General features: G+C 62.1%; 40 protein-coding genes (1 of these 40 running past the window's edge). 26 read left to right on the forward strand and 14 right to left on the reverse strand.

Annotated features, from left to right (window positions below; translation table 11 throughout):
- The 8 genes from BV106_RS00735 to BV106_RS00770 form a co-directional block, all read left to right on the forward strand.
- Nucleotides 1-516, forward strand: a 516-nt coding sequence (locus BV106_RS00735) for a shikimate kinase (protein WP_051944627.1), incomplete at its 5' end; no start/stop codon positions are given.
- Nucleotides 517-636: 120 nt separating this feature from the next.
- Nucleotides 637-1,668, forward strand: a complete 1,032-nt coding sequence (gene queG, locus BV106_RS00740) for a tRNA epoxyqueuosine(34) reductase QueG (RefSeq protein WP_038158946.1) — start codon at nucleotides 637-639, stop codon at nucleotides 1,666-1,668.
- An 89-nt stretch (nucleotides 1,669-1,757) separates the two neighbouring features.
- Nucleotides 1,758-2,180, forward strand: a complete 423-nt coding sequence (locus tag BV106_RS00745) for a hypothetical protein (RefSeq protein WP_265595193.1) — start codon at nucleotides 1,758-1,760, stop codon at nucleotides 2,178-2,180.
- Nucleotides 2,181-3,098: 918 nt separating this feature from the next.
- The gene (locus tag BV106_RS34845) at nucleotides 3,099-3,803 is read left to right on the forward strand and encodes a PIN domain-containing protein (RefSeq protein ID WP_051944630.1); all 705 of its coding nucleotides are present in this window, start codon (nucleotides 3,099-3,101) and stop codon (nucleotides 3,801-3,803) included.
- Nucleotides 3,804-3,881: 78 nt separating this feature from the next.
- Nucleotides 3,882-4,868 (forward strand): PmoA family protein, encoded by a 987-nt coding sequence (locus BV106_RS00755; protein ID WP_051944633.1) that lies wholly within the window; start codon nucleotides 3,882-3,884, stop codon nucleotides 4,866-4,868.
- 78 nt (nucleotides 4,869-4,946) lie between these two features.
- Nucleotides 4,947-7,064 (forward strand): serine/threonine-protein kinase, encoded by a 2,118-nt coding sequence (locus tag BV106_RS00760; protein WP_038158952.1) that lies wholly within the window; start codon nucleotides 4,947-4,949, stop codon nucleotides 7,062-7,064.
- 131 nt (nucleotides 7,065-7,195) lie between these two features.
- Nucleotides 7,196-7,921 (forward strand): uracil-DNA glycosylase family protein, encoded by a 726-nt coding sequence (locus BV106_RS00765; protein ID WP_038158955.1) that lies wholly within the window; start codon nucleotides 7,196-7,198, stop codon nucleotides 7,919-7,921.
- A 104-nt stretch (nucleotides 7,922-8,025) separates the two neighbouring features.
- Entirely contained in the window at nucleotides 8,026-8,844 is an 819-nt protein-coding gene (locus tag BV106_RS00770) for a hypothetical protein (RefSeq protein WP_038158958.1), read from the forward strand.
- A 34-nt stretch (nucleotides 8,845-8,878) separates the two neighbouring features.
- Here the strand turns inward: BV106_RS00770 and BV106_RS00775 are convergent, their stop codons facing one another.
- From BV106_RS00775 to BV106_RS00785, 3 genes are read right to left on the reverse strand one after another with little or no spacing between them, the layout of a single operon-like run.
- On the reverse strand, nucleotides 8,879-9,553 hold the full coding sequence (locus tag BV106_RS00775) for a phytanoyl-CoA dioxygenase family protein (protein ID WP_038158960.1): 675 nt from the start codon (nucleotides 9,551-9,553) through the stop codon (nucleotides 8,879-8,881).
- Between the two features lie 15 nt (nucleotides 9,554-9,568).
- On the reverse strand, nucleotides 9,569-10,990 hold the full coding sequence (locus BV106_RS00780; RefSeq protein WP_051944636.1) for an efflux transporter outer membrane subunit: 1,422 nt from the start codon (nucleotides 10,988-10,990) through the stop codon (nucleotides 9,569-9,571).
- Nucleotides 10,991-11,033: 43 nt separating this feature from the next.
- On the reverse strand, nucleotides 11,034-11,666 hold the full coding sequence (locus BV106_RS00785; protein WP_038158964.1) for a hypothetical protein: 633 nt from the start codon (nucleotides 11,664-11,666) through the stop codon (nucleotides 11,034-11,036).
- 140 nt (nucleotides 11,667-11,806) lie between these two features.
- Between BV106_RS00785 and BV106_RS00790 the strand changes: the two genes are divergently transcribed.
- The gene (locus BV106_RS00790; protein WP_038158966.1) at nucleotides 11,807-12,283 is read left to right on the forward strand and encodes a hypothetical protein; all 477 of its coding nucleotides are present in this window, start codon (nucleotides 11,807-11,809) and stop codon (nucleotides 12,281-12,283) included.
- A gap of 185 nt (nucleotides 12,284-12,468) precedes the next feature.
- Entirely contained in the window at nucleotides 12,469-12,957 is a 489-nt protein-coding gene (locus tag BV106_RS00795; protein WP_038158969.1) for an RNA-binding protein, read from the forward strand.
- Between the two features lie 992 nt (nucleotides 12,958-13,949).
- Here BV106_RS00795 and BV106_RS00800 read toward each other — a convergent pair.
- Together BV106_RS00800 and BV106_RS00805 are read right to left on the reverse strand one after the other, a co-directional pair.
- Complete coding sequence (locus BV106_RS00800) at nucleotides 13,950-15,122, reverse strand: serine hydrolase domain-containing protein (RefSeq protein ID WP_051944642.1); 1,173 nt, start codon at nucleotides 15,120-15,122, stop codon at nucleotides 13,950-13,952.
- A 3-nt stretch (nucleotides 15,123-15,125) separates the two neighbouring features.
- The gene (locus BV106_RS00805; RefSeq protein WP_038158971.1) at nucleotides 15,126-15,596 is read right to left on the reverse strand and encodes a hypothetical protein; all 471 of its coding nucleotides are present in this window, start codon (nucleotides 15,594-15,596) and stop codon (nucleotides 15,126-15,128) included.
- A 78-nt stretch (nucleotides 15,597-15,674) separates the two neighbouring features.
- On the opposite strand from BV106_RS00805, the gene BV106_RS34850 reads away from it, so the two are divergent.
- The 6 genes from BV106_RS34850 (at nucleotide 15,675) to BV106_RS00835 (ending at nucleotide 22,505) form a co-directional block, all read left to right on the forward strand.
- Nucleotides 15,675-16,631: a sugar phosphate nucleotidyltransferase gene (locus tag BV106_RS34850; protein ID WP_051944645.1), complete on the forward strand. Its 957-nt coding sequence runs from the start codon at nucleotides 15,675-15,677 to the stop codon at nucleotides 16,629-16,631.
- A 73-nt stretch (nucleotides 16,632-16,704) separates the two neighbouring features.
- Complete coding sequence (locus BV106_RS00815) at nucleotides 16,705-17,697, forward strand: phosphotransferase (protein ID WP_051944648.1); 993 nt, start codon at nucleotides 16,705-16,707, stop codon at nucleotides 17,695-17,697.
- 105 nt (nucleotides 17,698-17,802) lie between these two features.
- Nucleotides 17,803-19,764, forward strand: a complete 1,962-nt coding sequence (locus tag BV106_RS00820) for an alpha-1,4-glucan--maltose-1-phosphate maltosyltransferase (protein WP_038158974.1) — start codon at nucleotides 17,803-17,805, stop codon at nucleotides 19,762-19,764.
- Between the two features lie 35 nt (nucleotides 19,765-19,799).
- The gene (locus BV106_RS00825; protein ID WP_038158978.1) at nucleotides 19,800-20,726 is read left to right on the forward strand and encodes a hypothetical protein; all 927 of its coding nucleotides are present in this window, start codon (nucleotides 19,800-19,802) and stop codon (nucleotides 20,724-20,726) included.
- A 97-nt stretch (nucleotides 20,727-20,823) separates the two neighbouring features.
- Complete coding sequence (locus BV106_RS00830; protein ID WP_265595194.1) at nucleotides 20,824-21,051, forward strand: hypothetical protein; 228 nt, start codon at nucleotides 20,824-20,826, stop codon at nucleotides 21,049-21,051.
- Between the two features lie 98 nt (nucleotides 21,052-21,149).
- Complete coding sequence (locus tag BV106_RS00835; protein ID WP_038158983.1) at nucleotides 21,150-22,505, forward strand: MBL fold metallo-hydrolase; 1,356 nt, start codon at nucleotides 21,150-21,152, stop codon at nucleotides 22,503-22,505.
- 109 nt (nucleotides 22,506-22,614) lie between these two features.
- On the opposite strand, the gene BV106_RS00840 is transcribed toward BV106_RS00835, so the two are convergent.
- Nucleotides 22,615-24,960 carry an Amuc_1098 family type IV pilus outer membrane protein gene (locus BV106_RS00840; RefSeq protein WP_038158986.1) on the reverse strand — a complete coding sequence of 782 codons (2,346 nt, stop codon included), beginning with the start codon at nucleotides 24,958-24,960 and terminating at the stop codon, nucleotides 22,615-22,617.
- A 249-nt stretch (nucleotides 24,961-25,209) separates the two neighbouring features.
- Between BV106_RS00840 and BV106_RS00845 the strand changes: the two genes are divergently transcribed.
- On the forward strand, nucleotides 25,210-26,439 hold the full coding sequence (locus tag BV106_RS00845; RefSeq protein WP_038158989.1) for a hypothetical protein: 1,230 nt from the start codon (nucleotides 25,210-25,212) through the stop codon (nucleotides 26,437-26,439).
- Between the two features lie 6 nt (nucleotides 26,440-26,445).
- Here BV106_RS00845 and BV106_RS00850 read toward each other — a convergent pair whose 3' ends face one another.
- Nucleotides 26,446-28,266 (reverse strand): hypothetical protein, encoded by a 1,821-nt coding sequence (locus tag BV106_RS00850; RefSeq protein ID WP_038158992.1) that lies wholly within the window; start codon nucleotides 28,264-28,266, stop codon nucleotides 26,446-26,448.
- 138 nt (nucleotides 28,267-28,404) lie between these two features.
- Here BV106_RS00850 and BV106_RS00855 point away from each other — a divergent pair, with 138 nt between their 5' ends.
- Nucleotides 28,405-29,478, forward strand: coding sequence for an NAD-dependent epimerase/dehydratase family protein (locus BV106_RS00855; RefSeq protein ID WP_038158995.1), 1,074 nt, complete (start codon nucleotides 28,405-28,407; stop codon nucleotides 29,476-29,478).
- Nucleotides 29,479-30,092: 614 nt separating this feature from the next.
- Here BV106_RS00855 and BV106_RS00860 read toward each other — a convergent pair.
- Nucleotides 30,093-31,151, reverse strand: a complete 1,059-nt coding sequence (locus tag BV106_RS00860) for an NAD-dependent epimerase/dehydratase family protein (RefSeq protein ID WP_038158998.1) — start codon at nucleotides 31,149-31,151, stop codon at nucleotides 30,093-30,095.
- Nucleotides 31,152-31,261: 110 nt separating this feature from the next.
- Between BV106_RS00860 and BV106_RS00865 the strand changes: the two genes are divergently transcribed.
- The 4 genes from BV106_RS00865 to BV106_RS00880 all read left to right on the forward strand — a co-directional run bounded on the left by BV106_RS00865 (nucleotide 31,262) and on the right by BV106_RS00880 (nucleotide 37,150).
- On the forward strand, nucleotides 31,262-32,047 hold the full coding sequence (locus BV106_RS00865) for a glycosyltransferase family 2 protein (RefSeq protein WP_038159000.1): 786 nt from the start codon (nucleotides 31,262-31,264) through the stop codon (nucleotides 32,045-32,047).
- A gap of 32 nt (nucleotides 32,048-32,079) precedes the next feature.
- Nucleotides 32,080-33,015, forward strand: coding sequence for an SGNH/GDSL hydrolase family protein (locus BV106_RS00870; RefSeq protein WP_038159002.1), 936 nt, complete (start codon nucleotides 32,080-32,082; stop codon nucleotides 33,013-33,015).
- 100 nt (nucleotides 33,016-33,115) lie between these two features.
- Nucleotides 33,116-36,553, forward strand: a complete 3,438-nt coding sequence (locus tag BV106_RS00875; RefSeq protein ID WP_038159005.1) for a PVC-type heme-binding CxxCH protein — start codon at nucleotides 33,116-33,118, stop codon at nucleotides 36,551-36,553.
- Nucleotides 36,554-36,571: 18 nt separating this feature from the next.
- A complete protein-coding gene (locus tag BV106_RS00880; protein ID WP_038159008.1) occupies nucleotides 36,572-37,150 on the forward strand; it encodes a GNAT family N-acetyltransferase in 579 nt (192 codons plus the stop codon).
- Between the two features lie 205 nt (nucleotides 37,151-37,355).
- On the opposite strand, the gene BV106_RS00885 is transcribed toward BV106_RS00880, so the two are convergent.
- Both BV106_RS00885 and BV106_RS00890 read right to left on the reverse strand, forming a co-directional pair.
- Nucleotides 37,356-38,741 (reverse strand): amino acid permease, encoded by a 1,386-nt coding sequence (locus BV106_RS00885; protein ID WP_038159011.1) that lies wholly within the window; start codon nucleotides 38,739-38,741, stop codon nucleotides 37,356-37,358.
- Nucleotides 38,742-38,834: 93 nt separating this feature from the next.
- Nucleotides 38,835-39,860 (reverse strand): Gfo/Idh/MocA family oxidoreductase, encoded by a 1,026-nt coding sequence (locus tag BV106_RS00890; RefSeq protein ID WP_038159014.1) that lies wholly within the window; start codon nucleotides 39,858-39,860, stop codon nucleotides 38,835-38,837.
- Nucleotides 39,861-40,021: 161 nt separating this feature from the next.
- Between BV106_RS00890 and BV106_RS00895 the strand changes: the two genes are divergently transcribed.
- Nucleotides 40,022-41,302: an MFS transporter gene (locus BV106_RS00895; protein WP_038159017.1), complete on the forward strand. Its 1,281-nt coding sequence runs from the start codon at nucleotides 40,022-40,024 to the stop codon at nucleotides 41,300-41,302.
- Nucleotides 41,303-41,716: 414 nt separating this feature from the next.
- Here BV106_RS00895 and BV106_RS00900 read toward each other — a convergent pair whose 3' ends face one another.
- The 3 genes from BV106_RS00900 to BV106_RS00910 form a co-directional block, all read right to left on the reverse strand.
- The gene (locus BV106_RS00900) at nucleotides 41,717-45,769 is read right to left on the reverse strand and encodes a DUF6797 domain-containing protein (RefSeq protein ID WP_038159020.1); all 4,053 of its coding nucleotides are present in this window, start codon (nucleotides 45,767-45,769) and stop codon (nucleotides 41,717-41,719) included.
- 104 nt (nucleotides 45,770-45,873) lie between these two features.
- Complete coding sequence (locus BV106_RS00905; protein WP_051944651.1) at nucleotides 45,874-46,623, reverse strand: AraC family transcriptional regulator; 750 nt, start codon at nucleotides 46,621-46,623, stop codon at nucleotides 45,874-45,876.
- A gap of 518 nt (nucleotides 46,624-47,141) precedes the next feature.
- Nucleotides 47,142-48,734, reverse strand: a complete 1,593-nt coding sequence (locus BV106_RS00910; RefSeq protein WP_038159023.1) for an arylsulfatase — start codon at nucleotides 48,732-48,734, stop codon at nucleotides 47,142-47,144.
- A 121-nt stretch (nucleotides 48,735-48,855) separates the two neighbouring features.
- Here BV106_RS00910 and BV106_RS00915 point away from each other — a divergent pair, with 121 nt between their 5' ends.
- The 3 genes from BV106_RS00915 to BV106_RS00925 all read left to right on the forward strand — a co-directional run bounded on the left by BV106_RS00915 (nucleotide 48,856) and on the right by BV106_RS00925 (nucleotide 53,840).
- Complete coding sequence (locus BV106_RS00915) at nucleotides 48,856-49,755, forward strand: prenyltransferase/squalene oxidase repeat-containing protein (RefSeq protein WP_265595195.1); 900 nt, start codon at nucleotides 48,856-48,858, stop codon at nucleotides 49,753-49,755.
- Nucleotides 49,756-49,906: 151 nt separating this feature from the next.
- Nucleotides 49,907-53,146 carry a hypothetical protein gene (locus tag BV106_RS00920; RefSeq protein WP_038159029.1) on the forward strand — a complete coding sequence of 1,080 codons (3,240 nt, stop codon included), beginning with the start codon at nucleotides 49,907-49,909 and terminating at the stop codon, nucleotides 53,144-53,146.
- Nucleotides 53,147-53,180: 34 nt separating this feature from the next.
- The gene (locus BV106_RS00925) at nucleotides 53,181-53,840 is read left to right on the forward strand and encodes a GTPase domain-containing protein (protein ID WP_038159032.1); all 660 of its coding nucleotides are present in this window, start codon (nucleotides 53,181-53,183) and stop codon (nucleotides 53,838-53,840) included.
- Nucleotides 53,841-54,934: 1,094 nt separating this feature from the next.
- Here BV106_RS00925 and BV106_RS00930 read toward each other — a convergent pair.
- Nucleotides 54,935-57,671, reverse strand: part of the annotated coding region (locus BV106_RS00930; RefSeq protein ID WP_038159056.1) for a PVC-type heme-binding CxxCH protein (this coding region is incomplete at its 5' end). 832 nt of the annotated region lie beyond the right edge of the window; 2,737 of its 3,569 annotated nt are in view.

Consider the following 57,671-nt stretch of genomic DNA (forward strand, 5'->3'; position numbering starts at 1 on the left):
CGCAACATCATCATCGTGGGCCTCATGGGTTCAGGGAAATCAACCGTGGGCCGCATGGCCGCCCACAGTCTCGGGTTTGGGTTTGTCGACACGGACCAGATCATCATCGAAAAGGCCCGCAAGACCATCCCCGACATCTTCGCCGCGGAAGGCGAGGCGGGTTTCCGCCAGCGTGAGACGGAGGCGCTCAAGTCCCTCCTGGGCAAAGAAGGGCTCGTCATCGCCACTGGCGGTGGCATCGTCACCCAGCCGGCCAATCTGCCCATCCTCAAGCAGCTGGGCTATGTCGTCTGGCTGAATGCGGACCCCAACACGCTCTACCAGCGCACCGTGCACAGCAACGACCGCCCCCTGCTGCGCAATCACGATCCCGCCGCCACCCTGCGCCACCTGTACGAGACCCGGCGGCCCATGTACCAGAAGGCCAGTGATCTTCAGATCGGCACCGACGACCTGACCGCCCAGGACGTGGCCTATGGTCTGGCGGAGAGTGTGCGCGTGTACTTCAGGGAGTGATCTGCTATAAGGTAAGTCAAAGGTAACGAATTGCCCTTCCCATGGGAACAAGGCGACCCGCTGCACGGCCTCCACCCGTTCACTTTTTACTTTTCACTTCTTACTTTTTACTTCCTGCCCATGCCCCCTGCCGTTCTCAAGTCAGAACTTCAGGAGCTGTCCCGCGAGCTCGGCTTCTCGGATTGCCGGGTTGCCCTTGCCCTGCCAGCGACGCATCGGGAACTGTATGAGCAGTGGGTGGCCGATGGCAAGTATGGCGACATGGCCTGGATGGCCCGCAATGTGGAGCGGCGCATGGATCCCCGTCTGGTGCTCCCCGGCGCGAAGTCCATCGTCGTCTTTGCGCTGAACTACTTCCAGGGTCCCGGCCCCCAGCCTGGCCAGTTGGAGGGCCGGATTGCGCGCTACGCGTGGAACAACGACTATCACGACCTCATCGACAAGATGCTCAAGGCCGTGAACAGCTTCATGGAAAGCCGCGGCGGCACCCAGCGCTTCTACGTGGACACTGGCCCGGTATTGGAACGCGACTTTGCCAGTGAGTCAGGACTCGGCTGGGGCGGGAAGAGCACCATGCAGATCCACCGCTCCCTCGGCACCTGGTTCTTCCTGGCCGAGATCCTCACCACCTTGGAGCTGGAGCCAGACTCCCCGGCTCACGATCTCTGTGGCAAGTGCACCCGCTGCATCACCGCCTGCCCCACCCAGGCCATCACCGCCCCACGGCGCATGGACGCCCGCCGGTGCATCTCCTACCTCACGATCGAGAGCAAGAGCCCCATCCCCATCGAGTTCCGCCGCGCCATCGGCGACCGCCTCTACGGCTGCGACGAGTGCCTCACCGCATGCCCGTGGAATCGCTTCGCCCAGACCTCCCACGAAGCCTGGTTCCAGGCCCGCGAGTCCGTGTTCAACCTGCGCCTCCGCGACTTCCTCGCCCTCGATGACGACGCCTTCCGCGCCCTCTTCGCCAAGTCCCCCATCAAGCGCATCAAGCGCCCCGCCTTCCTCCGCAACGTCTGCGTGGTTTTAGGAAACATTGGCACCGCCGAAGACCTCCCTGCGCTGGAGATTGCCGCAGCCGATGAGCACCCGCTGATCTCTGAACATGCACAATGGGCGCTGGAGGAGATCCGGGGGAGGCTGGCTTAAGATATTTCGCCAATCCCGGCCCACCTCGGTAAACGACATCTTCCCAACTCACAGAAAGGATGCTCCAGATGAGAATTGCCCTGGCAATCATGTTCCTCGTCCCCTTCGCATTCATCCCTTGCGAAGCCCAGCATAAGCCGGAGGCGAAGTATACTTTGGAGAAGATGCTGGATGCCCCCAAATTCACCCCCATTCAAATCAGGGAGGGTTCCTTCACAGAGACATGGTTCACACTTTATGTGAACATGAGAGATGAGATTACATCGAAAAGTGATGTCGCTGGTTTTTTGCAGATTGCATCCGAACTTCGATTCCTGAGCTCGACCAACCGGGATGGACAAAAGAAGATGCCAGAGAAGGATGGTTCAGCCCGCTCCATCTTCCAAACCTTCGCCAACCAGTGGGAAGTCCTCATCCTGATTGATGGCAACACGGTCTACATCGTCGATGAAGGGGACGAAAAGAGATTCAAACACAGCGTCGCCATTCGAAGGGAAATTGAGCGGAAGTAGCTGTCGCGTATCCAGACTGACGGGAGATTGATGTCTGAAACTGACCCGTATTGATGAGCACCGGGCAGACATCGCCTGCGGGGGACTACATATCCCTTATCGGAGCAGTGCGTTTTGGAAGTGGAATACGCCAGCGTCCTGCACGTGGAGGACCCAAGCCTGTCGAAGCTTGGTGATACGGCGAGGGGGCGAAGCTTGCAGACGCTTCAGTGAGTGCCTGCCAAGGAATCTATGTCGTGAAGCACAGACTGACAGGCCTCAAAATGGCCTGTGCTTGGGGAGCTCGGGGAGCGCACGCATCCTGCGTGCTGTTTGCGGCATCTTGCCGCGAACGTCAGTCAGCTTGTGGCATCGGGAGGGGCTACCCAACATTCATGCAACATCACATTCGAGCGACATGGAGGTGTTGAAGGTGGTGGGAGGAAAAGCGCATGCTGTCGGCCTTCCCACCTGAGTAGCATCTTCGGATGGCACCCAACGTAGACTCGCTGGAAGCTCGTCAACGTTGGGCTTGTAGCCTCATCCTCTTCGAGGAAGAGCTTCGACTGAGGACGTGGGAACCGACTCTGGCTCAGCCCTCGGTAAGTCCCCTCAGAGGATTTGGGCCTGAAAGGCCCAGAGAGCCCAGCCCAGGGGCAAAGGCCACGAAGTGGACGGAGACCCTGGGTACCTCCAACGAGGATGATCAGGTGGGAAGGCCGACAGCATCCGCTATCGGCCCATTTTCATCAACACCTCCACGTCGGTGGGAACTGATGTCATGCGCTGACTGACGTTTGCGGCAAGATGCCGCAAACAGCACGCAGGAATGCGTGCACTCCCCGAGCTTCCCAGGCACAGGCCACTCTGAGAAACGGGGCACAACAAGGCATTGGCACTTCTTGTTCGACCAGTAGATTCAGGATCCCTGCCCTACCCATGATCGCCACCTTCATCCTGGTTGACTACAACAACGCCCCGCCTGCCCGAATTTCCGAGTTGGCGAAGTCCCAGCACAAGGTTCTTGTCTTCCTGGGACACAATCAAGACACCGTATCTCTGGAACTGGCAACCGCCCTCCAGGTGCTTGGGAAGAATGGCGAATATGTCCAAGCCCCGGGGGATGGGCCGCAGGCCCTCGATCTCCACATCGCGTACTACATGGGCAAGATCGCGTGCGACAATCCCCATGCCTGCATCCATGTCGTCTCCAATAACCCGCGGTTCGATCCCTTGATCCAACACCTCAGGAAGACTCATCAAGCTGCCGTATCTCGCAGCGACAGTCTGGATGCCGTGATCTCTGCACAAACTCTTGTCCCACTCCCGCTCGAACAGTTCCTCGCAACCGTCGAGAATTGGTTGAGCAGTCCATCTTATCACGGCCCCCGCACCCTGCCCAAGCTGCACAACGGTCTGAAGTCCTTTCTGCCCAAGTCCGTCACCAAAGCAGAACGTCAGCTCATTATCACAGCACTGCGAGAGCGGGGGCACTATGTCATTGAGGGAAACAAACTCTTGTGGCCCAAGGCCGCAACCTTCCCCGTCAAGCGTCCCATCACGCCATCCAGACAGGAACGGCACGAAGAACCGCAAGCCCCCAAAACAGGGCAGAGCTGGGATGACGACGATATTCCGTTTTGACAGCCCCCTTGGAGACAGTTGCAGGATTAACCACCCCGCCGCTGAAAAGTCCCCGCCCACCTCGCGTATGTCTGCCTCATGCGTGCACCTCATCTTTTCTGGCTCGTCGCCCTCGCCGCCAGCCTTCCTGTGCCAGGCTTTGCCCAAGAGCCCTCCCCGCTCCCCGACGCCAAGCCCATCCCGCTGGTACAGGTGACACCCCTGCCGGACTATCAGGCGTCGTTCACGTATCGTGGTCATGAACTGACCCGGTTCCGGTTTGATCCGGCTGCAAAACGCCCCTTCTGGTATCCCGCGCAAACTTCCCTGGCCCCTTCGGTGATCCGCATGGGGCATCCGCATGACCCCATCAGCCACCGTCACCACTACGGCATCTGGATGACGCACAATATCGTCAGCGGCATCAACTTCTGGGATGACGAGCACGGCAAAGGCAAGGGCAGCATTCAGCACCAAAAGGTCCTGGGTTACTGGGATGGCGATGAATCCGCCATGATGATGACCCTGAACCACTGGGTGAGCGAGGAGGGCGGAAAGGTCCTGCTCATTGAAAAACGCCACATGGAAGTCCGCCCGGTGCCGGATGCGAGTTCCTGGCTGCTCATTGTGGACAGTGAATTCCTCGCTCCCAAAGGGCAAACCACCACCTTTGAAGGCAGCGGCTTCGGCCTCATGAGTGCCCGGATGGCCAAGTCCATTGGCGTGCATGACGGCGGCGGCCGCATTCTTAACTCGGAAGGGCAGGTGAATGAGGAGCAGGTTTTCCGCAAACCCGCGCGCTGGTGCGACTACAGCGGGCGACTTACCGCTGAGGGATTCGCGGGCATCACCCTCCTCAATCATCCCGGCAATCCGAATCATCCAACCGCCTACCACGTGAGGAACGATGGTTGGATGTGCAACGCCCTGTCCCTTGAAAAGCCCGTCGCAGTAGGAGATGCCTCTCCGCTGCACGTGCGGCATGGACTGTGGGTCCATGAGGGCGTGCCCGATCAGCGTCGCTGTGAGTCCGTTTGGGCCGACTTTGTCAAAATGTCGCTCCCGGATATGAACAAGAAGCCCTAAACCTTTGAGATTGCTTGATTCGCGCTTGGCAAGATGGACGTGCCACGGGTAGAGTTTTTCTTGATTTGATCCAATAGAATGGCTGGACGGTATAAATTCCTCGAAGAGCTCGGCAAAGGCGGGGCGGGTGCGGTGTTCAAAGCGTATGACACCCAGCTCGATCGCTATGTCGCCATCAAACGTCTTTTCACCAAGGCGGAGATGGAGCAATCAGACGCCCAATCCGGCGGTCTGCGCAAGGAAGCGGGATCTCTCGCCACGCTCCAGCACCCCAACATCGTCTCCATCTACGACCTCAGCAGCGATGACGAGGGGTTCTTCATGGTCATGGAGCTCGTGGAAGGCGAGACCCTGGCCGACTGGATCGCCAACGGTCCGATGAACCTGGGCGATTTCCAGGAACTGGCGTCCCAGACCATGGAAGCCGTACTGGCCGCCCACAGCCTCAGCCTGCTGCACCGGGACCTCAAGCCTGAGAACATCAAGGTGCAGCGCCTGCCCGGCGGACGCATCCAGATCAAGGTGCTGGACTTCGGCCTGGCACGCCTTTCATACGGGGCCAAGAAGATGACGGAGGACCAGATGGGCAACATCATGGGCTCCATCTACTACATGGCTCCCGAGCAGTTCCTGCGCAAGCCGCTGGACGGGCGCGCCGATCTGTACGCCCTGGGTTGCGTGTATTACCAGGCCCTTTGCGGCCACCGACCGTACACCGATGCCACCGTGCAGGGCATCATGAACATGCACCTGGAGCACCGGGTGCACCCCCTGAAAACGCTGGCTCCAAGGCTGCCCGACCAGATCTGTGACTGGGTGATGTGGTTGATCAACCTCGAACCCAACGACCGGCCGGCCAATGCCTCAGACGCCCTCAGAACGTTGAGAGAGCTAGCCTCCGCCGGATGGTTCAGTGAAACACCTGTTGCCGTGGCGGAGGCCATTCCCATGGCCGTGCCAGTCGGCGGCGGGGGTGTCACCGGCCCGCTGCGCGGCTCCACCACGCAGAGCATGGCGCGCCCGCCCACCGGCAGCGTCTCCCAGCGGCTCACCGCGAACGTGCCTAAGCGCACCACCGGCCTGCAACCCCGCCGTCCCGGCGTGAATCCTCCCGGTCCCGGGGCCCCGGGTTCGCTGTCCAACGCCTCCACCATCGTCGCCCGCAAGCCCAAGGCGGATGACGAGGATGCAGGCAGCGGCGTGCCGAAATGGGTGTACCCGCTCGCTGGTCTCGCTGTCATCGGTCTCATCTGGGGCGTTTGGCCCAAAGGCAAATCCGAGAATCCGGCCAAAACACCGCCCAAGGCCCAAGCTGGCGGCACCGTCAGCACCCCTGCCGCTCCGGCACCCGCAGCTCCCCTGCCCTCCCGCCCGGCTGATTTCATCGCTCCGGGCTGCATTCTCCAATATCGCGCTGGGGAAAAGATGGAAGCCATCGGTGCCCCGGGGAAACCGGCAACCGTGAACGCCCAGATCAAATCTTGGGGTGACCTCCAGACCCTCAGTGGCGAAGGCCCCTTGGAGACCTTTGACGGTCAGGCAGCCTATGCCCCCACCTTGATCTTCGAAAAGCCCACGGGGCTGAAGGGCGGCGTGAACGCGCTGCGCTTTGCCACTGGACAGGGCATGGTGCACACCATGGCCAAGGGGACGACCAACAGCCGCGGCTACCCCTTTGGTGAAGATACCGCCAACAAGGGCGTCACCGTCATCATGCTGTTGCGGCCCTCCATCATCGGCAAGGAGATCCGGTGCTTCCGCCTCCGCACGGAGGACAACAAGAACTACATCAACGTCCGCGCCTACCAGAACGGCGATTGGCGCCTGGGGATTCGCGCTGGCAACACCAGCCGCGAGGCCAAGGTGACCAAGAGCAACACCAAGCAGTACAGCCTGGTCGGCGTCACATGGGATATCGTTATCGGCAAGGCCGTCATCAATGTCCGCCTGGCTGACGGAACCAAGTACCGGGCGGAAGTGGACACGCCCAAAGAATCGGTGAGCGTCTTCAACGACCTGCGGATCGGTGACTTCACCACCGATCAATCCAATCCCGTCGCGCCGGAAGACAAATTCTCAGGAGACGTCATTGAGCTGGCGGTCTGGCCCTTTGCCATGGGTTCGGAGGACCGCACAGCCCAAGAGATGAAGCTCACGCAGTACTACTTCGAGAACCCCGGCAACCGCTACAATTAAGGAAGGCGCAGGGCGGAATCTCCACGGGTACTCGCCTCATCCCCGGGTAACAGACGACCAAACCGGTCCTGCGGCTCGCGTCTTCAGTCTTGAGTCTTCCCGCTGACTGGGCAGTGTGCCCTACTCTCCCCATGCCCAGCCCTGCCTCCGATCTCATCAAAGCCGCTCGCGACCTCAGCCGCAAACTGGCTCCGCTCAAGTTTGGCGAGCCCGTCACGCACGTGTACAACCCCCTGGAATACGCCGCCGCTCCCCACGAGCAGTACCTCACCCGTTACGGGCGTGCCGGGCAGCAGATCATGTTTCTGGGCATGAATCCCGGGCCTTACGGCATGACTCAGACGGGCGTCCCCTTTGGGGAGATCCCCGCCGTCCGGGACTGGCTGGGTATTTCCAGCCCCGTCGGCAAGCCGCCTGTGGAGAATCCGAAGCGTCCCGTGGTGGGCTTTGACTGCCCGCAGAGCGAGGTCAGCGGGAGGCGTCTCTGGGGTCTCTTCGCCGCCAAATTCGGCACCCCCGATGCCTTCTTTGACCGGCACTTCGTCGCCAACTACTGCCCCCTGGTTTTCATGGAAGAAGGGGGCAAAAATCGCACGCCTGACAAGCTGCCTGCTCCCGAGATGGCCGCGCTCTACGCCGCCTGTGACGAGCATCTCCAGAGGGCGGTGACCGCCCTCCAGCCGGAGTGGGTCATCGGGGTGGGTGGCTTCGCCGAAGGCCGCGCCCTCCTGCTGAAAGCAAAGTTTCCTGACCTCAAGATCGGACGCGTCCTGCACCCCAGCCCCGCCAGTCCCGCCGCCAACAAAGACTGGGCAGGGAATGTGACGAAGACTATGGAAAACCTGGGATTATGGTAACTCAGTGTACACCATTTGGTACACAAAAGCTTATTTTCCAGGGTTGCCAATCAACTCTTCTCCGACCATCATGAGCGGAGCGCGCGGACGCTCTTGCTCTTCTCATGTCACTCACTCAACTCGACATCCTTATCGACCGTCTCAAGGATGCCCAGTATGCTCATCTTTTACTCGAGCCGATCCCCCTTTTTGGCATCTTCTTTGGTTTGATTTTTTTCGCCGTGGGGTTGTGGGGGAAAGAGGATAAAACCCGCGTGATCGCGTTGCTCATCATCGTGGGCGCTTGTGCCACGGTCATTCCTTACACCACCTACCGTGAACGCGCCCAGCCCCGGGTGCTGGAGGTGATGCCCCTGAAGAAAGCCATCAAGGACCAGAGCGCCCTTCGGCGGAGTGCACACTGGGTCTATCTCACCGTGGGCGTCACGGCACTGACGGCGCTCATCATGACCGGCAGCGTGGGCCAGCTCGCTGAATACGGCGTGCTCGTGACCGGGATGGGGGCCCTGATCTTCAGCGTGTGGCTGCACATGAAGGAGGCGGAAATCTTCCACCCGAACATCCGGGGAGCACCGCCCAAGGTCATCCCCGCCACCCCAGGGACCTCCACACTGCCTGCCATGAGGCTGGCCGCTCCCAAGTCTTCCCCGAGAATGGCCACCCCGCCGCAGATCACGCAAGCCCCTTCGAGGGCCACCGCCGCGCAGGCTGCTCCGGCCAAACCCCTGCCCGCGCCAACGCAAGCGCAGGTGCAGGCCCAGGCCCGCACAGCACCTACGCCAACTCAGGCCCGACCGGCCACTGCTCCCGCGCAGACCAGGATCCCCCTGGACTCCCCACCGAAGGAAGCCGTCGTCCCCAAGTCCACCTCTGCTTCCGCCACTCCAGTCTCGGCTTCGCCCGTGACGATCCTTCGTCGCTGATCACAGTCCATGGCCCGGCGCACGGCGTCTGCCGCTACTCGGCAGACTCGTACCAAGCCAGACCATCAGGCAGATCAAAACCAGCGTACTCCAGGTGAAGGATGCGGCGGTGACGGTCGGTCATCGATTTCGATGATGCGTGCAGCAGGAGCGGCCGCATCAGCAGGGCATCCCCCGCCTCCATCGCACACAGCACTTCCTCCACTTGGGTCCGGCAGTCTTGAATTTGGTCCGCCGCCAGCCGCCCCAGGGCATGGGTTCCAGGAAGCACTCTCAGCGCTCCGTTGTCTCCATCACACGGATCCAGGTGCAGACGGACCGTGATCACCTGCTCCAGCAGCCCGACGGGCGGCTGGACATGCGGGATGCCGTCCTTCACACTCCAGGGCCCGAACCCGGGGACCTCCCGGCGCTCCCGCACCGCAAAGGTCAGATCCTGGTGCCAGGGCACCAGCCAGTTGGCTCCGGGGGACTTGTCAAAGTAAATGGCTCGAACCAAGCGGGGCGCGCCCTCCATGTACGGATGCAGACAGCCCAGCACCCGGTCCGAGAAAGCCACCTCCCGCACTGCCGGCACCTCCAGCAGCCCCCGTCGTCCCGCTCCAGTCACCGCCCCCAGGGCCAGGGTCAACTCCTGGCACTCCCCAGTGGGGAATACGGCCGGCACACGGGCATATCCCTCGCGCTCGAAACTCGGGTCCGGATACATGATGGATCGATGAAATTAAAATGCACCGCCCAAGGCCAGGTGAAGGTCGGCCCGGTTTCGCAGCCGCTGGGCCTGCACCGCCAGGAGCGCACTCCGGGCATCGAAGGCGCGCTGGCGCGAGTCCAGCACCGTGAGCGCATCACTCAGGCCCCGGCTGTAGCGGCTGATGGCCAGCTCCACCGCCCGGCCCGCCTCGGCCGCCGCCGTGGTCAAAGCCCTCTCCTGCTCCTTGAGGTGTTTCTCAGCCGCCAGGGCCCCTTCCACCTCCTTGAAGGCCTGGAGGGCCTGTCCGGAGTAGGTGGAGAGTATTTCATCGTACTTGGCCCGGGCCTCCTCCACGCCGGCCCGCAGTCTGCCACCCTGGAAGACCTGCTGGGCGACACTGCCCGCCAGGCTCCAGACCACCGCTTCACGCTGGAGCAGCAGGGAAAGTTCATCACTGCTCAGCCCACCGGTGCCGGTGAGGCTGAAGCTTGGCAGAAAGGCCTTCTTTGCCGAGCTTTCTGACCGCAGGGCCGATTCCAGCCGCCTCTCCATCGCCCGCAGATCCGGACGTCGCAGGAGCATCTCCGACGGCAGGCCCGACGGCACTTCTTTCCTCATACCAGGCAGACGCATCAGCCCCGGCTCCTGCCCCGCGGGATAGGCCCCCAGGAGCAGTTCCAGGCTGCGCCGCGCCTCATCCTCCACCCGCTTCTGGGAGGCCAGGGTCGCCTCTGCGCGGGCCAGATCTGCCCGCGCCAGGCTCACATCCAGCGCCACTTGTTCCGTGTCGATCCCCCGGTCGAGTTGTTTCTCCAGAACCCCAAGGTTGATGCGCCGGGTGGCGATGTTCTCCTCTGAAAGCTTAATCTGCGCGTGAGCCTCCGCCAGCGTGATGGCAGACTTCACCGTGGTCGCCGCCAGGGACAACTGCGCGGCATGCAGATCCTCCGTCGCAGCCTCAGCACCCGCCACCGCCGCCCCTCGCTGATCTCGCAAGCGCCCCCAGAGATCCAGCTCCCAGCTGATGTCCACCCCCAGCTCGAAGCGGTTGCTCCGCACCCCTGAGCCCACGAACCGCTGCCCGGAGGCGCTTTGATTGCGCCTCCCGCCAAAGTCCGCGCCAACCTGGGGCCAGAGATCCGCTCCAGCCGCCTTGGCTTGCGCCCGCGCCTGGGTCACGCGGGCCGCGGTCGCTTTCAGATCGTGGTTCCGCTCCAGCGCCACCCCCACCAACCGTTGCAGGCTGGCGTCATCAAAATCTCTTAGCCATCCCGTGGCACTGGAGGAAGAAACACTCGCTGCGGCAGACCACTGGCGCGGCGCTTCTGAGGCGAGAGCCTCCAGATCCTCCTCCTTCCGCTCAGCACCCAGCGGGTCTGACGAGACGCAACCTGCTGCGGTGAGCAGTAGCGCGAATCCGGAGGGCAACAGCAGGCGACAGCGGGAGGCCATGCAAAGCAGAGTCCACAGTTCCAGGAGAACGAGCAGGCACCCTCTAAGGCTTCACCTCACCTGCGGAGGGAGCAACGGGTGCCGGAGTCGGGGCAGGGACAGGCACTGGCCCGGGAGTAGGAGCACGCGCAGGTGCAGGTGCCGCTGTCGGTTCGGCAGGCGTTGCGCCTGGCACTGGCTCATCCGGCTTCACATAGTTGCCTTCGATCCTTTGCACCCAAGTCGCTTCGTAGCCGTCTCCTTTCTTCTGCAGGCGGTACAAGTTGCGCTCAAAGAGCTTTTTGTAAGCCCAGCCTGCCACCACATCCCAGCGGTCAGTTCCAGACGACTTCATGGACGTCAGCTGGATGGTCATGGGGGAAAGACCGCTGCGAGGGTCCACGATGCTCTTGTCCGGGTCGCGCAGGGTCAGCACCTCGCCACTGACGAAGTTCAGACGCAGGTCATCCATGCGTCCCACAAACTTCATGCTCGTGCTGTACAGCCGCTCCCCTTTCACCACGGAGTACACCTTGGGCACCTGGGGATCCAGCGGCGGCAGAGCCTTCAGGAGGTGTCGCACCATCGCCTCCCCTTCCGGGCCTTCCATATCGTCCAGGGACATGGCGCCGGGTTCACCCGACTCGCACCCGAGGAGGGCAAACAGGCTGAACAAGAGGAGAAAACGAGAGATCATCTGGTGCACTATGTGCAATGGTCCCGGGCGATGGTCAACCTCTGGCAACAGCCGGTCGGTGCCTTCTCCCTCCAGTGCCTGTTGACGTTTTTGCAAAATCCCGCAACTTTCCCCCACCTCGTAGGTTTCTACAGGTAGCCATGGAGCCACTTTCGCCCAACGATCCGGTTTTTAAACTGCTTGGTAAAACCAAGTCAGTGGAACCGCGGCCCAACTTCACGCAGAACGTCCTGCGCGCCGTGCGGCAGACGCCTCAGCGCGAGACATGGTGGGAGCGCTGCCAAAGCTGGCTGGCCAATGGATTCGGTGCCCGCAGCACCTGGGCGGGCTCAGGCCTGGCCGTCACCGCAGCGCTGGCCATCTGGCTGGGCGTTCGCGCCCCAGAGGTGGAAACACCCCACAACAGCCCGGCCGCCGTCGCCACCCATTCCACCAAGGCTAGCTCTCCCGACTGGGCGACCTCCTCCCCCACGCTGGAAGAAGAAAACTTCACCGCCGTGGAAGAACCCACCTCCGTGGCTTCCCAGCTGGCCAGCATGGATCAGATGAGCCTTCTCCTGGCCCAGCAGGACACCAGCGCCCTCACAGATAACGAGATCGCGCTCCTGCTTTATTAGCCTCTACCAATTATGAGATTGCCGGACTAGGCCGTCCAAATCGGTTGACTTTCCACGGCGGCGAACGAAATGTCACCGCCGTTTTCATTTTTTTTGGCCACGGCATGGCAGTGCATTCTGGTTTTCGCCATGAATCGAATCACTTAGTGCAAAATACATGGCGGCCCTAGTCAAAGACAAACCAGATGAACCTCTACGTTAGTAATCTTTCGTATAACATGACCGATAATGAGTTGCGCGAATCTTTTGAGCGCTACGGTCTTGTCTCCCACGCCCGAATCATCCTCGATCGTGAGACGGGGCGGTCGCGTGGATTTGCGTTCGTGGAAATGCCAAATGATGAAGAAGCTCGTGCTGCCATCAATGGCCTGAACAACGTTGAATTGGCTGGGCGCCCTCTGAAAGTTGTCGAAGCTCGCCCTCGTGAAGAGCGTCCCTTCTCCCCTCGCCCTGCTGGCGGCGGTGGTGGTGGTGGCGGCGGCTACAGCGGCGGCGGTGGTGGTGGCGGCGGCGGTGGCTACAAAGGTGGCGGCGGCGGCGGTGGCTACAAGGGCGGCGGCGGTGGCGGCGGCTACAAGGGCGGCGGCGGCGGTGGCGGTGGCTATCGCGACAAGGACAAGGGCAACTGGGACCGTGGCAAGCGCGACGGCTTCGGTGGTGGCGACTGGGATTGATTTTCCTGCCTTTACCTACTTTTAAATCTTTCCAGGCCGCAGACGCTCCGTCTGCGGCCTTTCTGTTTTGGAGGAACCGGAGGCTGCCCAACAGACCCACCCAGAGCACGCCCCCCCCTCGCCGACCGCTCCCAAACTTCGCGAAGCGTCTTGGAGTACGGTGGCTCGACACCGTTTTCAGACCGCGACATCGCCTGAACGGTGACACCACATCAGCGAAGTCCAGCATCCCCGCAAAAGCCCGTCCACCAGCCGGACCGAGATCCAAGCCACTTCTCACCCGCCATCCGCTGGCGAAAGCGGCGTCCAGCCGCCAGCACTCCAAGACGCTGCCGCGTTCTTTGAGAATGCCTGGTCAAAGCGACTTCCCAGCACGGACTCGCAAGCCCTTCACCGAGCACATGCCCCTCGTCCACCACTCCCAAGCATCGCGAAGCGTCTTGGAGTACGGTGGCTCGACACCGTTTTCAGACCGCGACATCGCCTGAACGGCGACACCACATCAGCGAAGCCCCGCATCCCCGAAAAAGCCCATCCACCAGCCGGACCGAGATCCAAGCCACTCCACCCGCCATCGCCTGGCGAAAGCGGCGTCAAGCCGCCAGCGCTCCAAGGCGCTGCCGCGCTCTTTGATGATGCCTGGTCAAAGCGACTTCCCACCATGGGCTTGCAAACCCATCATCGAGCACGTCCTCCCTAGCCGACCGCTCCCAAACATCGCGAAGCGTCTTGGAGTACGGTGGCTCGACACCGTTTTCAAACCGCGACATCGCCTGCACAGCGACGCCACACCAGCGAAGCCCAGCATCCTCGCAAAAGCCCGTCCACCAGCCGGACAAAAGCGCCACAACCCAGGGCATTTGGCAGCAGGGAGCGCGTGGCGTCCTCATGGGACGCATGGAACGGACCGGGACAAGAATGTCCCTCCCTCCTTTTACTGAGCGTCGCACCCAGCGCATCCGACAAGGCAACAACTTAAGTCTTGTGTCCCCCTACACCACCCCATCAAGCGCCTGCACAAGATCGAGGCTCTTCGCATTCGGCAGCACACCCAGTTCCATCTGATTCATGACGTAGGCGAACGACAACCGCCTTCCGGGATCGCCAAAAACCAAACTGCCTCCCGCTCCCGGGTGCCCGAAGGCCAGGGGCCCCCGCCCAAACAACTGGCGCAACTTCGTCACCCCATCTTCCGCCACCGGATCGCGCATCACCCCTGGGCCGAACGCCATCAGAGTGCACAGAACCAAGTCCTCCCGCTGGGAGAATGTTTGAGACAACGATTGCACCAGGGATTCACTCACCAGACGACGCCCCTTCCATATGCCCCCTTGGGCCAGCATGGCATAGAACGCCGCGAGCGCCCGGGCGGAGCCCACCCCGCCCATGCTCGGATAGCTGCGCTGAAGCGTCTCCGGCTTGTTCAAATCCTGGACGGCATTCAAACCACTGGGAGAGACGAACGTTCTCTGCGTGAGGGTCCCCTTGGTGGAAAACGCCTTCAGAAACGGCGTGGGAGCCTCGCCCGCCCTGACCCGCCCCGTGTAGAGGGTGGCCACCCGCGAGAGTTCCGTCTCAGGCAGGCCAATCCAAAAGTCGAGCCCCATCGGCTCTCCGATCTTTTCCCGGAAGTAACTGCCCAGCGTGATGCCGCGCGTAGCATGCTGGACGATCTCATCCAGCAGAAATCCGAACGTACGAGCGTGATAGCCCTGCTCCGTGCCCGGACGATAACTCGGCACTTGAGCCTCCAGAGCAGCCACCACCGCAGGGCCATCTTCAATCGGAACCACGCCATCCAGCGCGGAAAGCCCCGCCGTATGGCTGAGGAGTTGTCGGAAAGTGACCTCCCCCTTCCCACCTCCAGCGAAGGCTGGCCAGAGCTCCACCACCCGGTCATCCAGGGAAAGGCCCGCTTCCTCCAGGGCCAGGAGGCAGGTCACCACCGCCACCCCTTTGGTGGCGCTCCACACAGGAACCAAGGTATCCGCCTCCCAGGACCTGGCACCGCTTCGATCCAGCGTGCCGCCGCTGAGATTCAGCACCTCCTCCCCCTCGTGATACACAGAGACGGATGCACCAAGCTCGCCACGCTCCGCAAAGTTCCGCTCAAACAGCGGGCGAAGCGTCTGCTCCAGACGCGCGATGAACTCTTGGTCCGCCATGGCCTACAGCTCGTCCTTGATGTTGACCAGGTCAGGATCCCGTTTGGCGGTCTTCTTCAGGCTGGAATCCATTTCAAACGACTTCTCCAGCATGTTCAGCGCCTCGTCACGATTTCCCAACCGGGCGTGATAGCAGCCGATGTTGTAGAAGTACACCGCCTTGGTCCGCAGCGAAGGAGGCCCCTTGAGCAGGACGTTGAGCGCCCCTTGGGTATTTCCCAGTTCATGGAGGCAGTAGGCCTCGTGAATGAAGCCGCCCGGTTCTTGTGGAGCTTCCTGGCAGAGACGCTGCGCCACGCGCAGAGCGTCCTCCCAGCGGAGCTGCCCCATCAGGCTCAGGGTCAGAATCTCCAGCGCATCCGGCCGCGCCAGATACTCACCGGGAAGATCCTGCAACTCGTGCCACACCGCTTGGAACATGCCCAACTCCAGGTAACCCTGTGCTGCGAGAATGCTCCGTTCGTACCCGTTCATGCCTCAATGTGGATGGGAATTCTCTCCGCCACGTTCCATCCGTTTGCAAGCCCCTGCTTGAGATCGTAGTACGAATGCATGATTCAGGCCTTTGTCTTGGGCGCTGGGCTCGGCACGCGGTTAAAACCGCTGACCAACCAGCTCCCCAAGCCGCTCATCCCCGTTTGCCATCAACCGCTCATCACCCACGCCTTTGATCACCTCAGGCGTGCTGGGGCGCGGGAGTTCATCGTGAACACGCACCATCTGGCCGGGGCCTACACTGAGGCGTTCCCAGACGCACACTACGAAGGGCTGCCCATCACCTTCCGCCACGAACCCATCCTGCTCGAAACCGCAGGCGGCATCGCCAACATCGCGGACCTGATTCGGGAGGAGTCCTTTGTTGTGTATAACGGGGACATCCTGACCGATCTGCCCCTGGCCCCCCTCTGGGAGCACCATCTGAGTTCTGGAAACCTCGTCACCCTCGTGCTCCGCACAGAAGGCCCCGGCCAGCACATCGCACGAGACCCCGCGACCGGTCGACTCACGGACATTCGCAACATGCTCGGCACCGGGCAAAACGGCACCCACCAGTTCACCGGCATCTACGCGGTGCACCCGGCATTCTTGAAGCACCTCACCGCCGGCAAGATCGAGTCCGTCATCCCCATCTTTCTCTCCCTCATCCGTTCGGGTGCCCCCATCGGTAGCGTGGTCGCGGATGAGGGCTCCTGGTGGGATCTGGGCGATCGTACCCAGTACCTGGAGGCGCATCGCGCCATTTTCTCGGAAGGCGGCACTTTCCCGGCTTACGATCCGGAAGCCCGCGCTTCCTGGCACCCAGTGCATCGAGAAGCTCAGGTCCACCCCTCCGCCAGCCTCCGGGGAGTCAATCTGATCTCCCAGCAGGCCCAGGTCGGGGAAAACGCCGTGCTGGAAGACTGCCTGCTCTGGCCGGGTGCCCGGGTTGCCCCCGGGGCCGTGCTCCGGCGCTGCATCGTGCGCCGCGGCATGGAAGCTTCCGGCAATCTGGACGACACCGATGTCTAATCTCTGAAGGCCGGCTCCGGGAGCAGACCGCGCTTGCAATCCGCCCCAGACTGCCGAAAACTCCGCGCCCCTGATGCTCACGGACCCTCAACTTCTCGAACTGACCGCCACCCAACTTCCGGGCTGGCCCAAGGCCGTTCGCCTGGATGCCATCCTCAAAGGCGGGTCCGACCGGCTCTTCTACCGTGTGCATTTCGACCGTCCGGCCGAGTCAGGCGTCATCCTCATGGTGTACACCATGGCGCGCCCGGACAATCCCCGTTTTGTCCCAGCCACGCTTCGCCTGGAGAAGCTGGGCATTCACGTCCCGCGCATCTTTGCCCACGATACCGAGAACCTCTGCGTGTGGCTGGAGGACCTCGGGCATGTGGATCTTCACTCCTTCCGGGAGCAGTCCTGGGAAACCCGGCGCCCTCTCTACGAATCCACGCTGGAAGAAGCGGCCAAACTCCACAACGTGAACGCCGGCGCCCTGAGCGCAGAGGACATCGCGGAAATGGAGTTGTGCTTCGATGACCGCCTCTACGAGTGGGAGCAGAATTATTTCCTCAACCACTATGTGCAAGGCCTGCTGGGCAAGGACCCCGCCAGCGCCAGCCTCGATGAAACCCACGAGGCGCTGAAGACCCTGCGGGACCATCTGGCGAGCCTCCCCCGTGGCCTTGTCCATCGCGATTTCCAGAGCCAGAATGTGCTGATCCGCGAGGGCTCCGCCTGGTTGATCGACTACCAAGGCGTGCGCCCCGGTCTGGCCGAGTATGATCTGGCCTCCCTCCTCCTGGATCCCTACGTGGATCTCGCAGAAAACGAACGAGATGACCTGCTCGCCTGGTATGCCCAGCACACAGGTCGCGATCTGGAAGAACTGCGCCGGACCTACCAGCTCTGCGCAGCCCAACGGCTCATGCAGGCCATCGGGGCCTACGCCAACTTGAGTCGCAATCTGGGTAAACCGCAGTTCGAGCAGCACATCCCTGTGGCTCTGGCCCGCCTGCGTGACATCTGCGACAGCCACCCGCTTCTGGCCCCCGTCGGAGCCCTCACCCGACTCAACGGCACGCACTGACCAGCGGCCTGTTCCGCCCAGAGCATCAACGAAGGAAGGCCACAAAGCCTTTGCTTTGCCACGCCTCATGTGTCCTTGTGAGAGGTCAGCCTCTGACCACTTCTCATGGAACCGAAGCACGCCCACGCTCCAACCGTCACGATTGAGAATTTTCACCCGTCACTGGGTGCCTCGAACTACCTGATCAAGCGGGTGATCGATGAACCACTGGACGTGTACGCGGATGCGTTCACTGACGGGCACATCATCATGTGCACCCTGCTGAAGTGGCACAAGGCGGGGGACACACGCTGGACGGAGAGCCCCATGCGCCCCATGGAAAATGACCGCTGGCAGGGTCGCTGCAGCTTCCCCTCTGCCGGGCGATGGGAGTACGCCGTCGAATCCTGGGCGGACTCCTGGCTGACCTGGCGGAAGCACTTCAAAGCCAAATTCGACGCCAACGATCCGGAGCTGCGCATCGAAGCACGGGAAGGTGCCAAGCTGCTGGACCAGACCGCCCGCCGGGCCCGCACCGCCGGCGCCAGCTCCTCCTCCACGGAGCTCCTGGAGCTTGCCGACATGCTGCGCCGCCTGCCTCCAGGCGAATTGATCGACGTGATCATGGGCGATGACCTCCAGCTCATCATGGAGCGCTTCCCTGACCGTTCCCTGAGCACCACATCTGAAGTTTTCCAGGTGGTGGTGGAACGGGAACGCGCCCGCTTCTCTGCCTGGTACGAGTTCTTCCCACGCAGTGCCGAGGGCCGGGCCGACCGCCACAGCACCTTCCGCGATTGCCTGGCCCGCCTCGACGATGCCAAATCGATGGGCTTTGATGTCATCTACTTCCCGCCGATCCACCCCATCGGCGTCACCCATCGCAAAGGAAAGAACAACACCCTTGTGGCGCTTTCGGGCGACGTAGGCTCCCCTTGGGCCATCGGCTCCGCCCATGGCGGCCACCGCGCCGTGGAGCCCGCCCTGGGCACTGTGGAAGACTTCGAATGGCTCGTGGGAGAAGCCCGCCAGCGCGGGCTGGAGATTGCGCTGGACTTTGCCATCAACTGCTCCCCAGACCACCCCTATGTGAAAGAGCACCCGGGCTGGTTCCACCAGCGCGAAGACGGCTCGATTCGCTATGCGGAAAACCCGCCCAAGAAATACCAGGACATCTACCCCATCAACTTCCACTGCGAAGACTGGAAGTCCCTGTGGCGGGAGCTCATCGATGTGGTGCTGTTCTGGGTGGAGCGTGGCGTGAAAATCTTCCGCGTGGATAATCCGCACACCAAGCCCGTGTCCTTCTGGGAGGTGTTGATCGCCGAGGTCCAGGCCAAGGACCCTGATGTGCTCTTCCTGGCAGAAGCCTTCACGAAGCCCCGCATGATGCAGGGGCTCGGCAAGATCGGCTTCAGCCAGAGCTACACCTACTTCACCTGGCGCGAGAGCAAGCACGAGCTCACCGAGTACGCCAACGAGCTGACCCAGGGCGACATGCGCTGGTACTACCGCGGCAACTTCTGGCCCAACACCCCGGACATCCTGCCCCATCATCTGCAGCACGCCGGCGCGCCCAGCTTCAAGGTCCGCGCCGCCCTGGCCGCCCTTCTCGTCCCGAGTTGGGGCATTTACAGCGGCTACGAACTCTGCGAAAACCAGCCGCTGCCGGGCCGGGAAGAGTACCTGGACTCCGAGAAGTACGAGGTCAAAGGCAGGGACTGGAACGCCCCCGGGAACATCAAAGGGTTTATCCGCGAACTCAACCGCGCCCGCCAGGACAACCGGGCTCTGCAGCTCTATGACAACCTGAAGTTCCATCACTGTGGGCACGACCAGATCATCGTCTTCAGCAAGGTAACGCCGGACTTCAGCAACCGCACACTCGTGGTGATCAATCTCAATCCCCACGACACCGCCTCCGCCATGGTGGAACTGGAAATGGGCGCCCTCGGCCTCGCGCATGACGCGACCTATCGGGTGCGCGATCTCATCCACGGCGGCGGCTACCAGTGGCAGGGGGCCTCGAACTTCGTCAGTCTGGACCCGCGGGGCGCGTTCATGCATCTATTCCGCATCGAACTCTGATCCCGCCCGCCCATCAGATCCGCGCGCTTGTTCCCATGAACCCCGTCCGCTTGCTCCTGCTCCTCACCGCCATCGGCGGCAGCCTCGCCTGGCTCTATGTCGGCGGGGGGCGCAGCCAATTCCCGGAGGTGGACCCTTGGTACGTGGACTTCCTCGTGGCCAATACCCGCAACAAGGACACGAACACCACCCAATCCCTCTCCAGCGACGTGGTACTGGTCCAGTTCCGCGAGGAGGACAAGGCCGAGTACAGCACCTGGCCTCCCGCCCCGCTGGACTACATCATGGCGATGAAGCGGATTGCTCACCACGAGCCGGAGGTCGTGGCCTTCGCTGACAGCCTGCACTGGGACAACGAAGCGCCTGAATTCGTCCTCCCTCTGCGCCAGACCCTGGTGGCTCAGCCTTCCGTCGTCTTCGGGTTTGAAGTAGCAACCTCCAGCACCACGGACGCGCCCGTCACCCCTGAGGTCAAAACCTTCCTGGAAACCGAGATGCCCTCAATGGGTGAGGCGGAGGACTCGATCGAATCCATGCCCTCCTTCAATCAGGTGGTCGGCATCCCCTCCAAGACACTCCGCGTAACTGGGCAGATGGGCATCACCGCCATCCCCGGCACCATCAACACTCCTGAAGGCAGCGTCCCTCTCCTGGCCCGCTACGAGTCGAAGATCGTCCCGACCGTCGCAGCCCAGGCCGTCACTCTTTACCGGCGCATCCCCTATTCCGTCATGCGCCTGCGCCTCGGCGCGGGGGCCCGCCTCAGCCTCGGGGATCGATATGTCATCCCCCTCGACCGTACTGCCGCCGTGCGTGTGCCGCAGGAAGTCTCCGTTCCAGTCGTCAATGCCCTCGATCTGCTTACCCCGGAGCTTGGAGTGCCGTCTGAAGCGGTGAACAAAGAGGCCCTGGGGCAAAAAAAAGATCATCGTCATCTCCCACACCAAGGCTGGCGCGGATGAGGCCCGCACCATTGCGGCCGCCCTTTCCGCCCCTGCCTACCATCAAGCGTCCCAGCGTTGGGAGTGGGTGGTGGCGGGTGTCACCGCACTGCTCGCCTTGTGGCAGGCCCGCCAGGGTCGTCTTGGCTCCCTGGTCTTCGGTTTCGCCATTGTGGTCCTCTGCGTAGGCGCGGGCATTCTTGTCTTCCAGACGAGTTCGATCTGGTGCTCACCCCTTCCCGTGCTTGCCGTAGTCGCCCCCAGCACGCTGTGGTGCTTCCTCTGGCCCCACCGGAAGACCGCCCGCCGGGCGGAAATTCAGCCCGCCGAACCGGAGCCCGCCTAGCCGTCGGACAGGAATGCTCCTTGCCAAGCCCGGATTTTTCCGGTAGCGAGGACTGCACGGATCGATTTTCCCGCAGTACCTCAGTTTTGCTCTATCACATGACCTTTCGCAGTCTGTTGCGCCGCAGGGAGATTGGCGCCAATTCGTATCTCATCGAGAACGGCCGCCAGCGCATCATTTTGGACGCCGGTGCCCACCCCAAGGAAAAAGGTCACGACTCGCTGCCCAATTTCAATTCGGTGCCTCACGACACCGTGAATTCGATCCTGGTCACCCACGCCCACCACGATCACATCGGTGCATTGCCCGTGCTTCAGCGCCGTCAGCCGCGCACGCCCGTCTTTATGACAGAGCCCACGGGCGAGGTCGGGGCGGCCATGCTCCACAACTCTGTGAACGTGATGACCCGGCAGCGGGAGGAGCAGGGCATCCAGGAGTACCCGCTTTTCACCCACAAGGAGATCGACGGGATCAAGGGCCGCTGGAACTACCGTGACCTGCGCCGCCCGTTCTTCCTGCCAGAGTCCGAGGTGGAGTGCACCTTCTTTGATGCCGGCCACATCATTGGCTCCGCAGGCATCATGCTGCGGAATGAAGGCAAGACCGCCTTCTACACCGGAGACGTCAACTTCGAGCCCCAAACGATCACCCGGGAGGCGGACTTTCCCACCACTGGCATTGATACGCTGATCATCGAGACCACCCGGGGCGACTTCCAACGTCCGGCGGACTTTTCCCGCAAGGCGGAGAAGGAACGCCTGGCGCTAGTGATCCGTGAGACCTTTGAAAAAGGCGGTGCCGTGATGATTCCGGTCTTCGCACTCGGCAAATCCCAAGAACTCCTGGTGATGCTGCATGAGCTGCACCAGATGGACCTGATTCCGAACGCTCCCGTTTTCATCGGCGGATTGAGCACCAAGATGACCGTTCTCTACGACAACTACGCCAGCAAGACCCGGCGCAGTTACGAAGGATTCCGCATTCTTGAGGACATGTCCACGCTGGTGGCACCCCGCAAGCGCCGTAAGGAACTGCTGTACAATGCCCGGACCATCTACGCTCTCTCCAGCGGCATGATGAGCGAAGGCACGACATCGAACCAGTTTGCCATGCGATTCATGGACAATCCCAAGAACACGATCGCTTTCGTGGGCTATACGGATCCGGCCACTCCCGGCTACCGCATCCGCCACGCCAAGCAGGGCGAGAAGATCAAACTCGATCCCCAGCTCCCTGAGGTTCCCCTTCTCTGCCGCGTTGCCAGCTTTGACTTCAGCGCCCACGCCGTTCGCGAGGACATCGTCTCTTACGTGACCAAGGTGAGCCCGCGCAAGGTGTTCCTCGTCCATGGCGACGCACCGGCACAGGTCTGGTTCCATCAAACACTTTCCGCCGCCCTCCCTCAGACCGAGATCATCTCCCCGGAGCCGGGCGAGACCTTGAGCCTCTGGTAGGCACCGCGCATCAATCGTCACCTCCTGTCGAAACAAAAAGGGCGGCCCTCAGGCCGCCCTTTTTGTTGATTCAATCTTGTTCCGTGCCGCTTGGGCTTGGGAAATTAGGTTACCGGACTGCCGTTGCTGCAGCGGAAGCACCCACACTGTTGCCACCTGGGTCAATGACCCGCACCGTCACAAAGAAGAGCACGTTCTTGCGTTCCACGTTGGAAACTTTGCTCTGGAAAGCACGACCCACGAGCGGCAGATCCCCAACCACAGGCACCTTGTCATCGATCTTGTGCCGCTTCTCAAACGTCACCCCACCCAGAACCACGGTGTTGCCATCCCAGACGGAAACGGACGTCGTGATCTTGTTGGTGCGGAAGATCGGCTGGAGGATGTCGTTGGGGACATTGTAGAACACATCCGCGCCACCGAGGCCGATGGGCGCTGAGTTCTGAATATCCGTGCCGTAGTCGATGAATCCTTCGAACTCCACCGAGGAGGGCACCAGGTTCAGGTCCACAGTGCGATTGCCTGAGCCCACCACCGGTTCCACTTCCAGCGTGATCCCGATGTTTCGCATTTCAAATGCAGTCGGTGTGGAGGGGGTGATGGGGGCGAAGTTGGCGACGTACTGAACGTTGTTGGCCGTGGCGTTCAAGCTCTGCGGGATCTGCGGAGGATCAAACTCAGTGGGATAACGGAACTCTTTGGAGACCGTGACGTTGGCCCGCTGGCCACTCTTCGTGATCACCGTCGGAGCAGCAAGAACATCGATGCCCTTGCTCTGCTTCAGACCACGCAACACCACCTGGAATTGAGGATCCGTGAATACGCCGGAAACGGCGAAGAAACCAGGGGACTTGGAGTTCGCCGCTGGCACCGTGGCACGCCCGATCAGGCCATCAATGCTGGGCACCCCGAGAATGGCACCCGAGCTGCGCAATCCACTGGTGACGGACTGACCAGGGAACGGAGCAGGATCACTAGGATCCGCAGCACCAGCACCACCGCCAAAGACGCGCTCAGAACCCGGAACGTTGAACTGGCCCAACAGCCAGTCGAATCCAAGCTCCTTCAGCCTGGTCTCGTTGATCTCAACCATCCGGACCTGAATCTCCACCTGCTTGGGGGTCGCATTCACGGCCTGATCCACGTACTCATCCACCAAGGTGAGGTTTTCTGCGGTGTTGTTGACGAAAAGGATGTTGGTGCCCGGGTTATAGGAAGCACCGGATCCAGGGGGGAACTGAACCCCACGCTGTTCCAGGAATTCCTTCGCGCCCAGTCGGCGGATCTGGAGTCCACCACCGGCATTGGCCGGAGTCGCGCCAAAGGGATCATTCGGCACCGCGGGAGCCGCACCGCCTGCAGGGGCGGTTTGCAGGAAATCAGGGGGCACGCGATACTGCTTGCCAATCAGCGTCTCAGACTTCTCAGCCCGGGAAGTGATGGTCACCGCATATTCATCCGCCCGGTACACGGAACCGGTCATCTCCGTGGCGTAGCGGAGGATTTCCTCCAAGGGAACGGAAGTCATGCTCAAGGACACCGGCTTGGTCCGGGTCTCTTCAGGAGCCTTGATGACGAAAGCCACCCCTTTTTTCTTGGGGTCCAGCTCGCGGCTGCGAATACGGAGGAACTCGATCACTTCCTCCAGGCTGGCAGACTGCAGGTCCACCATCGGCACGATGATGGTCCGGAGCTTGATCAGAATGTTCTCCCTCGTGTTCTCCAGCGAGCCCATGGCCACGCCACCGGAGCCGAAAAGCTGCGAAACATCCACGACAGGCACATTGTCCTCCCACAGGGAGTCCACACCCGTCAGCATTTTGCCTCTCGCGTGGTCACGAGCGACATCGTAATACTGGGCCTTGTGCTGCTCTGCCCGCTCCATGCCACGCCGGGCCGCACCATTGTACGGATCCACTCGCAGCACATCACGGAAACGCTCGTTGGCCGCGTCAAAATCACCCAGAGACATCAATCCCTGGCCCAGACGGAGCTTTTCCTCCACGTCCTTCACCTTGGCGAGGTGCTCCGGGGTGAGCGCGGGCTCATACCGGACCGGGTCGTCCAGGCGCTTTTGCAGCGTCTGAGCATCCGCGTAGTCAGGATTAAAATCGTCGGCGAGGACGGAACTCAAAAGGGCACGGGCCTCTGCATACTTGGCCTGATCCGCCAGCTTGGCGGCCTGGGCCACGGCGGCACGGGAATATCCGTCCCGGGCCTGCAGCTTCACAGCCGCGGAAAGAGGGGCGTCAGGGAGAAGATCCCATGCCTGGCGATAGAGGCGCAACGCACTCTCGTAGTCGCCTTTGTCGTACTGGGTATTTGCCTCAACCAGAAGAGCTTGGGCCTCGGCCAGACGCGCATTGCGGCGCACCAGCTCCTGATCGGCCAAGTTTCTGGCTTGGGGATTGCCCATCGGCCCCGCCACAGCGGTCCCGGCGACGCACAGTCCCATGCACAAACCGAGAGCCCCGTACTTGGCGAGGGCCGGAGTTCCCCTGCTCGTGGGTGTATTGGTATTTGGTTTGGCTAGCTGCATTTTCCCGATAAAGCACGTCATTAGAGCGTACCGGGCTGAAAAATACAATCTTCACGAACACGTTTTTGAACATTCTGCGAGGATGAAGCGTCCTGCACCCAAGTTTCTGATAGCAAGCACGTTGAGAAAGTACAGATTCCCGACTAAGTGCGCGCGCTTTACTCTATGTCCTCACGTTGCTCCCGACCGGTCACCCGCTTCCTGACATCGCTCCTGCTGCCTGTCGCTGCACTTTTTTCAGCGCAGTGCGCGTCAGCCCAGGAGGTTGTAGCGGCCCCTGAAGTGAGTGGGAAGGTTTACGATTGCAAGGCGGGCCCCTGGGGGCAGCTCAAGTACTATTACATTTACCTGGAGGCCCCCGTCCAGTTCACCGCCAAGTTCCCGATGCCCAACTCGGTGACCAAATGGTGCTTTGAAGGCCTGACCGAACCCGATCTGCGGGCGCTTTTCACCCGAGCTGGCTTGCCCCATGCCTTGCAACAGTATCTCCTGGAGCCCAAACGCACGGTGGTGGAGAACGGCATTCTGACGGTCTTCCCGCCGCTGCCGGACCTGGAGGCGATGACCCCCACCCAGCGAGAAGTGATCTACGGGGAGCTGGCCAAGTCTGACCTGAATGAGTATCACAAAAATCCAGTGCTCATCACGGCCAACAACGTGACCGAATGGCTCCAGGGCACCAAGCTGAGTCCTGAACTTCTGGAAGTGATCCCCAAATTCACCTACCGGCGCGGCAACATCCTGGCCTTCAGTGACTTGTCAGCCGTCCTCAACTATGCCAAAACCGACAAGGAGGCGCAGGACTTCTTCAAAACCGTCACCCGCACCCGCACCATGATCCTGCGCCTGTCGGTGGATGAGAACACCGACATTCAGCAACTGGCCGCTTACTGGACCGGCCGCAACCGCTACAAGGACATCGAGCCCATCCTCCAGTCCGCCAAGGAAACGGAAAGCGTGGCCCTCATCGACATCATCCACCTGCTGCCCTCCATGGCGCGGCGGTATCTGTACACCTACCCGCCGATGGAACTGGCCATCATGGGGAGGATGCCCGACTGCCACTGGACCTCATTGAACTTCTTCAACCACTATGCCCGCCAGTATTTCCTCGATACCCGGCTGGCGGCCGACCATGTGCTGAACAGCTACGACCGTGTGCCCGCCCCCTACGAGTTCGGGGACGTGCTCATGTTTCTGGATGTGCATGGCCAGGCCATCCACTCCTGCGTGTACATTGCGGATGACATCGTCTTCACTAAAAACGGTGAAAACCTCGTGTCCCCCTGGCTGCTCATGAAGCTGGATGACGTCAAAAGCATCTATTTCCCCGTGAACGAGGGTTCGGTCCAGGGCTTCCGCATGAAACCTCCCGGGGCAGAAAGCGCCAAATAGCCCTCATCATGGAGCCGGGGAAGCGACACCGCTTCTCCAGGCGGCATGCTCACCCGGCATGGGGCGCACCCGCCTCGTTCGTGCGTCGTACGCATAAGCTTTGAGCTGGACCTGCTCCACCCCTTCCTCCTGCGAACGCTGAGGAAGGTCAATGACCACCTCCCAGGCAAAGTAGTGCTCAGGAAACTGCCGGCGAAGCAACATGCGCTGGTGAAAGTCCTCTGGCAGCACCGGGGCTGTCAGCGCGATGAACCGCTCCTCGCCAGCAGGCACGGTGGCACTGATCAGAATCAGATCCGCCAGATTGACCCGGTCCTTCGTGAGGCCGCAAGTCCCCCGGGCCAGCCACCGCCCCCCGCCCAGAGGGTGGAGGGAACTGAAGCTGGCGAACTTATCGGGAATAGCACTCCCCTGCCGCCACTGGCTGAGGCGTACGTCCTCCACGAACTTCACTCCTTTGAGACGCTCTTGGGAGCGGAGGAATTCCAGCCAGCCCGCCAGCTGATGTTTGGTCGAGTCCCACTGGATCGATGGATTGATCGGCAACGCCCTGACAAAATCTGTGGCAGCAATCTCCGAAACCATCCGCTGATGATAGAGGAGGAAGGAATGATAGCCTGCGGACCAGCCGGAGAAATGACCGGCCAGCAGCACCGCCACGGCAAACCCCAGCACACCCTCCGGCATCCGCACCACACCGCGCAGATCAGGATGAAAACAGAATGCGGCCACCAAGAAGACCACGCCGAGAACCATGAAAAGCATGAAGGTGGCGTAACGCGGAGCCAGCGCCGTCTCAAAGAGGGAGCCCATGCGCAGGTAGCAGATGAGGGCGGCATTCCCCACCGCCCACGCCACACAGATCAGCCACGGCAGGGCGGCTCTCCAGGCATCACGGCGGCGAGTCTTCCACACCAGCAGGAACGCCAACACGGAAACCACAGCCAGCAGGACGCCTCCAGCGACCATGCTCACTTCAAACGCCTCCAAAACCGAACCCTGCCCCAAGGTGTGCCCCAGCAGGACCAGCACATACAGGGCCGCCATCCCGGGACGGGCCGTCGCCTCATTCACGTCCCCCTCAACTACTACATCCGCACTCACCCCATGCAGGGCAAAATGGGCCACCCAGGTGGCCACCACCATCACAACCGTCCAGACGACCAGCACCCTCACCTTGCGTTGGTTGGACATTTCCGCTGGCATAGCCACCCCCACCATCGGCAGGAGGAGGAAGCCCACCAGAAAGCCTGAACCAAAGGAGTTGGCCGCCACCACGCTCAAGCCCAAAGAGACCAACCACCGCCAGGTCCGCCAGTCTCCCGCCGAACGCAACAACGCCAACCCCACCGTGAGACAGGCTCCAGGAATGAAGTTCTGAAAAACAAAATCCCAGATCCACGTGTGCCCCTGAGCTCCGGTAAAGATGCTGAGATTCGCCAGCAACATCAACACGGGCCCGCGAGCCCCTGCCCTCTTCCACATCGGACGGGTGAGCAGCAGTACGGAAAAAGACATGAAAACCGAGAGCCCCCAACTCAACAACGGAAGCACGGACACATCTCCCTTCAGCCCATGCAGAGCCGCGAAGTACAGCAGCTTGCCCACCGCCGCAGGATGCCCATTGTGCGGACGGAAGAGATCCTGCCATTCGCTGCGACCTTCCACCCAGTGCTGATATTGCGCCACAAAGGCCCAGGAATCATGATAAGGCAGACGAGGGGCGAAGGAGGCACATCCATAGAGAACCACCAGCGCGGGAATCCACGCCACCAGCCAGAGGAACACGTGCCAGAGCCTGGCGGTGGAGGGAGTGGAACGTTGCAAGGAAACTGTCACGGTTTCCAGAATCGCATGATAAGCACCAGTGCAACGATGAAAAAACCATTCTCCTCAGGTTGACTGCCGGGAGGGACCGGAGGAGAGGCTGTTTTTCCCTCCCTCTACTCATTTCCACCCATCATCATGCGCATTCTCGTCACTGGAGCCTGTGGGTTTGTTGGCAGCCGGATTCTGCGCCAGTTGCGCGCTCTGTCTGAGGACTGGACCCTGGTCGGCCTGGACAATCTCTGCCGGGCAGGCAGTGAACTAAACCGCGGGGCGCTGAAGGAACTCGGAGTGAAGTTTTTTCACGGAGATGTACGATCTGCGAGTGACTTCGAATCCCTCCCCGCGGTGGACTGGGTCATCGATGCAGCGGCAAACCCCAGCGTGCTGGCCGGCGTGGATGGCAAGTCCAGCAGCCGCCAGGTGATCGAGCATAACCTTCTGGGCACCGTGAACATGCTGGAGTACTGCCGCCGTCATGGCGCAGGCTTCATCCTGCTCAGCACCAGCCGGGTTTATGGGATCGAACCCCTCTGCCAGATCCCTTTGCAGCAGCAGGGTGACCGCTTTGTGGTGGATGCCTCCCGGCCGCTCGCGCAGGGACTCTCCGCCCGCGGTGTAGATGAAAATTTCTCCACTGCACCTCCCGTGTCCCTCTACGGGGTGAGCAAGAAGATGTCTGAAGATCTGGCCCTGGAGTACGGCTACACCTTCAGGCTGCCGGTGTTCATCAATCGCTGTGGCGTCATGGCTGGAGCCGGACAGTTCGGCCGGGCGGATCAGGGCATCGTCGCCTTCTGGATCCACTCCTGGCGGGAGCAGCGCTCGCTCCGCTATCTCGGATTCGGCGGCAACGGCTGGCAGGTGCGGGATGCCCTGCACCCAGATGACCTGGCTCAGCTGCTGTTCAAGCAGGTGCAAGCGGGGGATGCCAAGGACAAACCCCGGCTGGTCAATGTCGCCGGCGGGGTAGAGAGCTCCTTCTCGCTGGCCGAACTGAGCGTCTGGTGCGCGACCCGCTACGGCCGGGAAGTGCCCGTGGCGAAGGATGGCAGCGAACGGCCATTCGATATCGCATGGCTGCTGCTCGATGACGCGAAAGCACGTCAAGCATGGGACTGGAAGCCGGAGATCACCAGAGACCAGCTCTTTGAAGAGGTCGCCGCCTTCGCCGACGCCCAACCATCCTGGATGGCGGTGTCAGCGTCTTGAGTCGAGCGGGAAGTCTCAAGGTCAGGGGAGGGAAACGCACTGGATTGTTTTGGGCGTGACCGCGTAAACGCCAATGCCATCAGGGAAAAGTGGCGTGGCCGATGACCTCCTTTTTGGGAAGGATCTGAGGGCTGAAAGCCCGGCGTGATGGCAGCCTTGGGCAACGCCCAAGGTTGGCGTTGGTTTAGATATTGAGGGCTGTAGGCCCGGAGTCATTCAGGGATGCTCGTCGTGGGCAGGCTTAATGAGGCCGGGCCTTCAGCCCTCAAGGGTTGATGGGGACATCTATTCCTTGGGCGTTGCCCAAGGCTGCTATCAAGCCGGACCTTCGGCCCTTTTGAAGTGGCATTCCTGCCACCGGGATGGCGGATGCGCTATCGCTATCCCGGGCTTGCCTAGGCAAAACAGCAAAACTATCCTTTTCCCTGATGGCATTGGCGTAAACGCGGAACTCCAACCCTGTTGAAGGACCATTTCCTCTTGATGGAGAGCGTAGAGCTCAGAAGGGCCAATAGCCCCTCACCTTCCGCCGTGTCAATTCACCCCTGATCCTACTATCTGCCTCCCAACTCAGGTCTTCTGTCTTGTGTCTTATAATCTTGTGTCTGCCCCGCTCACAACGACGCCACACACGCCGCGTGGATCTCTTCCAGCGTACGGCGCAGGTCATACTTATAGTGCCAGTCCGGATAATGCTGCTGGAACTTGCTGACATCGCTCACGTACCAGATGTGGTCGCCAATGCGGTTGTCCTCTTCGTAGCTCCAGTCCAGCTTCTTCCCGCTGATCTCTTCACAGAGCTTGATGGCCTCCAGCATGGAGCAGTTGGAGTGGCGTGATCCACCGATGTTATACACCTCACCGCTGCGCGGAGCCTTGAGGAAGTGCCAGAAGGCATCCACCAGATCGTGGCTGTGGATGTTGTCCCGCACCTGCTTGCCCTTGTAACCAAAGATCGAATAGGGCTTGCCTGTCACCGTGCACTTCATGAGGTAGGCCAGGAAACCGTGCAACTCCGCCCCGGCATGAGCTGGGCCGGTCAGACAGCCGCCGCGGAAAACGCCGGTCTTCATGCCGAAATACCGGCCGTACTCCTGCACCATCACGTCCGCCGCCACCTTGCTGGCGCCGAAGATGGAATGCTTGCTGTCATCGATGCTCATGCTCTCATCGATGCCCTTGGCATGATAAGGATGATCCTCGGCGATCTCCCACCGTGTCTCCGTTTCCACAAGGGGCAAACGATTGGGCGTGTCTCCATACACTTTATTGGTGCTGGTGAAGATAAAAACCGCATCCGGACAGTGGAGCCGAGTGGCCTCCAGCATGTGCATGGTGCCCACCGCATTGACGCCGAAATCAGTCAGCGGCTCACGCGCCGCCCAATCGTGAGATGGCTGGGCTGCGGTGTGAATCACAGCCCCCGTGGCAAAACCGTACTTCTTGAACACCCGTGTCACCTCACCCCAGTCGCGGATGTCCACCGCCTCATGCCGGTAGAGCGACATTGCTTCAAGGCTGTCACGGGATTTGGAAGTGGAGGCCTCGGCACCAAAGAAATAGCTTCGCATGTCATTGTCGATCCCGATGACAGCCGTCCCTTCAGCATGGAGCCGCTTGCACGTCTCCGAGCCAATCAATCCACACGATCCAGTGACAATAGCCAATTTCATGAGTCCGCCATGCTACGGTTTTCCGTTGATGCCGCAAAGATTTTCTCTAATCTCGGCGCGCGCCCGGACCCCCTCCCCAAGAGCCCGATGCTACCTGAGTAATTTCCGCCATGAACACGTTAAATCCGGTCAAGTTTTTGAGCATCGTCATCCCTGCGCGCGATGAGGTGGGGAGCCTGCCCTACACGGTGCGGCACCTGTATGATAAACTGACGGAGAACGGCATCAGGCATGAGATCGTGGTGGTGAATGACGGAAGCACGGATGGCACCTGGGAACTGCTTCAGGAGATGAAGGCGGAGTTCCCTACGCTGGCTCCCGTGAACAACGAAGGTGCCAATGGCTTTGGCCGGGCCATTGTTCGCGGATTGAACGCCATGCAGGGTGACGCCGTGGTAATCATGATGGCGGATGAGTCCGACAGCCCCGACCATGTGGTGGGCTACTACAATCTGCTCAATCAGGGGTACGAGTGCGTGTTTGGCAGCCGGTTCGTGCGCGGCGGCGAGGTCCAGGACTACCCGCCCCACAAGCTCGTCCTCAACCGCCTGGTCAACTGGTGGATCAAGCTGGTCTTCAACATCGGCCTCAACGACACCACCAACGCCTTCAAGGCCTATCGCCGGGAGGTCATCGATGGCTGCCGCCCCTTCATCGCGCCGCACTTCAACCTGACGGTGGAGATCCCCCTGAAGGCCATTGTCCGGGGATACACCTGGACCACCATGCCCATCTCATGGCAAAACCGCCGCGCAGGCGTGGCCAAGCTGAAGCTCAAGGAGATGGGCAGCCGCTACCTTTTCATCATCCTGTACGTCTGGCTGGAGAAGTACTTCAGCCGCGGGGACTACCGCCGCCAGATTCAATCGATAGAGAAAGAAATGATCGCGGGGTGAGAGGCGTTTGGTCTAGTCTCTTTGCCCAAACCATGAAACGTCTCCTCACCGGAATCATTGCCCTTTTTTCCGGGCTGGCCTCTTTGAAGGCAGCCTCCACCTTCGAGTTTCAAGACCATGACCGTGTCATCCTCCTGGGAGGCACGCTGATCGAGCGGGAGCAGAAGTACGGCTTTCTGGAGTCCGCCCTGACGCTCGCGGCTGGCGAGGGCAAGCACGTGAGCTTCCGGAACCTGGGCTGGAGCGGCGACACCGTCTTTGGCCACGCCCGGTCCTACTTCGGCCCTCCCAAGGAGGGTTTGGAACGCTTGAGCCGTCACGTGGAGCAGATCAAGCCCACGGTCCTGATCGCCTGCTACGGAGCAGACCTCCCCTTTGAAGGGCTGATCAAGATGCCCGAGTTCATCTCCGGCTACCGGGAAATGCTGGACCTCGTGCGCGCCAAGAGCCCGAAGGTTCGCGTCATCATCATTGCCCCTCCGCCACTGGAGAACCTGGGTGCCCCGCTGCCAGACCTCACCGCCGCCAACAAGAAGATGGAAGCGGTGCGCAATGCCCTGAAGGAGTTCGCGGGCAAACAAGCCGCCACCTTTGTGGACAGCTACGAACTGATGGGCGGTGCCAGCAAACAACGCCCCGAGCACCCGCTCACCGACAACGGCATCCACTACGGGGAGGCTGGCTATCGCACCTGGGCCGCAAAGATCGTCGAGGGACTCGGCCTGACCGCCCCCAAGCTGCCCCCTGCCGCCGTGGACCCGCTGCGCCAGACCGTCATCAAGAAGGATCTGCTCTTCTTCAACCGCTGGCGTCCGGCCAATGAGACCTACCTCTATGGGTTCCGAAAACACGAACAAGGCCAGAACGCCGCTGAAATCGAGCGCTTCGACCCCTTGGTGACGGCGGAGGACAACAAGATCCACGAGCAAAAGGTGGCGGCGCTGGAAGCTGCCAAGCGACTCCCCTAGTCCACCGCGCCTTCAGCCGTGCCCGTCACGGCTGTTTGAATTTTGCGTCTGCGCCCCCTTAAGGGCCCCTCATTCTGTACTGACCGCTTTTGATCCGACTATGAAGTATTCCGCATCGATCCTGCTGGCCGCCTCACTGGCCCAGCTGACTTATGCCTCGCAACCCAAGTCCATGGCCGACCTCCCTGATCCCTCGGTGGAGGCAGAGAAGGCCGCTTTTGTGGTGCCAGAAGGCTATGAAATCTCCCTCTGGGCAGGTGAGCCGCTCGTCCGCAAGCCCGTGCAGATGAACTGGGATGCCCAGGGGCGGCTCTGGGTGGTGAGCAGCGTTACCTACCCCCAGATCAAGCCTGGCGATGACCCCATCGACCAGATCGTGGTGCTGGAAGACACGGACAAGGACGGCAAGGCTGACAAGAGCACCGTCTTCGCCAGTGATCTGCAGATCCCTACCGCTGTGATCCCGGCGGACGGCGGCTGCTATGTGGCCAACTCCACGGAGATCCTCTTTCTCAAGGACACCAATGGAGACCTGAAGGCCGACGAGCGGCAGGTGGTGCTGAGCGGCTTCGGCACCGAGGACACCCACCACCTCGTCCACACCTTCCGTCATGGCCCGGATGGGCAGATGCACTTCAACCAGAGCATCTACATCCACAGCCACATCGAGACCCCATGGGGCCTGCGCCGTCTCATGGGCGGCGGCGTCTGGGAGTTCCGCCCGGAGACCCGCAAGCTGGAAATCATCGCCAAGGGGCTCATCAATCCCTGGGGCTATGAGTTCGACCGCTGGGGCCAGAGCTTCGCCACCGACGGTGCCGGCAGTGAGGGCATCAACTACATCTTCCCCGGTGCGGTGTTCGCCACCAGCCCCGGTGCCAAGCGGATTGTCAAAGGCTTGAACCCCGGCCAGCCCAAGCAATGCGGTCTGGAGATCATTGAAGACTCCCACTTCCCGGATGACTGGCAGGGCACCCTGGTGACCTGCGACTTCCGCGGCAACCGCGTGAACCGCTTCCACCTGACCGAAAGCGGCAGCAGCTACATCAGCAAGCAGCTCCCGGACGTGCTGGCCAGCACCCATCGTGGCTTCCGCCCCATCGACGTGCGCACGGGCCCGGACGGTGCCCTCTACATCGCCGACTGGTTCAATCCCATCATCCAGCACGGTGAAGTGGATTTCCGCGATCCCCGTCGTGACCGTGTGAACGGCCGCATCTGGAAGCTCACCGCCAAAGATCGCAAACTGAGCAGCAGCCCGGACTTCGCCAAGGCGGAGATCCCCGCCCTGCTCGAGGAGCTGAAGAGCCCCCGCCGCTGGAACCGCCTCTTTGCCAAGCGCGAACTCCGCACCCGCGAGCCTCAACTGACTCTGGCCTCCATCGATGAATGGGCGCTGGCTCTGAAGAAAGATGATCCGCAGTACTGGAACAACCTCCTGGAAGCCGCCTGGGCCCGCGAGACGCTCAACGCCTGCTCTCCCGCCCTGGTGCGCCAGCTCCTGGGCTCCCCGGACCATCGCATCCGTGCCGGTGCCCTCGGCATCCTGCGCCACCGCCTGACAGAGTTTCCTGATGCCGACGCCCTCCTCGCGACCTCCATCGCCGACGACAACGCCCAGGTTCGTCTCTGGGCCGTGGCCATCGCGCGCGACATGTTCAAGCCCCAGGCCCTGGAAGTGGCCCTCCGCGCCCTCGACAAGCCGGTGGATGAGAGCATTGATTTCCTCCTCGAACTCACCGCGCGTGAGCAGGCGGACGTCTGGCTGCCCGTGTTCGTCAATGGCGGCATCAAACTCGACGCCAATCCCAAGCACTTGGTGTACGCCCTGAAAGCCACCGGCCGTCCGGAAGCACTGCCCCCGCTCATCAAGGCCCTGGGCAGCGGCAAGCTCGCTGAAGAAGACGCTGCCGCCGTGCTCGCCATGGTGGGTGATGTGGCCAGCCCCGCCGAGCTCAGCCAGCTCTTCCCCATCTTCAAGAGCGAGTCCGCCAAGGCCCGTCGCATCGGCATTCTGGACGCCTTTATCAAGGCGGGACAGCGCAAGGCCACGCCGGATGCTGCCGCCGCGCTGAAGGATCTCCTCACCGCTCTCATCAGCGGCACCCCCGACGACACGGACCTCGCGGCGCGTGGTGCGGTGCTCGCCGGTCTCTGGAAGCAGGAGCCCCTGCGCGCCCGGCTCGAGGAAATTGCGAGCGGCGACAACACGCCGGCCGCCCTTCGCGACAGTGCCATCAAGGGCCTGGTATCCCTCGGCGGTGAACCCACGAAGAACTACCTCCAGACGCTGGCATCCGGTGAAAAGGCCGTGGGCACCCGGGCTTCCGCCCTCTCGGGTCTCTCCGAGCTTGCCCCTCCTCTCGCCGCGAAGCTCGCCGTGCAGTTCCTCGGCACCGCCAAGTCCGTGGACGAGGCCCGCCCCGTGCTGGAAGCCTTCTTGAAAAACAAGCAACTCCCGGTGCTGCTGGCCAACGAGCTCAAGGACAAGCAGGTGCCCGACTTCGTCGCCGTGGAAGGCATCCGCATGGCCAGCTCCCGCGGCCTGCAGTCCCTCATCGAGGAATCCCTGCGCAAGGCCGGTGGTGTGAAACAGATGGACCGCCCCCTCACTCCGGAAGAGATGCACGCCCTGGTCACCAAGGTGCAGGCTCAGGGCAACGCCTCCCGCGGGGAGGAAGTGTACCGCCGCCAGCAACTGCTCTGCATGAGCTGCCACGCCATCGGCGAAAGCGGCGGCCTCATCGGGCCCAACATGGTGAGTCTGGGCTCCAGTGCCCCGGTGGACTACATCATCGAGTCTCTCCTCGAACCCTCCAAAAAGGTCAAGGAAGGCTATCACATGACCATGATCACCACCAAGGCTGGCCAGGTGGTCGCGGGTGGCATTGTCCAGGACGGGGATGAAGTGGTGGTGCGTGATGCGGCCAACCAGTTCCACAAGGTGGCCAAGGGCGACATCGCCCAGAAGATCATCAGCCCTGTCTCCATGATGCCCCCTGGCCTCACCGCCAGCCTTCGTGAAGACGAGTTTGTGGACCTCGTGAAGTTCCTCTCCGAACTCGGTCGCGAAGGTGACTACAAGACGCAGCCCAACCGCTACGTCCGCACCTGGCGCACCATGGGCAAGATCGAGCAGGCTGACAACGACCACGTGCGCCACGTGGGCCTCCAGGCCCTGAGCGACCGCAAGTATGCCTACCCCTGGCAGATGACTCTGAGCAAGGTCAACGGCGACCTTCCACTGAACGAACTACCGATCGCGGCGAAGATGTACCCCATCTTCCCCCGCATTGCCCAGTTCGACCTCCAGCTGGACGCTGACGGCCCGGTGACGCTCGGCCTGCCCGCCACTCCCGGCCTGGTGCTGGTGGTGGATGAGCAGAAGTTCGAGGAAGTCACCCCGCAGATGAAGCTCGACCTCAAAGCGGGCAAACACGTGGTCACCGTGCTGGTGCCCAAGTCCGCCGGTGAAGTCAGCGCCCTGCGCGTGGAGCTGCTGGAAGGAGCCGCCAAGGTGGTCACCACCCTCCAGTAAATTGCGCCTTCTCAATTCATGAACCTCTCCCACCTGCCGACCGGCCTTGTCGTCCGTGAGTACACTCCGGATGACAAGGAGGCGTGCCTGGACATCTATCGTTCCAACGAGGACTTGCTGCCCCCCGATCTGATCGAGGCTTATGCAGACTGGCTGGACATAGGCACGTCCTACATGCTGGTGATCGAGCAGGGGGGCGAGGTCCTGGCCTGTGGCGGGCTGGAGATTGACGGAAGTAAAAACTCCAATCAGATCAACTGCGGCCTGGTGCGGCGCTCGCACCACCGCAAGGGGCTGGGCACCCTGCTCAACCTCACGCGCCTGGCCCTGGTGCCCCAGGACCACGACCCGGCGTTCGTTGGCATGGAGACCAGCGTCTCGAACGAGCCCTTCTTCAACAAGTTCGGCTTCGAGCGCCTCAACAAACCCGTGAGCCGCTATGCCGGGGCCTCTTATTTCCTCGACATGGGAATGTGGCTCCCCGCCAGCCAGAAACAGGAGCTGCTGACCCTGTTGAAATCACTGCCCGTGGATTTCCGCGTGGACTTTGAAGAGTCCATGGCCGGGGCGGCGGAGGGAGAAGAAGAGAAGGAATAGGGCGAGGCGACAATAGTTGTGCTGAATTCATCCGAAGGACTTGCAGCGGTCTCAAACGCCCGTGCGCGGCGAATGTAGAAGAACCGTCTCGGTTCTTGTCCCCGCTCTGCCCAGCGCCCCCAAGAGCCGGGACGGCTCTTCTACATTGTCCCGGTCATCCTTATCCTTACCTTGATGTCGTCAGCCAGGAGGTGACAGATATTTCTCACATCTCCACCTCACCCATGTCGTGCTTGGGCTTGATGATGAAATAAAGCCCCAGCGCCACCACCAGCACGGCGGCCGCAATCAACGGGGCCGTACGATTGGCGGGATCGCTGCTCTGGATCGCACTCATCACTCGAACGACGACCAACGAAGCGCAGACCAATGCACCCAGCACAGGTACAACCACCGGCACTTCGAACCCTCCTTTGGGCTCGTCCTTTCGGCGCTTCAGGATCACAAGACCGATATTCACCACCGTGAAGACAGTGAGCAACAACAGCACGGTGGACTCGGCGAGCGCTTTCACGCCCCCGCTCAAGATCAGGCCTGTCACGATCACAAACAACACCGCAATGGCGATGTGAGGCGTGTGACGACGTGGGTGCACACTGCCCAACACCTGAGGCAGCAGTCCCTGACGGCTCATCCCATAGAGCAAGCGTGAGCCCATGATGTAGTTGAGCAGCGCGGTGTTACCGATCGCGAAGATGGAGATGCCTACGTAGATCTTGTCGATGCCCTTGAACCAAGGCGCCGCCCTATGGGCCACTTCCATCAAAGGAGTTTTGCTGGCAGCCAGCTCTTTCCACGGCACCACCGACACCGCCGTGATGGCCACGGCCATGTAGATCAAGGTGGCCAAGATCATCGCGCCAATGAGGCCAAAGGGAATGTCACGGCGCGGATTCTTCACTTCCTCAGACACATTGAGAATGTCCTCAAACCCGATGAAGGAGAAGAACATCAATACGGCCCCTTGCAGCACCAGAGCCAGGGTGATACCCGAGCCCAGTCCGCCCTCCACTGTGTCGCCCGGTGTCTCCAGGTAGTTCACGCTGCCCCAGAATTTTATGCCCACCGCGATGATGAAGATCAAGCCGGTCGCCTCGATGACCGTGCACACGATGTTGGCCCACATGCTCTCGCGAATGCCGCGGTAGATAATTCCCCCAACCATGGCGACCAGCACAATCGCCACCAGTTTGATGGGCAGTTGCATGCCTATCGCCTTCTCCAGATTCTCCGCGATGGCTTGTGACCCCGTGGCCATGCTGGTGAGCCCGCTCATCATCACCGCAATACCCACCACGTAGCTCAGCCAGGAGTACTTGAACGAACGATGGGTGACATAGGCCGCTCCACCGGCCTTGGGATAACGGCTACCTGCACAAGCATAGGAGAGCCCGGTTAACAACGCCGCCACCATGGCCGCGAGAAACGCGAGCCAGATGGCATTGCCCAGGCTGTCTGCCGCCCGCCCGACCAGCGCGTAAATGCCCGCCCCCAACATCGAGCCCAGGCCATAAAACAGGATCTGCCATGGGCCCAGCGTCTTCTGAAGCGCTGGCTGTTGAGGAGGGATGTGGGAGTCAGGCAAGTTCATGGGGGCCGTTCATTCTGAGCAAACGAACGGCCAACGTCCACGATCAAATGCCTCCATTTTCGGCACGCGCTCTCCGACCTGCCGATGCGATTACTAAGGTTTCGCCGCGACTTCCGCCTTGGCCTTGTCGAGCACTTCCTTCAAGGTGACCTCCGCTCCGCCGCGGCGCTTGCTCTCATCGGCAGCCTCCATGAAGGCGTAGATCTCGACCGTTTCCTCCATGCTCACCGGAGGCTTGCCCGTGCGGAACATTTCAATGGCCGCCACTAGCAGCGGGTCATATCCATCGTAGGTACCAATCGCCGCCTCCCCCTTCTCACCCTTGGCCGTGCCGCCATAGGCTTTGGATTTGTCCGTGCTCTGGCGGAAGGTCCCCTTGCGCCCACCTTCCCAGGTACCGATGACTTCAATCCGGCCATCCGCCGTGGTGCCGCGTTTCACGGAGACACACCCTGTGCCCATGACAGTGAAGAGGGATTCCACACCATGTATGCCATACCAGAAGAGGTCAGGATGGGTTGGCTCCAGGCTCACCGGGCTGACCGTCTCAGCTTCGAGAACCTTGCCGATGGACCCACCCCGCACCGCGAGCGTGCCTTTGCCAAAGCGAAGGGAAGAAGAGGAGAAAATAGGTACACCGGCCTTCTTGGCTTCATCAAAAATACGCAGGACATCTGCCAAAGAGGCGGCCATGGGCTTGTCGATAAACACCGGCTGCTTGGCCTTCAGCACGGGGCGGATCTGTTCCAAGTGCGGACGGCCATCATTCGTTTCGAGCAGAATTGCATCGGTTTTGCCCAACAACTCCTCAATGGAGCCCACAATCTCGCCGCCCAGGCCCTTCACCTTCTCCGTGTACTCCGGCACGCGTTTGGTGCTGGTCTCAATGTCCGGGCTGCCTTTGGGATAGGCCGCCACCATTTTCGCGCCAGCCAGCTTCGCCGCATCTTCGGGGTTCTTGGCCCCCTTGTTCAGGGCCTGCGTGAAGGAAGTGGCGTGGGAAGTGTCCAGACCAATGATGCCCACCCGCAGGGGCTTGGGCTCATCTGTCCGACCGATGGTGGGCAGACAGACTATGGTGGTGGCGGTGGCAAACAGGAAAAACAAACGGCGTTGCATACCCTGAAACCAACGCAGCAGCCGTGGCATCGTCTTGCAAAACCACCCCCTCGAACTCTGAGTCTCCGGTGCCCAGTTTTGGTAGGATTGTGACAATCCCCTCACAAGGGGATTCACCTCTTTCTCTGTGCAGGGGTGGAAGTTGATGCTAAAGAGCGACCATGACCCTCCCTACCCAGAGCTGGTGGACCCCCGGCAGGATTCTGGCTCTGCTCATCGTCATCAATCTCTTCAGCTACATCGACCGCTACGTGCTGGTGGCGGTGGAGCCCGAGCTGCGCGCGACGTTTCTGGCCGGAGATGCCATGGCCAAGACCAAGTCGGGCCTCTGGCAGACAGCCTTCATGATCTCCTACATGCTGATGGCCCCGCTCTTTGGCTGGCTGGCCGACCGAACCTCCCGCTGGCTGTTGATCGGGCTGGGCCTCTTGCTGTGGAGTGCCGCGAGCATCGGGTCCGGGATCGCGACAGGATTCACCATGCTCCTGCTCACACGGGCCATGATCGGCGTCGGTGAGGCCGCCTACGGTCCTGCGGCCCCAGCGTTGATCGCGGAGATGTATCCTGTCCATCGACGCGGCATCGTCATGTCCTGGTTCTTCATGGCCATCCCCGTGGGGAGCGCTCTGGGCTATGCTCTGGGCGGGCTGGCCAACAGTTACCTGGACTGGCGCTGGGGTTTCTGGCTGGCAGGGGTACCGGGCATCTTCCTCGCCATGGTCTGCTTCTTCTTGAAGGACACACGGCGCAGCCAGGCCGCCGCCACAGGACAGGCTCACCACGCCCCGGGGTTTGCCGACTACAAGCGCCTGCTTCGCATCCCCTCCTATGTCATCAACGTGGCCGCACAGACGGCCATGACCTTTGCCATCGGGGGCCTCTCTTTCTGGCTGCCTGCCTACATCACCGAGTACCGACAATATGGAACGCTGGGGCAGGTCTCCACGATGGTGGGCGCCATCACCGCTGTTTCAGGACTGGGCGCCACTCTCTTTGGCGGCTGGCTGGCGGATCGTTTGCGCAACCGCTTCGCCGCCTCTTATTTCCTCGTCTCCGGCGGTGGCATGGCCCTGGCCTTCCCCTGCACGCTGGCCATGCTGTTTGTCCCTTTCCCTTTCGCCTGGGTGTTTGTGTTTGGCGCGGTGTTCTTCCTGTTCTTCAACATCGGCCCTGCCAACACCGCCCTGGCCAATGTGGCCCCGGCAGCGGTGCGTTCCAGCGCCTTTGCCCTGAACATTCTCACCATCCATGCCCTGGGCGATGCCATCTCCCCAGCGCTCATCGGAGCCGTGGCCGACCGGTCCAACATGAACTTGGGCTTCATGCTCGTCTCCGGTGCCATGCTCGTGGCGGCCGTTCTCTGGTTCATCGGCATGCGCTGGCTGCCGCAGGATGTGGAGCGCGCCGCAGCACGGGATGCGGAGGCCTCTGCCGAAAAATAGGAGGCAGGGTGCAGGCAGTTTGGCAAAGAATCAGGGGCAACAGGTCGTGTTGCCACACGCGATCAACGCAAGCTTGTCGTCGAACCCGAAGGGTTCACCATGAATAGCCATGGGTGAAACGAGCGTAGCGAGTGCAACCCATGGTGCCGCCCCATGCTCCTCTACCGCGGAGCGGTAGGCCCATCGTCTTGCGCCACCCCACACGTCATCCCGCGATCTCACCCACGCAGACTGTTACCCGCTATGGGCCTACCGCTCCGCGGTAGAATTCGCCCTCCCAAGTACCATGGGTAGTCCTCGCTCCACTCGGCCGACCCATGGCTATGCATGGCGAACCCTCCGGGTTCATGAGATAACGCGTCACCTGCTGACGCACTGACGCACTGACGCACTGACGCACTGACGCACCGGCTCCTACTCCACCTTCAACACCCCGTTCATCACCAACCAATGCCCCGGGAAGGTGCAGAGATAAGGATACTCCCCCTTCTCCTGCGGGGCATTGAAGTGGATGGTGAACTTCTGGCCGGGCTGCACCATGTCGGTGTACACCAGCACTTCTGGTGACTCCGGCACATAGTGGCGGGCGAGCCCGGCGGGATCCGTGATCATCTTGTTCGCCAGATCGCCCACGCGTTGCAAGGCCCCGGGTTTGATGAACAACACATTGTGGGGCACGGCATCCGGATTGCTGAACTCCAGCGAAAGCCGCTCCCCGCTTTTGGCCACCAGTTGTTTCTGTGCGAACTGCAGCCCCAGAGCGGCCTCCAGCTTGAGGGGACGACCGCTCTCACCTTTCGCCCAGGGATTCACTCGAGTGGGCTCAGTGGTCACGGCGACATTTCCTGCTGGCACACTCCGCGTCTTCACCACCAGCTCCCTCGCCCCGGGGAAATCCGTGAACGGTTGCCCGAGCTGATGCACCGTGCCATACAGGTCCGTAGATTTCCCAGGACCCGTCGTGATGTGCAGATGGATCTGACTGGCTGGCACCACCTCCGGCACTTCCAGGAAGAGCTTGCGCCCGCCCTCCAGCACCTGCACCGAGGTCACTTCCAAGGCATCGTGTCCGGCGGTTTTCGGATGTTTCACCGACCACTCCTGGGAACCATAGGCGCTGGAGGTGATGTAGTTCCAGACCTGGACAAAGTGCTGGCGGGCCTCCCGCGCGACCGCGGCATCCACCGGCTGGTTAAAGGAAATCATCACTCCGTTCTGCCGCACCTCCCAGCCCACCGGCAGAGGCTCCGTACCGCCCGTAAAACGCACCCGCTGCAGGCAGCCGTCCTTGGGCCCATAGCAGCCCCAGCCATACATGCCACTGACATAGAGCTGCCCGTCCTGCGCGTGAAAGCGGCCGCGTTGCGCGCCGGAGAGGAAATCCGCCGGCAACTCCCATGCCGCCCCCTGAGGCTGCCCCGAGGTTGCATCCCGCAGCACCACCAGACCTGTGCAGGCCCCACAAGAAAAGGTGAGCAAGGTGCCGCGAGGCACGCCCCACGCATCACTCTCCACATAACACTGGCCGCCAGCTGAGTTGTCCACCCCACGCGGAAGATAAAGCAGCGGCGGTTCAACGGTCTTGCCCGGACGCGGCCCACCCAGACCATAGAACCCGCCAGCCTTCACCTCGCACACCATCGAGGCCGGCGTCCAGTCCCCCTCCTGGCACGAGGTCGTGATGCGCCCTTCGGCAGAGAGCCCCAGACCATTGGGGTTGCGAAAGCCCGTGGCCAGCACCTCCACCGGACCACCCGGCTTCACCCGACACACACCCTGGTTCCCAGAGGAGAAATAGAACCGGCCCTCTCCATCCCGCTGCAGACCACAGAGGTAGTCATGGCCGGAGGGTGAGGTGACCATGGCGTTGGTGACGCACTCGTAGAAGTCCGCTTCGTCGTCGTGGTTCAGGTCATGAAGCCGGGTGATCTGGTCGCGCCCCAACACGCAGATCTTGCCATCCGTCACCACCAGCCCCTGGGGCTGATGGAGACCGGTGGCGAACCGTTTCCACGTCAGCCGGGCCAGGGAATCATTCACTCCACGAACCAACCACACCTCTCCCGTCATGGTGCAGAGCGCCAGCGTGCCGTCCGGCAGAAAGTCATGGTCACTCACAAAGAAGAGAGCGCCGTACGGGTTTTCATAGGGGAGGGTCAGCGTGTCGAGCGCATAGGGCTTGCCCTCCCCAAGCGCCCCCTTCGTCTCCAGCACCTGCGTCCACTGGGCGGGTCCGCCATTGCGCAGATCCTTCCAGGGATGCTCCTCCGTCCTGGCCCGCAGACGCCGAGGCGTGCCATTTTCAAGGCTCATCGCGTCCAGCATCTCCACCCCATCCAGTTCATAGGTGAACAACACGCGACTCCCGTGCCGGTAGAAGCCGTGGTACTTGAGCGAAGCAGGGGCGGGCTGCAGGGGCGTTTTCTGCACGGTCGCTCCGCCGGGTTTCGCCGCCTCCATGAAACCATGCCGCACTTCCGAGAGTTTGATGAAACCACCTTTCCACACCAGGGGAAATGATGCCGTCACCGGGTCAAAGCAGGCTGCAAGTTCTCCTTCGCCCCCCAGGCGCACGCAGACACCTTTGGGCACCACGAGGCCGTCCCCCTTGAACACGCCGCTGAAGAGGTTTCCCAGATCGGAGCCCTTCCAGCGGCCGTCCCGCCAGGTGTCATCGCTCTGGTTTCCCCAGTGGCCCTGCGTGCCGCCATCCAGCCCCGGATACGGCGGCAGCAGCAACCGCTCTGCCTGGCGGCCTTTGAAGGCCACCGCCTGCTTGGGGTAGTAGTCGTAGATCCGGTCCCGGTTGACGGGCTCCTGCCGATTGGGCCAACGGTTGGGATGCAGCGGGGCACGCACGTAGGAGAACGGCTCCGGTTCGAGGGATGAACCCGCCGCCTCCTTCTTCAGCGCCTCGAGGTCGTCAAAGTTCCAGAGCCCGATGGTCGCGTCCGTGGGCAGCAGCGGCTCCCCACGGCCCACGGGATTGGAGTTGCCGCGGGCGATGCGCACCTCATCAATGATTCCGTCACAGGACAGCCCCTTCTCCACCAGACGCCCAAAGGCAATGCCCTGGGTGGGATGGGCCTTGGGCGTCGCGGGTGCCACCGGAGCATCCAGCACCTGTTTGTTGTCCACCTTCAGCCGCACGCGGTCGGATTCGATGATGGCGCTCAGCCGGTGCCACTGGCCGTCGCAGATGTTGGCCTGTGATTTGTACTCACCACCGCGACCGGGCATGTAGAGGCTGAGCACGCCGCTGCCGGCATAGGAGTAGAGTTCCCAATGCAGAGGGGAGGATTTGGATTCACAGGCCACGAGGATGTTGAACCCTCTGGCGCTGTCCAGCCGGGCCAGGCACTCCACCGTGATGGGGAGTTCATGGAAATCATCTTTCCCTGCCAGCACCAGTCCGCCCTTGAGCGCCTTCCCCAAGATCTCACTGCGGGACGGCACCAGTTGCGGCCCCTGCGTCTGGACCGCCGCGGAGGCTGAGTTGCCCTTCTCCGCGCCGGGACCAGGAGCCTTCCATGAGCGCGGCACAGGCCGGGGTCCCGCGTCACCACCGTCGAGTTGTTTCACCAGCCAGCGCAGGCCGTCGAGGTTGTCCTGCAGGCGGGCTTCGGCGTCCTCGTTGGTGTGATTGAGGATGCCGATGGGTCCTCGGTAACCGCTGTCACGGATCACGCGCAGAAGTTGCAGATCCAGCTCCCCCTGCGCAATGGGCACGATCTTCTGCCCCTTGGCCTCGCCATCGGGCACCATGCCGTTGAGGTTCAGGCAGAGCAGATGCGGAATCATCCGGGGCAGCACCTGCGCCAGACGATCCATCTGGCTGTGCCCGTGGTGCAGGTTGTACACCATGCCCACATTGGACACGCCCTGCTGCTCAAGCTTCTCGATGATCTTGAGCTGCGTCTGGGGTTCGCCGAACCAACCGCCGTGATTGTACAGCCCCACCTTCACGCCCGCCTCTGCCGCCGCTGCGGCCAGTGGCTTGATGCGCGCCACCTCCTGGGTGAGCCGCGCCTCCTCCTCGGCAGCATTGGAGGGGCTCGGTCCACCACCCGTAATCCAGAGATCGCACTCCTTCAATCCATGCCGCTTGATCAGCTCGAGGATGAGCTTTGCCTCCGGTGTGAGGGAGGTGGGAAACCACCACCCCGTGAGCCGGACCTGATGCCGGGCCAGCGCTTCGATCTCCGCCTCAAAGGTGGGCACGTGCTCCGCCCGGTGGTCATAGACGAAGCGTGTGATGCCCAGTTTCTCCAGCATGGCCGCACGTTCCTCGGGGCCGCGTTTTTTGGCATCAAATGGCACGATGCACCAGGCCGCCAGATTGGGCTGCGCAAAGACTGCGTTGCGATCTGTTGCCGGCTTCACAGCGGAGGCCGGAGCCGCAGGCGGGGCAGCGTTCACTGGCGCAGCGGCAAGGCAGAGCAGGGCGGGGAGGACAAACCATCTCATGGCAGGAAGGGATGCGAAAGACGTGGGACAGAACGTTCCCAAGATGGGCTGCTCTTTGCCCAAATGATAGAAGGGCAGCGTCCTGTCTTGGTACAAAAGCGGCGTCAAGCTCCCGCCGTGGTGCCATAGCGCTGCTGGTACTCCCGCGGGGTCATGCCCGTTTCCTTGCGGAACTCCCGGGTGAAGTGGCTCTGGTCGCAGAACCCGTGGTCATCCGCCACCTCAGCCAGGCTCCGGCTGCTGAACACCAACGCCTGGCAGGCAAGGCGCACCCGCAGCCTCCGCACATACTGCTGGGGGGCCATGTGGAAGAGCTGTCGGAACCGGCGCTCAAACGCGCGCACGGAAAGGCCCGCCATCTTCGCAAGCGCCGCCGTTTCCAGAGGATGGGAGACATTGGCCCGAATGCCCGCCACCACCGCCGAGAGCCGAGCATCCTCCGCCACCATGACCGCCTCGGAGTCGCCGACAGCTCGGGTGGTCCCGGCCGTGCCGTAGAGTCGCCCCCGCGCATCATGCAGCGGCACCTTGTTGGTGATCGACCACGAAGCCGTGTGATCGAACCGCCCCACCAGCTCCACCCGGTCCACCACCTTCCCACCTGCCAGCACCAGTTCATCATCGCTGCGATACTGGTCCGCCAAATGCGCCGGTGAGAGATCGGCATCCGTCTGGCCCACCACCTCATCCAGATGCTCCAGCGAGTAGTTCAGCAGGAAGGCGCGGTTCACCCACTGGTACCGGCCCTGCCGATCCTTGATCCACGCCTGCGTCGCCGGGCCCAGCATCTCCAACAGACTCAGCACGCCCGTGGCGGGGAGGCTGGAGAGGGGGGTGGATGGAGGTGATGGCATGGCGGGATCTATTAGCCGTGTGTGGAAAGTAAGAGTGGGAATTTTTGATGAAATACTCCTGACCCGCCTAAAGGCGGAACTCCAACTCTGGTACATACCCTCTCCGAAAAACTTGAGAGCGTTTCATCCCTGTTGAAGCGAAATCTCGAACAGCGAGTTGGACGTTCAAAGCAAGAGGGACCTCCGCACCGTGGTTGGAGTTCCGCCTTTAGGCGGGTCAATAAACATTGTGCCCATAGCGCCCCTTTCCACCTCGACAATACGCTGGCCAAAAAGCGGTACTCCAACCCCGCTGCGAAACTCCGAAATGCTCCGCCCTGTTAACTTCAAAACCTGAGCAGCGCGCCGGACATACACCTCGTCTCAACACACCCGCGCCACGGGCCTGAAGGGCCCAGAGAATCCAGCCCAGGGGCGGAGGCCACGAAGTGGACGCAGACCCTGGGTATAGGCGCCCCTTTGCATGGCGGCCTGAAGGGTCGCGAGAGTGGTCCGCTACACCAAGGCACCTCCAATCATCACGCCCCGACATTCTTTTGCGGCTTCTTCCTCGCCGTAGGCACTGCCTTCGCCCCTTTCAAAATATCCGGTTCCACGGTGTTGGGCTGAGCTTCCCCCGGCGTGCTGCGCCCATTGGCTACATACTTCTCCAGCAATTTCTTGAGTCGCTCCACCACCTCGGGCTGTTCTGCCTGCACATTCTTTGTTTCTGTAGGATCGACCGACAGGTCATACAACTGCACGCGGGCCGCCCCCGTGTCCTCCTGGCCCGGTCGCGGGTCGCTCCAGCCGCCTGAGCCGGGGCAAAGCTCCAGTTTCCACGAACCCTGCCGGATGGAGAACGCACCGGTGATGGAGTGGTGCACCACCGCTTCCCGCACTGGAGAATCCTGCCCCTTGAGGGCAGGCAGCAGGCTCACGCTGTCTTCCGCAGCGTTGCCGGGCAGTTTCACTCCCAGGGCATCGGCGCACGTGGCCGTGAGATCCACCAGGCACACCGGGTGGGCATAGCTCGTGCCGGGCTTCACCACCGCCGGCCACTGGACGAGATAAGGCACACGGTGGCCGCCTTCATAGATGTCCGCCTTGGTACCGCGCCACGCCGCGCTGGGGTTGTGCCCCCTGGCAGCCAGGGCGGGATAGTCGGCACTGGGGGAACAGCCGTTGTCACTGGTGACGATGAGCAGGGTATTTTCATCGATCCCCTTCTCCTTCAATGCCGCCGCCACCTGGCCGATGGCGTCATCGGTCTCCATGACGAAGTCGGCGTACAGATTGAGCCCGCTGCGCCCCTGCCATTCTTTGGATGGCATGATGGGCGTGTGCGGAGAGGCCAGCGGGAGATAGAGGAAAAACGGCTTCTTTGCCTCCGCCTGGGTGTGCACATACTGCACCGCCCGGCGGGTCAGTTCCGGCAGTACCGCTGCCCCGTCGAAGCCCGGGCTGCCCGGCCCCTCACGGGTCCAGCTTTCCTTGCCGCCTTTGTTCATGGGCAGCTTCAAGGTCGCTGTGGGAGACTGGGCCACCCGGTCGTTTTCGATGAAACAATACGGCACCATGTCGAGGGAGGCACTGATGCCGAAGTAGTAGTCGAACCCGACACTGTTGGGCCCGTTGGTGATGGGCTGGTCATAGTCCACATTCCGCACCTGGTCCGGCTTTTCGATGCCGAGCTCGGTCACGTCCTTGCCCGGGAGCTTCACCCAGTCCATGCCGAGGTGCCACTTGCCGATGCAGGCTGTGGCATAACCTTCCGATTTGAGGAAGGATGCGATCGTGAGGCGGCCGGGCTCAATCAGCCGGGGGCTCAGCCCTCCCAGCACTCCGTTCTGCAATTTCGAACGCCAGTTGTAGCGCCCCGTCATCACGCCATAGCGCGTGGGCGTGCAGACAGATGAGCTCGTGTGCGCATCCGTGAACCGCATGCCCCGGGCGGCAATGGCATCCATCTGCGGCGTGGCTATCTTGCCCTCCGGGTTAAAGCACTTCACATCGCCGTAGCCCAGATCATCGCAGAGGATGAAGACCACATTGGGCCGGGCGGCAGCACCTGCGGGCAGGAGGCCAGCGGCGGCCAGCACGGTTGTGAGAAGGAGGGAGCGCAGTTTCATGGTGAGCAGATGGGTAACGGGGCGCGATCGCCTGCACAAACGGTCGTGTGTCAGGCTTCTTTCCACCCTCTGCCAATCGCCGGGGATTGACGACGGATAGGGACATTGTTACTGGACGCTCGTGATTTCCAGCACCCGCAGCTTCCGTCTTGAAATGCTCCAAGTGGCCCGCCTGGCTCCCAAAGTCCTGGGCGACTCGACGGAACTGGTGGCCAGTTTCCTCCAGAGTCAGATCACGCCCCAAGGTGGGTTTGGCGATCGTGATGGCCGCCCTGACCTGTACTACACCGTCTTCGGTCTGGAATCGCTGATGGCGCTGCGCAAGGAGCTGCCGCTCGACTCCACGAAGGCCTACGTGCAGAGCCTTGGCGACGGAACCGGGCTGGATTTCGTCCACCTCTGCTCTCTGGCCCGATGCGTGGCCAGTCTGGGACGCGACACGCTGACAGAAGAGGCCAGAGTGCGGCTCGCCGCCCGCATCGAGGCCTACCGCACCCCGGACGGGGGCTATCATGGATCCCCGGAAAAAAGGGTCGGCTCGTCCTACGGTGCCTTTCTCGCGTGGGGAGCCTACTCGGACCTGGCCCTGCCCATGCCAGATGAGGAGCGCCTGTTGCCGACCGTACTCAATCTGCTCCTTCCTGACGGCTCGTTCGCCGCTGAACCCGACCTCCCCCAGGGCACCACGCCAACCACCGCCGCAGCCGTGGTGCTGTGCCGGCTGCTCGGAGCCAGTTTAGGCACCGCCACAGGGGATTGGCTGTTAGAACAGGCTCACGCGAGCGGCGGCTTCCTCGCCGTGCCCGGCGCTCCCCTGCCTGACCTGCTCAGCACCGCCACCGCCCTGCATGCCCTGGAAAGTCTGGAGGCGGACTGGTCGGCGCTGCGTGAGCCCTGCCTGGATTTCGTGGATAGCCTTTGGAATGCCGAGGGCGGATTTCATGGTCACTGGGCCGATGACCATCTGGACGTGGAGTACACCTCCTACGGCCTGCTGGCGCTGGGCCACCTCAGCAGCTAGACCGGCGGACTTTTATCTTGCCTTCCTTTCGCGCGAAATTTAAGGTACATTAGAAGTCGTACTTGGCTTCATAGTCGCTCACCTCAACCTCGGTCTCTGACAGTTCGCGTTCCCCTACCCGTGCACCTCGTGCGCGGCCACTCCCTGCGTCATGGCGTTTTCCTTCCGTAGCTTCTTTGGCAAAGACAAACCGGACGACGGTTCGGCAGGAAGCTCCGCGATGACGTCCTCTCCCCAGGCTCATCAGGGGGGATACCCGTTCCAAAAAGGGAATCAGACCGGCACGTACTCCACCAAGGACGTGTTTCTGGGAGCGTCCACACCTGCGAACGGCAATGGTGCCAGTTACCACGGGTCCAGCCCTTTTTCCCCCGCCATCTCCGTGCCCAGCACGGGTCTCACGGTGGAAGACATTCTGCCCTCCCTGCCTCCCGATGTGGTCAAGCCAGGTGGCGTGGCCCCGGGTCAGCCGCTGCAGATTCCCAATGAGCTGCTGGAGCGCGCTCTGCGCAGTGGTCAGGCGGCGCTGCCGCTGTTCGAGATCTACCGCGTCTGTCCGGCTCTGTTCCGTACGCCAATTGCCCCGCAAGACGCCCGTTGGGTAGCCCTGCCGCCTCACAAACTGGGCGGTCTGGCTGCGTTGATGCACAAACAACAGCCCCCTCAGGCACCCGCTCCGACGCCTCCTGCCGGTCAGCCTCTCTTTCTGGGTGGCAATCCCTTTCAGCAGGCACCCGAGCCTCCGGCTGGCACCGCCTCTGGAGAAACCACCTTGTTTCATCCCTCGCCCTTCCATGTCGAAGGGGTGAACAACCCAGTGGAGCCTCCTCAGGGCATACCGCAGACGCCGCAGTCCCTGCCGCCCACCACGGTCCAGCCCCCGTTCAATGCCTTCAGCCAGTTTGGAGCCCCCGCTGCGGCCGAGCCTACCGCCCCCACTGATGCAGCGGAGCGCAGCAGCGCCCCGCTGCCCAACGCCGTGACGGGGAACCCCTTCGCGACATCTCCCGCGGTCACCAGTTCCAGCTCGACCAATCCCTTCCCGCCGATGCCATCAGGGGGAGGCCAGTCCTTCAATCCGTTTGGCCAACCGGCGGTTCCCACTGCCCCTGCCTTGGGTGCCTCCCATCCGGAGCCCATGCCGCCCGTTCCGGCCTTCTTCGGCACGCCTCCAGATCAGTCAGCACAAGCGCCACCGGCGACCATCTCCCCTCCGGTCTCCCCGCTGTTCACCTTCAGCCACTCTGCTCCCGCCTCCCCGCCCACGGCACCACAGCCGGCTCCGGCGAGCCCGTTTGGGAACTTCCTGCCCGAGAGTCCAGCTGCTCCAGAAGCGCAGGGGTCGCCTGTGGCCAGTGGCCCTCAGCCTCTGCCCCAGGCTCCATCGCAACCGCAGGTGCCGTTTGGGGCACCCAATCCGTTTTTCCAGCCACCCTCAACTACGAGTGGCAGCGCGAACGCCAACGCAGCGCCCATTGCACCACCTGCACCTGCTCCTGCGCCCCTTCCGGGTCCGGGACCGGCCCTGAATCCTTTTGCGTCATTCGGCCTGCCCACGGCACCAGCCGAACCGCAGCCCATGCCCCCCACCATCCAACCGGTTGCGCCCGAATCGGCCCTGCCAGGCGGGGCAGCCCCGTGGCAGGCATTTTCCCCAGCACCGGCACCAACCCCAGCCCCAGCTTCGGCTCCCGAAGCCCCCGCTGCCCCCATCGGGAGCCCCTTCGGCCCCAGCCCGGTCCTGAGTCCAAGCTCATTCCCGGAAGCTCCTCCGGCCCCCGCAGGCACCAATCCGTTTGACCGCATCAAGGCGCTGAGCTCGTTGCCGGACCCATCCGCCAACGCCATGCCCGCCGCGCCACAGGGCTTGTTTGGGCCAGCGCCGACACCAGCACCCGTTCAGATCCCTGCACCACTGGCTCCGTCCACATCTGCCTCAGCATCTGCGCCCACGCCCACCGTTCCCCAGCTTGCTCCTGCGGCACCAGTTCCCGCCTTTGCCCCGCCCGCGTTCGGTGCGGCCCCCGTCCTTCCAGCAGCCCCGCCAGCTTTCGCAGGGGTCCCCGGGCCGCTGGCTGAGCCAGTCCCCGCTCCGGTTAAGGAGAAGGCCATCTTCAGCCTGGCCACCGTGCTCTCCCGATGCACGGAGCAGGAAATCGGCGTGAAGCCCGAGCAGATCCCATCCTGGATCACGGTGGGCTTCCCCATCGCGATGCTGATGGACCAGCTCGCCAGTGGCAAGGTCACCGTGAAGTTGGCGGAGATCATGCGTGGTCTCGAACCGGAGTTCCGCAGCATCATCACCCCCTCCCGGCCGGACATCGTGGTGGAACTGCCCATCAACGACGTCTTCCACGCCCTGCCCTCGACCGCTGCGCCCGCGAGCCTCCCGGTGGCCCAGCCGTTGTTCCAGACGGCACCGAGCACTCCCGCGGAGGCACCCGCCCCTCCGATCACCAAGTCAGCAGACGTGCTGGGCAGCGAAGCCTTGGCCGCCATGGCCGACTTCAAACCCGCCGTGGCAGCGGGCTCCCCTGAAAGCCAGGCCGCCCTGCCATCCCTCTTCAGCCCAGCCCGGCCCGAGGAAACCACCTCCAAGCTGCCGACCGGCGTGCCGTGGCCATTTGAAGCTGCTGCCGAAGCTGCTGCCGCCTCTCCATCCTCCGAACCGGAAGCAGGAGCCCCTGCCGCACCCGCGCCCCCTGCTGCGCCCCAGGCCTTGTTTTTTGGCAGTCCGCTCGCGGCAGAGGATCCACCCGCGGTGCCGCCACCCTTCCACCTGCCGCAGCCCAAGGTGGAGCCCGTTTTGGCTCCTGAACCTCCGGCACCGGCCCCGCTCTTCCAGGCCACGAGTTCCCTGCTGGGCCTACCCGTGGACCCGCCAGCCAGCAGCCGGTCCATCCGCTCTGAGGCCATCACCTTCGGCCCCGGGGTCAAAGCCGAGTTTGCCTCCACCCACCCATCCCACCTCCGCGCCAGCAAGGACCGCAACAAGCAGCTTCTGCTGCGCGTGCTGTTGAGCACCGAGGACGACCTGGAACTGGAAGACGTCATTCGCCTCACCGGAGCCCTTCCGGGAGTGTCTGCCGCCGTCTGCCTGCAGGATGGCGCGATCATGGGCTACGCCAGCAATGGCACCAGCGAGGCCGAGAATTTCATCCGTCAGGCCACCCAGATCTACGGGCATCTGCAGCCCTTGATCCAGCTGACCGGCATCATGGATACCGAGACGCTGAGCATGAAAAGCGACCAGCTCATGGCCTCCTTCTCCCTCCAGGGTGAACTCGTGCTGGGCGTGCTTCACGACCCGGGCAAAAACGAGCCGACGCTGCGCGAGCGCATCACTCTCATCGCCCGCGAGCTCAAGTCCGTCGTGGGTGCCGTATCCTGATTTCCCTCCAACCCGCCTTCCATCCTCCCTTCCCATGGCTGTGATTCACGCCGACCGCAGGACGGTCAACTTCAAGATCGTCTATTGCGGCACACCCATCGGCGGCAAGACCACCAACCTCCAGCACATCCACGCCTGCCTGGACCCAAAATCACGCGGGGAGCTGGTGAGCCTCTCCACCACGGCGGACCGCACCCTGTTCTTTGACTTCCTGGCCGTGGAGGCCCCGATTCTGAACGGCTACACCGCCAAGTTCCAACTCTACACGGTACCCGGTCAGGCGGTGTACAACGCCACCTACCAACTGGTGCTCCAACAGGCAGATGGTCTCGTGTTCGTGGCGGACTCCCAGATGGACCGCATGCGGGAGAACGTCCAGGCCTGGGACAACTTCCGGAACAACCTGCGTCTTAACGGGCAGTCGCTCGATGAGCTGCCGCTGGTCATCCAGTACAACAAGCGCGACCTCCCCAATGCGGCCCCCATCGAGTACCTCGAGTACCTCATCAACCAGGGAGCCCACCGCTGCCAGAGCTTCGAGGCCAGCGCGGCCCGAGGACATAACGTGCTGACCACGCTCAACGCCATCTCCCACGAAGTGCTGGGCCGCTTCATGGCCAAGATGCAGCAGGGCCAGGTGCCCCAACCCATGGCCAGCCGCTCCTCCAGCGCTGCCGCCATGGCGGGTGTGTGAGAAGTCTGCTCAGGGACTCTACAGCGCACTGAGGCAAACTAAAGTTTGAACTACAAACAGAGCCCAGCACAGCGCCCAGTTGGAAGCTGTTTGTAGTTCAAACTTTAGTTTGCTGCATGGATTCTAGCACTGACTGAGCAGACTGAAGCCTGGACTCCGCACACCACTTCCGAAGCGGTCACCATAGATTCCGCGAACCTCAGTCAACGAGGGGAAGACGTCATCCACGGTTCTGCCATCCCTTCAGGATGGAGTCAAAATTTCGCCCATTCCAGAGGCAGGGCTCGTCAGACTCGCCCGGCCTCTGGCTACCTTCTGGGATGCCTTCGGCATAGGTGAACCATGACGGATCTCTCAGCCCACCGGGCCCCTGCCGATTGCCCATCAGCAGCACAACCGATATCGCAATCGCTCACCTCATCGAGAGCGCATCTCCATGCCGAAGGCATTTGAGAAGGTAGCCAGGGGCCGGGCGAGTTTGACGAGCCCCTGCCCCTGGGATGCCCACTAAAGATGAAATGCACCCTGAAAGGGTGCCAGAGATGTGTGCTTTCCTATATCCGCACTCGCGACACGCAAAACCTCAGGAAAACATGCAAATCCCTGCTGCCCCCCTCTCCATCACGTCATCCCCGCAACCTTCCCCTGCGGGCAGCAAATGTCACCCTAGCTACCGCGCCAAGCCTCCCCGGTCCCGGAGGGACCTCGGAAATTAGCCGGTGGTGACAACCACCGGGTAGACGCCCCGCCAAATCATCGCGTCCTGAAAGGACGCCGGACCGGGAGCGGAGCCTCTGCCCCTCCCTCGCCACCTGCCGCTGCTACAGCCTTGAGATTCCAGGAAATCACAAGGGCCGCCAGCACTCCAAGACGCTTCGCGACGCTCGCACCTGGCAAGGCAGAGAAGGCTCCGTTCCCGGCAAGATGCCGAGAACAGCACGCAGGATGCGTGCGCTCCCCAGCATTGCCTTACTCACCAACCACAAACCATCCGCAAGCCAAAACCAATACGCCGAACCGCACCAGGCCCAACACCTTGACCACTGACGCACTGCCCACTGACGCACTGGCTCCAGCCCACTGACGCACTGGTTTCACCTCGGCTCCAGCTTCAGGTAATCCAGCCCCACCATAAACGCCTGCGCCGCGGCGGGATTGGCACCGGTGATCTTCACCACCAGCTTGTGATCGCCCGGCTCCAGTGTGCGCACACCCCAGTCCAGCTCGCCGGTTGAAACCACCGCCACACTATACAGATCCATTCGTGCCGCAGGGATGACCTCCCCATCCAGGCTCACTTCAATGGAAGCATAGTCGCGCGCTTTGGTGAGCGCCGCTTTGAGCGCATACTTGCCGGCCTTGGTCACCGGCAGGGTCACCGTCAACGTATCGCCCGGCTTGCCACCGGTCCACCAGAGCTGGCGAGCCTGGCTCCACTGGCCACCGAAGCCGCCCATGTTCTGGGGCTTGGCCTGCCCCTTGGTCACGACCACTCCCTCCAGCGTTTCTCCCTCGATCGCACCCTCCACCTTGGCCGCACCTGCGCCACTGCCACCCGCAGCCTCGGACTGAAGATACGCCACGAGGTCCACCACTTGCTCCGGTTGAAGGGCATCAAACTGCCCTTCTGGCATGGTCGAGAACTTCGAGATCTCACGGTTCTTCACTTCCGCCTTGGTCAGGCTGAACTCTACACCACCCGGCATCACCACCTTGTAGCCGTTGTCCGTCTCTTCCTTCACGATGCCACTGAGCACCCGGCCATCCTTCATGGAGAAGAGGTTGAGCTGATACGCCTTGCCGATCACGGCATTGGGATCCAGCACGTTCTCCAGGAGATAGTCCAGATTGCCGCGGTTCGATCCCGTAAGGTCGGGCCCCACATTCGCGCCCTCACCCAGCATGCGATGGCAGGCTCCACAGGTGCCGGCATACCACAGCTTGCCCTGCGCCAGATCCGCCTTCTTCAACCGGTCTGCCGTGAGGAGAGCTTTGTACTTGGCTTTGCGCTGCGGGAGATCCGCCTTGCTGGCGTTCACCGTGCCCCAAACCTTTTCAATCAAGCCATCCACCTCGCCATTCTTCAGCGCCTGAAGCTGCCGCACCAGGAACGGAGAGAGCGCGTCTCTGGAGATCGCCTTGCTCTCCACACCTTTCAACAAGGCCTGGGCTCCCGCCGCCGAAGAAGCCAGCGTGGCCACGGCATCCGCCTTCTCCACAGGAGAGAAGCCCGCAAAGGCCTTGGTCAGCACCGCTGGCGTCTCGGGGTGCGGCAGTGATGCCAGGGCCTGCACGGCATTGCGCGTGAGCACCGGATCACGGGACGCAATGAGCTGCTGCATGAGCGCGGCACTGGCCTCGTCTCGTACCTGCAACAAGATCTGCAAAGCGCGATCACGACGCCCGTTGGGAGCTTTGACATTCATCAAAGCCACGCGCTGCAACTGCACGGCTGCAGCATCTCCGAAGTAGGCCGCCAGCTCATCCACCAGTGACTGCACGTTTTCCGAGGCCCCCTCACGCAGGCGGCTCGAGGTCTCACCCCAACCGGCGGGAGCAGTCAGTTTCCCTGAACCGCGGGCTGATTCCACCAGCAAATTCAAGAGGTTCTCACGCTGCCCCTGATCCGCATTGCCCGCGATGGAGGCGAGAAACGCACCACGCCCATCCTCGCTGCCAGCCATACGCCGGTAGATGAACCCGGTCACCTTTTCCAGCTTGCTCGCAGCCGCCAGCTTCAAGCCAGCCGCCCCATCCGCCGCAACCACGGGTTCGATCCCATACCAAACGAGCAGGGGGATGTTGGCATCCTGCTGGTCTTCGGCGCGCCCCAGCAGGCCCAGGGCGATCTGCGCACGCTCCGCCACCGGCACCCGCTGCAAGACCGAAGCCAGCTCCCGACGCACCGGTGCCGCCTTTTCCTGGGCAGCCGCGCCCGCCAGAGTCTTCGCCAAATCGGCCGTCACTCCGCCATCCAGCTGCCCCAGCAGCCGCACCGCCCAGCCCCGCAGTTCCGGCTCCGGACGAGCTAGCAGACCCACCAGCAGTTTCTGGTTCGCGGCACCACCGGCTGACAGCCCCCACAGCGCCCGCAACCGACGCTCAATCGGCCCCGGAGACTCCAGCGCCTTCAACAGCGCCTGCTTCGCCACATCGCCCACTCCGCCATCGGCCGCCTTCTCCATCAGCAACCGCTGCGCCATCCGCGCCTGCCAGGAGTTCGAGGAATCCAACAGCATGCCCACCAGCGCCACATCATCTTTGCCCGCCGGCAGGTTTTTCACCCAAGTGGTGTTGAGCTGGTCATACACCACACGGAAGATTCGTCCATTCGTGCGGTTCCAGATCTCCACATCACGATGGTGGCAGGTTTGTTCATCATACCAGTCGGAGACATAGAGCGCCCCGTCCGGACCCACCTTCTGTGTAACGGGGATGAACCAGTGGTCGTTGGAGCGCATGAAGTCCGGGCGTCGCTGCCCGGTATAGCCACTGAGGGCTGGCTCCACGGCATTGTGCACCAGGCGGTGACCATGCAGGTTGCCAAACAGCAGCGCCCCCCGGTAGAGTTCCGGGAAATTATCCCCCTGGTAGATGGCAAGCCCGCAGTGGGCATGCCCGCCCCCGGCCTGGTCCGTGCTGGCCGGCACGGCCAGGTTCTTCAGATCCTTGCGGTCGCCCCAGGCAGCATGATCCTTCACCTCACCGGCGTAGTGGCGATGCTCCGCGATGGTCTTGATGTCGTCATACGTGTAGGGGTTGAAATGCTGACCCGCCTGCCGCTGATATCGGCCACCGGGCAGGATGTGGTAGAGGTGCGGGATGACGCAC

Origin of the sequence: Verrucomicrobium sp. BvORR106, assembly GCF_000739655.1 — a bacterium.
GTDB lineage: Bacteria > Verrucomicrobiota > Verrucomicrobiia > Verrucomicrobiales > Verrucomicrobiaceae > Verrucomicrobium.

Coding starts and splice junctions, on each gene's coding strand:
- queG (WP_038158946.1), top strand. CDS start 637: ATGCCCCCTGCCGTTCTCAAGTCAGAACTTCAGGAGCTGTCCCGCGAG.
- BV106_RS00745 (WP_265595193.1), top strand. CDS start 1,758: ATGTTCCTCGTCCCCTTCGCATTCATCCCTTGCGAAGCCCAGCATAAG.
- BV106_RS34845 (WP_051944630.1), top strand. CDS start 3,099: ATGATCGCCACCTTCATCCTGGTTGACTACAACAACGCCCCGCCTGCC.
- BV106_RS00755 (WP_051944633.1), top strand. CDS start 3,882: ATGCGTGCACCTCATCTTTTCTGGCTCGTCGCCCTCGCCGCCAGCCTT.
- BV106_RS00760 (WP_038158952.1), top strand. CDS start 4,947: ATGGCTGGACGGTATAAATTCCTCGAAGAGCTCGGCAAAGGCGGGGCG.
- BV106_RS00765 (WP_038158955.1), top strand. CDS start 7,196: ATGCCCAGCCCTGCCTCCGATCTCATCAAAGCCGCTCGCGACCTCAGC.
- BV106_RS00770 (WP_038158958.1), top strand. CDS start 8,026: ATGTCACTCACTCAACTCGACATCCTTATCGACCGTCTCAAGGATGCC.
- BV106_RS00775 (WP_038158960.1), bottom strand. CDS start 9,553: ATGTATCCGGACCCGAGTTTCGAGCGCGAGGGATATGCCCGTGTGCCG.
- BV106_RS00780 (WP_051944636.1), bottom strand. CDS start 10,990: ATGGCCTCCCGCTGTCGCCTGCTGTTGCCCTCCGGATTCGCGCTACTG.
- BV106_RS00785 (WP_038158964.1), bottom strand. CDS start 11,666: ATGATCTCTCGTTTTCTCCTCTTGTTCAGCCTGTTTGCCCTCCTCGGG.
- BV106_RS00790 (WP_038158966.1), top strand. CDS start 11,807: ATGGAGCCACTTTCGCCCAACGATCCGGTTTTTAAACTGCTTGGTAAA.
- BV106_RS00795 (WP_038158969.1), top strand. CDS start 12,469: ATGAACCTCTACGTTAGTAATCTTTCGTATAACATGACCGATAATGAG.
- BV106_RS00800 (WP_051944642.1), bottom strand. CDS start 15,122: ATGGCGGACCAAGAGTTCATCGCGCGTCTGGAGCAGACGCTTCGCCCG.
- BV106_RS00805 (WP_038158971.1), bottom strand. CDS start 15,596: ATGAACGGGTACGAACGGAGCATTCTCGCAGCACAGGGTTACCTGGAG.
- BV106_RS34850 (WP_051944645.1), top strand. CDS start 15,675: ATGATTCAGGCCTTTGTCTTGGGCGCTGGGCTCGGCACGCGGTTAAAA.
- BV106_RS00815 (WP_051944648.1), top strand. CDS start 16,705: ATGCTCACGGACCCTCAACTTCTCGAACTGACCGCCACCCAACTTCCG.
- BV106_RS00820 (WP_038158974.1), top strand. CDS start 17,803: ATGGAACCGAAGCACGCCCACGCTCCAACCGTCACGATTGAGAATTTT.
- BV106_RS00825 (WP_038158978.1), top strand. CDS start 19,800: ATGAACCCCGTCCGCTTGCTCCTGCTCCTCACCGCCATCGGCGGCAGC.
- BV106_RS00835 (WP_038158983.1), top strand. CDS start 21,150: ATGACCTTTCGCAGTCTGTTGCGCCGCAGGGAGATTGGCGCCAATTCG.
- BV106_RS00840 (WP_038158986.1), bottom strand. CDS start 24,960: ATGGGACTGTGCGTCGCCGGGACCGCTGTGGCGGGGCCGATGGGCAAT.
- BV106_RS00845 (WP_038158989.1), top strand. CDS start 25,210: ATGTCCTCACGTTGCTCCCGACCGGTCACCCGCTTCCTGACATCGCTC.
- BV106_RS00855 (WP_038158995.1), top strand. CDS start 28,405: ATGCGCATTCTCGTCACTGGAGCCTGTGGGTTTGTTGGCAGCCGGATT.
- BV106_RS00860 (WP_038158998.1), bottom strand. CDS start 31,151: ATGAAATTGGCTATTGTCACTGGATCGTGTGGATTGATTGGCTCGGAG.
- BV106_RS00865 (WP_038159000.1), top strand. CDS start 31,262: ATGAACACGTTAAATCCGGTCAAGTTTTTGAGCATCGTCATCCCTGCG.
- BV106_RS00870 (WP_038159002.1), top strand. CDS start 32,080: ATGAAACGTCTCCTCACCGGAATCATTGCCCTTTTTTCCGGGCTGGCC.
- BV106_RS00875 (WP_038159005.1), top strand. CDS start 33,116: ATGAAGTATTCCGCATCGATCCTGCTGGCCGCCTCACTGGCCCAGCTG.
- BV106_RS00880 (WP_038159008.1), top strand. CDS start 36,572: ATGAACCTCTCCCACCTGCCGACCGGCCTTGTCGTCCGTGAGTACACT.
- BV106_RS00885 (WP_038159011.1), bottom strand. CDS start 38,741: ATGAACTTGCCTGACTCCCACATCCCTCCTCAACAGCCAGCGCTTCAG.
- BV106_RS00890 (WP_038159014.1), bottom strand. CDS start 39,860: ATGCAACGCCGTTTGTTTTTCCTGTTTGCCACCGCCACCACCATAGTC.
- BV106_RS00895 (WP_038159017.1), top strand. CDS start 40,022: ATGACCCTCCCTACCCAGAGCTGGTGGACCCCCGGCAGGATTCTGGCT.
- BV106_RS00900 (WP_038159020.1), bottom strand. CDS start 45,769: ATGAGATGGTTTGTCCTCCCCGCCCTGCTCTGCCTTGCCGCTGCGCCA.
- BV106_RS00905 (WP_051944651.1), bottom strand. CDS start 46,623: ATGCCATCACCTCCATCCACCCCCCTCTCCAGCCTCCCCGCCACGGGC.
- BV106_RS00910 (WP_038159023.1), bottom strand. CDS start 48,734: ATGAAACTGCGCTCCCTCCTTCTCACAACCGTGCTGGCCGCCGCTGGC.
- BV106_RS00920 (WP_038159029.1), top strand. CDS start 49,907: ATGGCGTTTTCCTTCCGTAGCTTCTTTGGCAAAGACAAACCGGACGAC.
- BV106_RS00925 (WP_038159032.1), top strand. CDS start 53,181: ATGGCTGTGATTCACGCCGACCGCAGGACGGTCAACTTCAAGATCGTC.